Origin of the sequence: Streptococcus sp. HMSC067H01 (genome assembly GCF_001814775.1) — a bacterium.
Taxonomy (GTDB): domain Bacteria; phylum Bacillota; class Bacilli; order Lactobacillales; family Streptococcaceae; genus Streptococcus.
In genome coordinates, this window is record NZ_KV817792.1 from 8,254 (window position 1) to 51,302 (window position 43,049).

The following is a 43,049-nucleotide window of genomic DNA, read 5'->3' on the forward strand; positions in this document are numbered from 1 at the left end:
TAAATAAAGTTAGGAGGTCTTTATTTAATGATTACATGATACATGAGTAAACTTAAAGTTAACTTAAGATAAAAGAATTATTGTAATTTTTTTCGATCCACCCAAATCATCCCTGTACAATCATAAGTAGATAAGGTTTCAAACCCCAGAGAACGGTAAAAACCCAAGTTTTTTTCTGTCTGTTCAGTTACTAGTTGGACTTGATAGGCATCTTTGAAATCCCCTAAAGCCTCTTTCATCAAGTCGTTGCCAATCCCTTGGCGCTGATAGCTAGGCAAAACGATCAAATCCTGGACAAAAACTGATGAAAAACCATCTCCAACTAAACGGACCAAGCCCACCACGGCATCGCCATCAAGTGCCGTATAAATCGCTAGTGAGTGAGACAAGGCCTGCTCCAGCATCTGGGGTTGATGTGTATAGTTTGTCCAACCAACTGCCTGGTAGAGATGCAAAACGTCATCTAACTTAACAACTCCTTGCTTTTTAATAGTAATCATGTCTCCACCTCTTAGAGCTCTCTTAAGCTCTTGTACTGCTTCCCATTTTTATCAAAATTTTCAGGAACCAACCATGCTTCCAAACGAGTTTTGACTTGAGGCCAATCCTTATCGATCATGGACAACCAATCCGTATCTCTGGTGCGACCTTTATAGATAACAGCTTGGCGGAAGGTTCCTTCATAGACAAAGCCCAAACGTTCTGCTGCTCGTCTTGATGGCAAATTTAGAGCATCGCATTTCCACTCGTAGCGACGATAGTTAAGCTCCTCAAAAACATATCGCGCCAAGAGATACTGAGCTTCTGTCCCTATTCGTGTCCCCCTGAGCTTTGGAGAAAAGATAACAGTCCCAACTTCAACTACACGATTATTTTGGTCGATGCGCATAAGCGAAAAGGTTCCCATGGCCTTACCAGTCTCCCTATCCAAGATAGCATAGAAAAAACGGTCCTCACGAGCCAACATCTGATTTAAAAGGTTGACCAGTTCCTCCATATCTGCCACTGGCTCCTGAAAGAGGTAGGTCCACATGTCACGAGGAGTATCTGGGCCATAAACAGCTAGTAAATCCTCCGCATGCTTTTCTACCGAGAGAGCTTCTAGAATCGTATATCGCCCTTCTATCCGTACAAGTGAAGGCAAAACTCCAGGTGTATCATCTACAGGTTCACCAATCATCTGACCATATTCATTTACTGGCATAGCTTTCTCCTTGTCTCACACTTATAAGTTTAAAGATGTGAATAGTATATCACATCTCACAGGTAATCTACAAAAAATCCTCCAGATTCTACTCTGAAGGATTCATTTTTATTTCACAACAATGTTTACAAGCTTATTTGGTACACTAATCACTTTCACGATTTCTTTGCCATCAATTTCTGCTTTGACTTTTTCGTCAGCCAGAGCAACTTCTTGCAATTCTTCGCGTGATAGATCTTTTGCGACCATAAGTTTAGCACGGACTTTCCCTTTGATTTGAACGACGATTTCAACTTCGTCTTCAACCAATTTGCTTTCGTCCCATGTTGGCCAAGCCACATAAGAGATAGACTCACCTGTTGCTGCAACTGTTTGCCAGAGTTCTTCTGCCAAGTGAGGCGCAAATGGGGCGATCAATTGGACAAAGCCTTTGGCGTAATCCACGTAGAGTTTGTCTTCCTTGTTAGCTGCATTGACAAAGACCATGAGCTGGGCAATGGCTGTGTTGAATTTCATGGACTCGATTTGCTCTGTGACAGCTTTAACGGTTTCGTTGTAAACCTTGTCAAGAGCACCATTGTTTTCCGCAACGATTTCTTTACTTGTGATCAAACGGTAAACACGGTCGAGGAACTTACGGCTTCCTTCTAGACCTTCTTCTGACCAAGCGATTGAAGCATCGAGTGGTCCCATAAACATTTCATAGACACGAAGGGTATCAGCACCATATTGTTCCACCACATCGTCTGGGTTGACAACGTTCTTGAGGGATTTAGACATTTTGGCTGGTGCTTGCTCCAACTCTTCTCCTGTTTCCACATGGAAGAAGGAACCATCACGTTTTTCAACCTTGTCAGTTGCTACAAGAGCACCACGGTGGTCTCGGTAGCTAGTACCCAAGATCATGCCTTGGTTAAAGAGTTTTTGGAATGGCTCTTTAGTTGGAACAACACCGATATCATAGAGGAATTTATGCCAAAAACGAGCGTAAAGCAAGTGAAGCACGGCGTGTTCTGCACCACCCACATAGATATCGACTGGCAACCATTGTCTGAGGAGGTCCTCATCAGCCAATTTCTCAGTGTTATGTGGATCGATATAGCGGAGGTAGTACCAGCTTGAACCTGCCCATTGTGGCATGGTGTTAGTTTCACGACGACCTTTGACGCCATCTTCACGAGTCACTTCAAGCCAATCTGTCAAGTTAGCTAGTGGACTTTCACCAGTACCTGAAGGACGGATGTCCTTGGTTACTGGCAAGACAAGTGGCAAATCACTTTCTGGAACGGCTGTTGAAGTCCCATCTTCCCAATGAATGATTGGGATTGGTTCACCCCAGTAACGTTGACGGCTAAAGAGCCAGTCGCGGAGACGGTAAGTTACCTTCTCTTGACCACAGCCTTTTTCTTCCAACCAAGCCACAATCTTGGCAATAGCATCTTCTTTGTTAAGACCGTTCAAGAAATCAGAATTGACATGAAGACCGTCTTCTGTGTAGGCAGCTTCTGCTACATTTCCGCCTTCCAGCACTTCTACGATTGGTAGGTCAAATTGTTTAGCAAATTCCCAGTCACGTTGGTCGTGGGCTGGTACGGCCATAACGGCACCTGTACCGTAACTAGCAAGAACGTAGTCTGCAATCCAGATTGGAATTTCTTTGCCGTTTACAGGGTTGATAGCATAAGCACCCGTCCAAACACCTGTTTTTTCCTTAGCAAGATCTGTACGAGCCAAGTCTGATTTGAGGCTGGCTTGGTGTTTGTAGTCTGCTACTGCTTCTGCTTGCTCTGTGCTTGTGATGGCATCTACTAGTTCATGCTCAGGAGCCAAAACGGTGAAAGTCGCTCCGAAAAGGGTATCCGGACGTGTCGTAAAGACTGTGAATTCCTTGTCTGTTCCCTTAACTTTAAAAGTTACATTAGCACCAGTTGATTTACCAATCCAGTTGCGTTGCATATCCTTGATAGACTCTGGCCAATCCAGATCATCCAAGTCATTGAGCAAGCGCTCAGCATAAGCTGTGATTTTGAGCATCCATTGACGCATTGGTTTGCGGACAACTGGATAGCCTCCACGCTCAGATGTTCCATCAGGAAGGACTTCTTCGTTGGCAATGGCTGTTCCTAGTTCCTCAACCCAGTTTACTGGCACTTCAGCTTCATAAGCCAAGCCATTTTCATAAAGCTTAGTGAAAATCCATTGCGTCCACTTGTAGTAGTTTGGATCTGTTGTGTTGACTTCTCGATCCCAGTCGTAAGAGAATCCAAGCGCATTGATTTGGCGTTTGAAGTTAGCAATGTTTTCAGCCGTAAATTCTGCTGGGTCATTACCAGTATCCATAGCATATTGCTCTGCAGGCAAACCAAAAGCATCCCAACCCATTGGGTGAAGGACATTGTATCCTTGCGCACGTTTGAAACGGCTGAGGATATCAGTCGCTGTGTAGCCTTCTGGGTGTCCTACGTGCAGACCCGCTCCAGACGGGTAAGGGAACATGTCGAGTGCATAAAACTTAGGTTTTGAGGCATCTGTTCCTGTCTTAAAAGTGTGATTGTCAGCCCAGTATTTTTGCCACTTAGGCTCGATTTCTTTATGATTGTAAAAACTCATGGTATCTCTCCAATTTTCGTGATGTTCCTATTATACCATTTTTTAGAAGAATAGTGCTCTTCTTTTCTTGGTTTTGAATGATATCCACTTTGAAAATAAAGTAGTTTATTTGCTTTTTCTTGAAATTCTCTCTAAAAATTTTATCCAATGAATACAGAATCCTAATAATAGTAGAATTCTTAGCTAGTTATATAAGTGCAAGATAGGGCTTTTTGTGGTAGAATGTAGGAAAAAGCTTTCTCAGAAGGAGGAAAAGATGAACAAACAAACCATCGCAGTTTTAGGACCTGGTTCTTGGGGAACTGCCCTATCACAAGTCCTAAATGACAATGGTCATGAGGTACGTATTTGGGGAAACATTCCCGAGCAAATCAACGAAATCAATACACATCATACTAACAAACACTATTTTAAGGATATTGTCTTAGATGAAAAAATTGTAGCCTACCAAGACCTAGAAGTAGCCTTGAAGGATGTGGATGCTGTTTTATTTGTCGTCCCAACCAAGGTTACACGACTCGTTGCCCAACAAGTAGCTGCCGTTCTTGACCATAAAGTGGTCGTCATGCACGCTTCAAAAGGCCTCGAACCCAATAGCCACAAACGTCTTTCAACCATTCTTGAAGAAGAAATCCCTGAAGAACTTAGAAGCGAGATCGTCGTCGTATCCGGTCCTAGCCATGCGGAAGAAACCATCGTACGTGACATCACCTTGATTACCGCCGCATCTAAGGATTTAGAGACAGCCCAGTATGTTCAAGAACTCTTTAGCAACCACTACTTCCGTCTTTATACCAATACAGATGTGATTGGAGTGGAAACAGCTGGTGCTCTTAAAAATATCATTGCTGTTGGTGCAGGTGCCCTTCATGGACTTGGATTTGGTGATAATGCAAAAGCTGCTATTATCACGCGTGGCCTTGCAGAAATCACTCGTCTGGGTGTCAAGCTTGGAGCAAATCCATTAACTTACAGTGGTCTTTCAGGTGTTGGTGATTTGATCGTTACCGGAACTTCTATTCACTCACGTAACTGGCGCGCTGGAGATGCTCTGGGGCGTGGAGAAGCCTTGGCAGATATCGAAGCTAACATGGGAATGGTGATTGAAGGGATTTCAACGACCAAAGCGGCCTACGAGTTGGCACAAGAGCTTGGAGTCTATATGCCTATTACCCAAGCCATCTACCAAGTTATTTATGAAAATGTAAATATTAAAGATGCTGTTTCTGAACTTATGAACAATGAGTTCAAGGCAGAAAACGAGTGGTCCTAAACCACAGTTAGAAAGGAATCTCATGATGCAAAAAGTTAGAAAAGCCGTTATCCCTGCTGCAGGACTTGGAACTCGCTTCCTTCCTGCTACCAAAGCCTTGGCTAAGGAAATGCTACCAATCGTAGATAAACCAACCATTCAATTTATCGTTGAAGAAGCTCTTAAGTCTGGAATTGAGGATATTCTTGTTGTCACAGGGAAGTCAAAACGCTCAATCGAAGACCATTTTGACTCAAACTTTGAGCTAGAATACAACCTCAAAGAAAAAGGAAAGAATGATCTCTTGAAACTTGTTGACGAAACGACTGGCATGCGCCTCCACTTCATCCGTCAAACTCACCCACGCGGACTCGGAGATGCCGTTTTGCAAGCAAAAGCATTTGTTGGGAATGAACCTTTTGTAGTTATGCTTGGGGATGACCTCATGGATATCAATGATGACAAGGCTATCCCATTGACAAAACAGCTTATCAATGACTATGAAAAAACTCATGCTTCTACCATCGCTGTAATGCCTGTCCCACATGAAGAAGTCTCAGCCTATGGTGTCATCGCTCCTCAAGGAGAAGGCAAAGATGGACTTTACAGTGTTGAAACCTTCGTTGAAAAACCAGCACCTGAAGATGCACCAAGTGATCTAGCTATCATCGGTCGTTACCTTCTCACACCTGAAATTTTTGGTATCCTTGAAAAGCAAACACCTGGTGCCGGAAATGAAATCCAGCTCACAGATGCTATCGATACTCTCAACAAAACTCAACGAGTATTTGCTCGTGAGTTTAAAGGGTCACGTTACGACGTTGGAGATAAGTTTGGATTTATGAAGACTTCAATCGACTACGCACTTAGACATCCACAAGTCAAAGATGATCTTAAAGACTACTTGATTAACCTTGGAAAAGAACTCTCAGGAGAAAAATAATCGCTTTTACAACACGAGGCTGGGACAAAAGTCCTAGCCTCTCAATTTTCTTTGGATTGCTGAGCAAGATGCAGTGGTCGAGTGGGCTCTACTACGCTGATTTCATCAGCTTTTACAGCCCTACTCAACTGTGCGGAGGTGGGACGACGAAATCGAATTCTAACGAATTACCGATTTCTGTCCCACTCTTTTTTCTATGCTTAAACACCAAGGTCTTACCCTTATATCAAGGCTCATTCTAAGCCTAATTGCTTGCAAGAGAAGCTTTTATGGTATAATAATAATAAAGAGTGAGGAATTCTATGAACAATCGATTAACAAGAATCAAACAAAAAGGACTGGCCTTCCTTCAGTCTCTAAAATCAACCATTTCAAAAAAAGATCCAGAGAAAAACAGTGGAAAATCTTCTAAGAAAAAGAAGAAAACTAAAACCAAACTGACTATTTGGACTATTTTTGCCAATATCTTGCTAGGAATCAAAGCAACTTTTAACACTCTTTTTATCCTCGCATTCATTGGTGGGCTCCTCGGATCAGGGGTTGTCTTGGGCTATGCTGTTTCTCTTTTTGATCAGGTAAGTGTTCCACAAACAGAGGATTTGCTCAAGCAAGTCAATAATATTTCATCCATCTCTGAGATTCGCTATGCAGATGGTTCCATGATCGGAGCTATCGAAAGCGACCTCCTTCGAACATCTGTTTCATCAGAGGATATTTCAGATAATCTGAAACAGGCTATCGTTGCGACTGAAGATGAACATTTTGCAGAACACAATGGTGTCGTTCCAAAAGCTGTTATTCGTGCCAGTCTAGGAAATTTTATCGGACTTGGTTCTTCCAGTGGAGGATCTACCCTAACACAGCAACTCATCAAGCAACAAGTCGTTGGTGATGCTCCTACACTAGCTCGTAAAGCAACTGAAATCGTGGATGCCCTGGCCTTAGAGAGAGAAATGAGTAAGGACGAAATCCTGACAACCTATCTCAACGTCGCTCCATTTGGTCGTAACAATAAAGGGCAAAATATCGCAGGCGCTCAGCAGGCCGCGACTGGAATTTTCGGAGTGGATGCTAGCAAACTGACCGTCCCTCAAGCAGCTTTTCTAGCAGGATTGCCACAAAGTCCTATCTCCTACTCACCTTATGAATCAACTGGTGAGATGAAGAGTGAGGAGGATATGCAACTAGGTATCAAGCGTTCCAAAGATGTTCTTTACAATATGTACCGAACAGGAGCCATCAGTCAAGAAGACTATGAAACCTATAAAGCCTATGACATTAAGCAGGATTTCCTGCCAGCAGAAAATGTTAACATTACTGCTAAAGGCTTCCTCTACTTCTCTGCCCTCGATGAAGCGACGAACCTCATGTATGATTACTTGGTACAAAAAGATAACGTCTCTGCACAAGAACTAAAGAACGAATCTATCCAAAAATCCTATCGTGAATTGGCCGAAAAAGAAATTCAAAACGGCGGCTATCGTATTACAACTACCATTGATAAAGCTATTCACACGGCCATGCAAAACGCCGTAGCAAATTATGGCTACTTACTAGATGATAGTTCAGGGCAACCTGAAGTTGGAAATGTCTTGATGGACAACCAAACGGGAGCAATCTTAGGCTTTGTCGGTGGACGAGATTATCTGACCAATCAAAACAACCATGCCTTTGATACCAAACGCTCTCCTGCCTCTACTACCAAGCCTCTCTTGGCTTATGGTATTGCTATTGACCAAGGGCTCATGGGAAGTGCTAGTGTCTTGTCAAACTATCCAACTAACTTCTCTAACGGAAATCCTATCATGTATGTCAATAGCCCTGGTACAGCCATGATGAACCTTAAAGAGGCTCTAAATTACTCTTGGAATATCCCAGCCTACTGGACCTATCAGCTACTTCTTCAAAAAGGGGTTGATGTTCGTTCCTACATGGAAAAGATGGGCTATGATATCCCTGAATACGGCATCGAAAGTCTACCTATGGGGGGAGGAATCGATGTCACTGTAGCTCAACATACAAATGGCTACCAAACCTTGGCTAACAATGGTGTTTACCATAAGAAATACATGATTTCAAAAATCGAGAAGACCAGTGGCGAAGTCATTTATGAACACAAGGATGAACCTGTTCAAGTCTACTCCAAGGCAACTGCAACGATTATGCAAAGTCTACTGAGAGATGTTATCTCATCCCGAGTGACCTCGACCTTCCAGAATGACCTTGCGTCCCTTAACTCTAGTCTCGCAAGGGCCGACTGGATCGGAAAAACTGGTACTACCAATGAAGACGGTGATATGTGGCTCATGATTTCAACTCCAAGACTGACCTTGGGAGGCTGGATTGGCCATGATGACAATAGCCCACTCGCCAAGGGTGCAGGTCACTATCGAAATGCTAACTACATGGCCCATCTGGTCAATGCCATCCATCAAGCTTCTCCTTCTGCTTGGGGTTCAGAGCGCTTTAGTCTTGATCCTAGTGTTACTTCATCTCAAGTCCTTAAATCAACTGGGCAAAAACCAGGTAAGGTTTCCATCAACGGAAAAGAGATTAATGTAACAGGAGAAATGGTGACTAGCTACTGGGCTAACCAAGCAGGTGCACCAACTACGACCTACCGTTTTGCGATTGGTGGAAGTGATTCAGACTATCAAAACGCTTGGTCTAGTATTTTGGGAAGTTTACCAAAAGCATCTACTTCCTCATCAAATAGCAATAATAACAACAATACTAACAATCGTAATAATAACAATAATAGTGCTACCAACAGTAATACTGGTAACAGTAGCTCTACACCAAATAACAGTAGTAATCCACCTGCTTCTAGCAGCCAACAGCAATAAATACTATATTGTTTGAGAGTGAGAAAGAAATGATTTTTCTCCACTCTCTTTTTTCTTTTTTCATTTCATGGTACAATATGTACATGAATAAATATCAAAAGAATATATTTAAGGGAACTATCTATTCTCTCCTTTCTGGCTTAATTTGGGGAATCTGTGGAATTTTAGGAGAGTACTTTTTTGCCCACTATCAAGTATCATCAGGCTGGATTACCTCCATGCGTCTCCTCGTCGCAGGTAGTGTAGTACTCATCTTATCGAGCTTTCAACTCCGCTCCCAGCTCTTTGATATCTGGAAAAATTGGAAAAATTACCTTCCTTTTCTGACCTATGCCATCTTAGGGATTTTCTCCGTTCAGTTTTTCTTCTATCTCTGTGTCGAGTACTCCAACGCAACCACTGCCACCATCCTCCAATTTATCAGCCCTATCTTTATCCTCCTTTTCAATCGCATCATTTACAAGAAAAAAGCTTCAAAAAGTGCCATTTTTTATGTCTTGATTGCCATGATTGGAGTTTTTCTGATGGCTACAAAAGGAGATTTGTCTAAGTTGTCAATTACTCCCCTAGCTCTCATAACAGGTCTCCTTAGCGCACTAGGTCTCATGTTCAATGTTATATTACCCCAGCGTTTTGCTAAAAATTATGGGTTCATGCCTACTGTTGGATGGGGGATGATTATTGCGGGGCTTTTTAGTAATGTTCTCTACCCCGTTTATGAGATTAGCTTCCAGCTTGATGTCGTTAGTATCTTGATTTGTTTGACCATCGCCTTTTTAGGAACGGCTTTTGCCTTTTTCCTTTCCATGAAGGCTGTTTCCCTGGTCTCGCCCTTGGTAGTATCAGTCGTCAGCGCAAGCGAACCGCTATCCTCAGCGATCCTCAGTGTCCTTTTCCTTGGGATGGTCCTAGATGGTTTCTTGGTACTGGCCATGATTTTGATTATCGTGCCTATGATTTTTTTGTCAATCGAAGAATCAAAATCAAAGAATTAAACACCCTCTTTTGATACTTTAGGCTTCAATTTTGAAGCCTTTTTTGATAGAATAGTAAGCATTACAAAGAGTGAGGAGACCCCTATGACTGCTACAAAAATGAATGCACAAGAAATTATCCAATTTATCGCCAATGCTGAAAAAAAGACCAGTGTAAAAGTAACCTTTGAAGGACAACTTGCTGGAGCTATCCCTGCTTCTGTTACCAAGCTTGGAAATGTTCTTTTTGGAGATTGGAAAGATATCGCTCCTCTTCTCGAAGGACTGACTGAAAACAAGGATTATGTTGTTGAGCAAGACGCTCGCAACTCAGCTGTACCTCTCCTTGACAAGCGTGACATCAATGCCCGTATCGAACCAGGTGCTATCATCCGTGACCAGGTTGAGATTGGTGACAACGCTGTTATCATGATGGGGGCTGTTATCAACATCGGTGCTGAAATCGGTGCTGGCACTATGATTGATATGGGTGCCATTCTGGGTGGACGTGCTATTGTCGGTAAAAATAGTCACGTAGGTGCCGGCGCTGTTCTTGCAGGTGTTATCGAACCAGCTAGTGCGGAGCCTGTCCGTGTCGGTGACAATGTTCTCATCGGTGCTAACGCTGTGGTTATCGAAGGTGTTCAAATCGGTAGCGGTTCTGTTGTTGCAGCAGGTGCCATCGTTACTCAAGATGTTCCAGAAAATGTTGTGGTAGCTGGTGTTCCAGCTCGTGTGATCAAAAAAATCGATAGCCAAACCCAACAAAAAACAGCGCTAGAAGATGCGCTTCGCACCTTGTAATTAGTAACAGAGGCGGAAATATTTCCAGCCTCTTTATCGTATCAGTAGAAGGAAATTAGATATGTTAGATTTAATTCAAACTCGACGCGATCTTCACCAAATTCCTGAGATCGGTTTAGAAGAAGTCAAGACTCAAGCTTATTTGCTCAATGTCATTGAGAAATTAACAGCTGGTAAGGATTTTGTTCAGATTCGTACTTGGCGAACAGGTATTTTAGTTTACTTGCAGGGAAGTCAGCCAGAAGGTACCATTGGCTGGCGGACAGACATCGACGGACTCCCAATCGTTGAACAAACAGGTCTTGCCTTTGCCTCTCAGCACCCAGACCGCATGCATGCTTGTGGACATGATTTTCACATGACCATTGCCCTTGGAAGTCTCGAACGTGCATTAGAAAAACAACCCAAAAACAATCTCCTCTTTCTCTTTCAACCTGCAGAAGAAAATGAAGCAGGTGGTATGCTCATGTATGAAGATGGTGCTTTTGGAAACTGGTTGCCTGACCAATTCTATGGGCTTCATGTTCGTCCAGACCTAAAAGTTGGACAGATTGCGACCAATACCCATACACTCTTTGCTGGAACATGCGAAGTTAAGATTCGCTTCAAGGGTAAAGGTGGTCACGCTGCCTTCCCACATCAAGCAAACGACGCTCTGGTTGCAGCTAGCTATTTTGTCACTCAAGTTCAATCGGTTATCAGCCGTAATGTTGATCCTATCGAGGGAGCTGTCGTCACTTTCGGTGTCTTTCAAGCTGGAACAACCAATAATGTCATCGCTGATACAGCTTTCTTGCATGGAACTATTCGAGCTCTCACACATAGCATGAGCCTCTTGGTTCAAAAACGTGTCAAAGCCATCGCTGAAGGGGTCGCAGCTGCTTTTGATATGGATGTGGAAGTTGAACTCAAGCAGGGAGGTTACCTACCTGTCGAAAACAACCCTGAATTAGCTCGAGAATTGATGACCTTCTTTGATGAAAAAGAGGGAATTGAACTAATCGACATCGAACCTGCCATGACAGGAGAAGACTTTGGTTATCTTCTCTCCAAGGTTCCTGGTGCCATGTTCTGGCTTGGAATTGATAGTCCCTATGCTCTTCACCATCCACAGATGAGTCCTAAGGAAGAAGCTCTGGCAATTGGAGTCGAGGCTGTATCAAGCTTTTTAGCAAAGAAAGCTGTGGATTAAACAATGAAAAAAGCACTACGCAAGCAGGTCTTGCAAGAACTCAAATCTCTATCAGCCGAAGAAAAGGAAGTCATGGACGCTTGGTTGACTGAGCAACTACTTCTACATCCCTTCTATAAGGAAGCAAAAACCATCGCCACTTACCTGTCTTTTCCTCATGAATTTCAGACAGCTAGACTCATTGTACAAGCTCAAAAAGATGGGAAGACTATCCTCATTCCCAAAACCTATCCACATGGGAAAATGGACTTTGTTCTATATGAACCAGAGAAACTCGAAAGAAATTCTTTTGGACTTCTTGAACCTCAAGGAGAGTTCACAATCCTTGAACCCTCTCAGATTGACCTGATTCATGTTCCTGGTTTGACTTTCAATCCTTCAAGGTATAGGGTTGGCTACGGTGGTGGCTACTACGACCGCTACTTGGAGCATTTCCCAGGTCACACCATCAGTACACTTTATCCTTGTCAGATTCAGGACTTCCAGCCTGATTCACATGATATTCCCGTTGAGGAGGTACTCATCTATGAAAGAAATTTTTGATCGTCGGTATCCTGTCACGAGCTTCTTTCTACTCGTGACAAGCCTGGTTTTTGTACTCATGTTTCTAACCAGTGGTTTCAACTATACCAGTGCAGCCACCTTATATCAGTTTGGAGCTGTTTATCCCCCAGCAATCAAGGCCATGCCTGAGCAGATATGGCGTTTATTCTCAGCAACCTTTGTCCATATTGGCTTGGAGCACTTTTTAGTCAATATGCTATCCCTCTACTTCTTAGGACGTCAGATGGAACAAATCTTTGGCTCCAAACAGTTTTTCTTTATCTACCTTCTATCAGGTATGATGGGAAATCTCTTTGTCCTAGTTTTTAGTCCCAATGCCATTACTGCAGGTGCTTCAACTGCCCTCTACGGTATGTTCGCTTCTATTGTCGTCCTCCGATATGCTTCACGCAATCCCTATCTCCAACAACTTGGTCAATCCTACCTCTCCCTCTTAGTCATCAATCTAGTAGGTAGTGTCTTAATCCCTGGAATCAGCCTTGCTGGGCATGTCGGGGGTGCTGTCGGGGGTGCATTACTGGCTATCGTCTTCCCAGTTCGAGGAGAACGAAAAATTTACACACCAGGCCAACGTGGTCTAGCAACCCTAGCCTTTATTACTTTATCAGCCTTACTACTCTTTATCGGATTACTTTAAGACAAAGAAAAACCATTGGAATCTCTCTCCGAGAGCTTTATTTCCAATGGTTTTTTTGAATCTATATAAAAAGTAGCTTAAAATCCATTATTGTCACTGAGTTCTTTGAACCAGTGGCCTGATTTTTTCAGGCGTCGTTCTTGCGTTTCAAGGTCAAGCTCGACTAAACCATAACGGTTTTTATAGCTGTTGAGCCATGACCAGCAATCGATAAATGTCCAGATCAAGTAGCCTTTACAGTTAGCACCATCTTCAATTGCACGATGAAGTTCACGAAGGTGACCTTTAACAAAGTCAATACGATAATCATCCTGAATCATACCATTCTCACGGAATTTATCTTCACCTTCAACGCCCATCCCATTCTCTGTCAACATCCACTCGATATTGCCATAGTTTTCCTTGATATTTTGAGCAATATGATAGATTCCTTGTTCATAGATTTCCCAGCCACGGTGCGGATTGATCTTACGACCAGGCATGACATAAGGTTCATAGAAATGCTCTGGCAAGAGCGGACTGTCAGGATGCTTAGCAAAACGTGGCGCCATGACACGCAAGGGTTGGTAGTAGTTGACTCCAAGGAAATCTACTGTGTGCTCACGAATAAGTTCCAACTCCTCAGCTGTAGAATCTGGCAGCAAATCATGCTCAGCTAAAATTTCCTTCAATTCTTCTGGATAAGTTCCCAAGACAGATGGATCTAGGAAAGATTGAGCTTGGAATAGATCAGCAATGCTAGCTGCTTTTACATCGGCAGGATGCTGACTACGTGGATAGGCTGGTGTCAAGTTGAGGACAATTCCAATCTTAGAATCAGGCAAAATCTCATGGCAGGCCTTCACCGCAAGAGTGCTGGCTAGCTGGGTATGATAGGCAACCTTAACAGCTGCTTTGGCATCTACCTTATGAGGGTAATGCGCATCATAGAAATAGCCGAATTCTACAGGAACGATAGGCTCATTGAAGGTAATCCATTGGTCCACCAAATCTCCATAAGTCTCAAAACAGAAACGAGCATAATCTTCATAAGCTTTAATGATTGCCTTATTTTCCCAGCCATCCCCATCTTCTTGAAGAGCAAAAGGCAGATCAAAGTGATAAAGATTGACTAAGAGACGGATTCCCTTGGCCTTAATAGCTTCAAAGACATGACGATAGAAAGCCACACCTTGAGAGTTGACTTCTCCACGACCCTGTGGGAAAATACGAGACCACTGGATAGAAGTCCGGAAGGCTGTATGCCCTGTTTCTAACAATAATTCGATATCTTTTTCCCAATTTTCATAAAAGGTCGATGTCTTATCTGGTCCAATCCCATTATAGTAGCGATTTGGTTCCACTTGAAACCAATAATCCCAGAGATTATCTCCCTTTCCGTCACCAGGCACTCGCCCTTCTGTCTGTGGCCCAGAAGTTGAGGAACCCCAGACAAAATCCTTTGGAAATTTTAGCATAGCTCTACCTCTTTATTTACTCTTTTTATCTTTATTTTATCTCATTATAGAGAAAAAACAAGGCAAAAACTAGTTACATTTTTGTCTTGTTTTTCTTCTGATTATAGATTTTATTTATTTGTTAGGATTTCAAGGGTTTCAAGCAAGCTATCTGCGTGAACTTCGATTGTATCCCCTGTCGCCTTAATCTTGACTTCTACGATACCATCAGCTGCTTTCTTCCCAACAGTGATACGGATTGGAAGACCAATCAAGTCGCTATCGCTAAATTTAACACCGACACGTTCGTTACGGTCATCCGTCAAGACTTCGTAGCCTTTATTTACCAAAGCTTCTTCGATACGATCTGTCAATGCAAGACTTGCTTCATCATTGACATTAACTGGAATCAAGTGCACATCAAATGGCGCTAATTCTTTAGGAAAGTTGATCCCCCAAGCGTAACGGTATTCACCTTTTGGTGTCTTATTTACAAAGAGGCGAGCGTGTTGCTCCATAACTGCTGAAAGGAGACGACTCACACCGATACCATAGCATCCCATGATAATTGGCACAGCACGGCCATTTTCATCCAAAACATCTGCTCCCATGCTTGCTGAATAGCGAGTTCCGAGTTTGAAAATATGACCGATCTCAATACCACGCGCAAAGTTAAGAACACCTTGTCCGTCTGGAGAAATTTCACCCTCACGAACTTCACGGATATCTACATATTCTGCAGTAAAATCACGACCCGGGTTCACACCAGTCAAGTGGAAACCATCTTCGTTGGCACCAACAACTGCATTACGACTATCTTGCACCTTGCGGTCTGCGATAATCTTGACATTTTCTGGAAGATTGACTGGCCCAAGTGAACCAAAGTCCGCTCCCAATAATTCTTTCACTTCCGCCTCGGTTGCAGGTTCTAAGAAGTCTGCTCCAAGGTAGTTTTTCAATTTGACTTCATTGAGTTGGTCATTGCCAACGAGTAGGGCAACAACTGGCTCCTCGTCTGCGATATAAACCAAGGTCTTGATTGTTTGCTCTTCAGAGACATTCAAGAAGGCTGCGACTTCATCGATCGACTTGACACCTGGTGTTTCCACGCGAGCCACTTCATCTTCAGTCACAACACGGTTGCTTGGTTTGTAGGCGTTAGTTGCCATTTCCAAGTTAGCTGCATAGCTTGACTCACTTGAGTAAGCAATGGTGTCTTCACCAGAAACCATCCATTTGAGCAATTCAGCCTTGATTTCTTCTTGCACTTGATCAGGGATTTCATCAAACGACGCGACAGATTTATCTAACACTACCCAACGGTCAAGGTCTGTACGAGCAGGTGTGATGGCCATAAATTCTTGACTATCCTTACCACCCATGGCTCCACCGTCACCGATGATTGCTTTAAAGTCCAAACCACTACGAGTGAAAATACGTTCGTAAGCTGCCTTGTACTCATCATAAGTAAGATCCAAACTATCATAGTTAGCGTGGAAGCTATAACCATCTTTCATGATGAATTCACGCGTACGAAGAAGTCCATTACGTGGACGTTTTTCATCACGGTACTTAGGCTGGATTTGGTACAAGTTCAGTGGTAACTGCTTATATGACTTGACAGAATCACGGACAATCGCTGTGAAGGTTTCTTCGTGAGTTGGACCCAAGATAAAGTCTGACTTCTCACGGTTTTTCAATTTGTACAAGTCTTCCCCGTAGGTTTCATAACGGCCAGATTCACGCCAAAGATCAGCACTGAGAAGGGCAGGAGCCAACATTTCAACAGCGCCAATCTTGTCAAACTCTTGACGCATGATATTCTTAGCTTTTTCGATAACACGGTTAGCAAGTGGTAGGTAAGAGTAAACACCTGCAGATACTTGACGAACATAACCAGCACGTAACATAAGGGCGTGGCTGATAACTTGAGCATCGCTTGGCATTTCGCGAAGCGTTGGAATAAGCATTTTACTTTGTTTCATATTTTTCCTCTAATTCTTAAAAGAAGGTTCGCATGATGTCGTTCCAAGTCACGGCGATCATCAAAACGACCATAATGACAACTCCGACCAGAGTGACATAGGTTTCAATTTCTTGTTTTAGTGGTTTGCGACGGATAGCTTCTAGGATATTGAGCACGATTTTTCCACCATCCAGCGCCGGTATCGGAATTAAGTTGAAGATACCGATATTGATGGAAATCATAGCCAAGAAGAACAAGACGTTTTCAAGACCATTCTTAGCAGCATCGCTGCTTGCCTTAAAGATAGCAACGGGGCCACCAAGCTTATTCAAATCTGGTTGGAAGATCAAGCTTTTCAAAGCATTGAGAATGCGCAAGGCTGAGTCAGCCGCACTTGTAAATCCACCCATAAACATGGACCAGATATCTGATTTGAGTCTTGGCTGAACACCCAAGATATAACGACCTTGGTTTTCCTCAGGGGTCACACTGACTTGTTTTTCAGTTCCATTTTCAGAGACTGTTACATCCAATACAGGTGCTGTTTTGTCCTTGGTCTCTGTCTCAACTGCCTGAATCAAATCTGCCCAGTTTGAAATCTCATAACTGCCGACCTTAGTAATTTGGGCCGTATTTTCAACACCAACCTTAGCCAAAGCACTATCTGGAATAATACTAAAGTTATTACTTTGCGTATCACGAACGCCACCTTGCATGAAAATCAAAATCCAGAAAACAACGACTCCTAAAATGAAGTTATTCATAGGACCAGCAAAGTTGGTGATCATTTTACCCCAGACAGTCGCATTTTGATATTGGACATCTAAGGGAGCTATACGAACTTCCGTTCCATCAGCTTCCACAATGGTCGCATCATGATCAACTGAGAAGGTCTTCTCTTCTTCCAAGACCAAGCCTCTAATAAAGAGTTTGTCCTCAAAATCAAACTGAGTGACCTGCATAGGCAGAGCTGTCTGGTCAACCTTTTTACCAGAGAGATTGATACGCTTGACCTTGCCATCCGCTGCCAGTGTTAAGCTTGCGGGAGTTCCAGTCTTGATTTCTGTCGTATCATCACCCCAACCTGCCATACGAACGTATCCTCCAAGTGGCAGGAGACGAATGGTATAGGCAGTCCCATCTTTTCCTATGTGGGCAAAGATCTTAGGTCCCATCCCGATGGCAAACTCACGAACCAAAATTCCAGACTTTTTAGCAAAGTAGAAATGGCCGAACTCGTGAACCACCACGATAATTCCAAAGACCAGGATAAATGTTAGTAATCCTATCATTTAATTTCTGTTCACCTTTCCTTAAAATAAGCCAAAGAGGTGCATAATAGGGAAAACTACTAGCATACAGTCAAAACGATCCAGTACCCCACCATGACCAGGGATAAATTTGCCTGAGTCTTTGACTCCAAAATGACGCTTCATAGCACTTTCGATTAAATCACCCAACTGACCTGCTAGACTAAAGAAGATAGCAAAAACCATCATTTTGTAAATCCCATATGGTAAAGCAACGGTACTATCGACTAGCATAAAGATGAGAGTCGCTAGCATAGCAGCCAAGATACCCCCTATAGCACCTTCTATGGTCTTGTTAGGCGATACTCTCGGAGCAAGCTTTCTCTTGCCAAGCTTCATCCCCACCAGATAAGCACCGCTATCTGTTGCCCAGACCAGACAAAGTCCCAAAAGGGCCTTATCCAAGCCTGCAATTCGAGCATCAACCAAGGCATTAAAGCCGAAGCCAACATAGAAACTCATGGCAATCGGAAAAACAGCATCCTCAATGGTGTAGTTCTTGCTGAAGACTGTCGCTCCTAGCATGATGAGGATTACAACTCCATAGGCTACAACATTCCCATCTACAGGTAAAAACTTCCAGTAGTTTTCCAAAGGCACGGTCAGAGCAAAGGTCGCTAGTAAAGTCAAGAGACCTTCAGGCGTCATGGTATTTAACCCCTTCATGCGAAGCAACTCATGCACTCCCAACATAGCCACAAGTCCCATAGCAATCTGTAACCATAGACCACCGAGGATCAAGATTGGTATAAAGATAGCTAAGGCCAAGATAGCAAAGAGCGTTCTCTTTTGTAAATCCTTTATCATAATATTTCCTATACTCCTCCAAAGCGACGATTGCGACGATTATACTCGACGATAGCCTCTTTTAAGGCTTCCTCATCAAAGTCAGGCCACAAAATATCCGTGAAATAAAGCTCGCTATAAGCAGCCTGCCACGGCAAGAAGTTACTCAAACGAAGCTCCCCACTGGTCCGAATAATCAAGTCAGGATCCCGCAAGACTTTTGGCAAATGCCCCGTAAAGAGGTATTCCCCAATCAACTCCTCGGTAATATCACCAGGATTGATCTTAGCATCTAAAACATCCTGTGCAATCAACTTGACCGCTTGGGTAATCTCAGCTCGTCCACCATAATTGAGCGCAAAATTGAGAATCAAACCTGTATTCAGCTTGGTCAGCTCCTCTGCTTTTTTCAAAGCATCAAAGGTCTCTTTAGGCAAACGATCAGTCTCCCCAATCATCTGAATCTTCATGTTCTTTTGATGCAATTCAGGGACATATTTGTCATAAAACTCAACTGGTAGGTTCATGATAAATTTGACTTCTTGGTCCGGACGAGTCCAGTTTTCAGTTGAAAAAGCGTAAACTGTCAAAGCCTTAACGCCCATATCGCTAGCTGCGATTGCTACCTTTTTCAAAGCATCCATTCCAGCCTTATGTCCAAAGACACGTGGTTGCATCCGTTTTTTGGCCCAACGACCATTACCATCCATGATAACTCCGATATGGGCTGGCACCATTTCTGGCGTTTCTGTCATTTTATCTTTTTTTAAAAATCCAAACATGATTGTATTCCTATTCAAAAATCTATCGTTTCATTATACCATATTTTTCACTTTTCTTCTATCATCTTCTCTTATTCTAAGGCGGAATTCGCCATATTTCTAAGATTACAAACCTTGCATTTCCTAAAGAAAGTTGATACAATAAACGTATAAAGATTAAATCCTTGTTCAGTCACAGGGATTTTTTATTGAAAGGATTTTATGATGTCAAAAAAACTACAACGTAAAAAACAATTAAGAAACAGCCTTCGTCGTTCAGGTGTATTTTCAAATGCTGTAAACAAGGTTGTCGAAGAAACAAAGAAAGTCGTTAAACATGCAGAACATGCAGCAAGCGAAGCTGGAAAAGCTGTCTCTAAGCAAGTAGAAAAAGCTGTAGAAGCAACTAAAGAGCAAGCCCACAAGGTTACGACTTCTGTTGAAGAGTTCGCAGCTAACCTAGGTGGACTTCCACTTGACCGTGCTAAAACTTTCTACGATGAAGGGATTAAGTCTGCTACTGACTTCAAAAACTGGACAGAGAAAGAACTCCTTGCCTTGAAAGGAATCGGTCCAGCTACGATCAAGAAATTAAAAGAAAACGGCATCAAGTTCAAGTAATCTTTCTTGTCCCTTGCATTTCCGTCAAAAACTTGTTAAAATAAAGCCATTAGAGGTGTTTTGAGTCCCACATTTTACAGAAAGTGGCGGAGCTGAGAAGTCCACAAATGTGTCAAAACTGGTTGCTAATGAGATGAAAAATTGAAATATTAGAATAGTCTTTTTGTTTCCGTTTAGGACTAGGTAGCAAGTTGCAGGTTATACTCAAGTACGTCAATGCGAGCTAACGACGTCATAGACGTCATAAAGGAGAAACAATAAGACGAGAGTTGCGGGCTCTGCCCGAAATTGGGTGGTACCGCGGATAAGCACATTCGTCCCTGTCAGATTGATGGCAGGGGCGATTTTTATTTTAGACCCCTAGCCAAAGGAGGTTGTCATGAAACAATCTTTTAACACCAGCAAGCTCTACTATGGTTTTCCTATCTTCATCTTGGGATATCAGGACAAGAACTTTGGGCACAATATCACGACCTGCAGTTCCTCTTATAGCCTGGGAGATTGGCTGGTCATCGGTGTTGGCGCTGAGGAAAATGCGGCTGACCAGATTAAGCATTATCAACAGTTTACCGTAAACATCCCTGATGAAAACTTCATGCTCGAAATGGAGCAGGCTGGTTTTATCAGCCATCGGGAAAAGTTAAAACACCTAGGGCTTGACTACGAGATTTCTGTACGGACTCAGGCCCCGATTTTAGAGGCATTTCCAGTCGTATTGGACTGTCAGGTAGATCGGATTATCGAGGAAGATGGCATCTGCCATATCTTTGCCAAGATTCTCGAGCGACTGGCTGACCCAGAGCTCTTGGACGATAAAGAGCATTTTAAAAATGACCGCTTTGCCCCAACTTACTTTATGGGGGACGGTCATCAACGCGTTTACCGTTATCTGGATGACCGAGTCAATCCCATGGGGAGCTTCATTAAGAAAGCGAGGAAGAAGGATGACAAGAACTGAATTGCCAGAACAAATCGAAACGGAGCGTCTGGTCTTACGAGTCCGTACCGTGGCGGATGCCGAGGTTATCTTTGACTATGCTAGTCGTCCAGAGGTTTCTTACCCAGCAGGTTTTCCACCCGTCAAGACCTTGGAAGACGAGATTTATTATCTAGAGCACATCCTTCCTGAGCGCAACGAAAAAGAAAATCTCCCAGCAGGCTACGGAATTATCGTTAAAGGAACCGATACAATCATTGGTTCTGTCGATTTCCCCCGTCGCTACGAAGACGATGTACTGGAGATTGGCTATATCTTGCACCCAGACTATTGGGGGCGCGGTTATGTGCCTGAAGCGGCGCGTGCCTTGATTGATTTATCTTTTAAAGAATTGAACCTACACAAGATTGAGCTGACTTGTTTTGGTTACAACCTTCAAAGTCAACGAGTCGCTGAGAAACTTGGTTTCACCCTAGAAGCTCGCATCCGAGACCGCAAAGATGCCCAAGGCAATCGTTGTGATGATTTGAGATACGGCTTGCTGAAGAGTGAGTGGGAGGCGGATTGATGCATGTTTTCATCATTGGAGCTCCAGCATCAGGAAAAATGACCATTGGTCAAGAGTTATCTCGACTGACAGATGCTACCCTCTTTTATAACCATCAAGCCATCGATTTTGCACTGGAAATCTATCAGGACTATACAGAGGAAATGTGGGAATTTGTTCGTGGAATCACTTTTTCTTTTCTTGGAGCAAGTGCAAGAAATCGGCGATCAGTAATTTTAACTGACGCAATTGATTTTTCAAATCAGTACCAGCTGATGTATTTGAAGAATATTCAAGATTTATTAAATGAGTATCATCAAGAGATTCTCTTTGTTGAATTAGAAACGTCTCTTGAGGAGCGCTTACGTCGCAATCGAACGGAGAATCGGTTGAAATACAAACCCTTGAAACGGAATTTTGAGATATCTGAAAGAGAAATTTTAGAGACTGATAAAACAAATCAACTTAATTCTCAAAAGCAACCGAGTGGTCTTCACTACTACCTTAAAATTGATAATACGAATCTGTCTGCAGAAGAAGTCGCAAAGCAGATTCAAGAAAAAATGAAAACAATAGAGAAAGGACAAACACATGTCTAAAGAACTTTCACCTAAATACAATCCAGCCGAGGTTGAGGCTGGTCGTTACCAAAAATGGCTTGACGCTGATGTTTTCAAGCCTTCAGGCGATCAAAAGGCTAAGCCTTATTCAATCGTGATTCCACCACCAAACGTTACAGGGAAACTCCACCTTGGTCACGCTTGGGATACGACTTTACAGGATATCATCATCCGTCAAAAACGTATGCAAGGTTTTGATACGCTTTGGCTTCCAGGGATGGACCACGCGGGGATTGCGACTCAGGCTAAGGTTGAGGAACGCTTGCGTGGTGAGGGCATTACCCGTTATGACCTCGGTCGTGAGAAATTCCTCGATAAGGTTTGGGAATGGAAAGACGAATATGCCACTACTATCAAGGAACAATGGGGCAAGATGGGGCTCTCTGTAGACTACTCTCGTGAGCGTTTCACTCTTGACGAAGGTTTGTCAAAAGCTGTTCGTAAGGTCTTTGTGGACCTTTACAAGAAAGGTTGGATCTACCGTGGTGAATTTATCATCAACTGGGACCCAGCAGCTCGCACAGCCCTTTCTGATATCGAGGTTATCCATAAGGATGTCGAAGGTGCCTTCTACCACATGAACTACATGCTGGAAGATGGTTCACGCGCCCTTGAAGTGGCAACAACTCGTCCTGAGACTATGTTTGGGGACGTTGCGGTTGCGGTCAATCCAGAAGACCCACGCTACAAGGACTTGATAGGTAAACACGTCGTCCTTCCTATCGCTAATAAACTCATTCCAATCGTTGGGGATGAACACGCAGATCCTGAATTTGGTACTGGTGTCGTGAAAATCACGCCTGCCCACGATCCAAACGACTTCTTGGTTGGTCAACGTCACAACTTGCCACAAGTCAACGTCATGAACGACGACGGAACTATGAACGAGCTTGCCTTCGAATTTGCAGGAATGGATCGTTTTGAAGCTCGTAAGGCAGTCGTTGCCAAGTTGGAAGAAATCGGTGCCCTTGTCAAAATCGAAAAACGTGTCCACAGTGTTGGTCACTCAGAGCGTACAGGTGTCGTGGTTGAGCCACGCTTGTCTACGCAATGGTTCGTCAAGATGGACCAATTAGCTAAGAATGCCATTGCCAACCAAGATACAGATGATAAGGTAGAATTCTACCCTCCTCGTTTCAACGATACCTTCCTCCAATGGATGGAAAATGTCCATGACTGGGTCATCTCTCGTCAGCTCTGGTGGGGTCACCAAATCCCTGCTTGGTACAATGCTGAGGGTGAAATGTACGTCGGTGAAGAAGCTCCAGAAGGCGACGGATGGACTCAGGACGAAGACGTCTTAGATACTTGGTTCAGTTCTGCCCTTTGGCCATTCTCAACTATGGGCTGGCCTGATGTCGACTCAGAAGACTTCAAACGTTACTTCCCAACTTCAACTCTCGTAACAGGTTACGACATCATCTTCTTCTGGGTGTCTCGTATGATCTTCCAATCCTTGGAATTTACTGGTCGTCAGCCATTCCAAAATGTGCTTATCCACGGTCTCATTCGTGACGAGCAAGGACGCAAGATGTCTAAATCTCTCGGTAACGGGATTGACCCAATGGATGTTATCGAGAAATACGGTGCCGATGCCCTTCGTTGGTTCCTTTCAAACGGTTCTGCACCAGGGCAAGACGTGCGCTTCTCTTACGAGAAAATGGATGCTTCATGGAACTTCATTAACAAAATCTGGAACATCTCTCGCTATATCCTCATGAACAATGAAGGCTTGACCCTTGAGCAAGCAACTGCCAATGTGGAAAAAGTTGTCAACAAGGAAGCTGGAAACGTTACTGACCGCTGGATTCTCCACAACCTTAATGAAACCATCGGAAAAGCAACTGCTAACTTTGATAAGTTTGAATTTGGTGTCGCTGGCCACATCCTCTACAACTTCATCTGGGACGAGTTTGCGGACTGGTACGTTGAGTTGACCAAGGAAGTCCTTTATAGCGATAACGAAGAAGAGAAAGTTATTACACGTTCTGTTCTCCTTTACACTCTGGACAAAATCCTTCGTCTCCTTCACCCAATCATGCCATTCGTGACAGAGGAAATCTTTGGACAAATCTCAGAAGGCTCTATCGTGACAGCAGCATACCCAACTGTTAATCCAGCCTTTGAAGATCTTGCTGCCCACACTGGTGTAGAAAGCCTCAAAGACTTGATCCGTGCCGTTCGTAATGCGCGTGCGGAAGTAAATGTAGCACCAAGCAAGCCAATCACCATCCTTGTTAAGACAAGCGATAGTGACTTGGAAGCCTTCTTTAACAGCAATGTCAACTACATCAAACGCTTCACAAATCCAGAACACTTGGAAATCGCATCAACCATCCCTGCACCTGAACTCGCAATGTCAAGCGTCATCACAGGAGCAGAAATCTACTTGCCACTGGCTGACCTCCTCAATGTCGAAGAAGAACTCGCTCGTCTCGACAAAGAACTGGCTAAATGGCAAAAAGAACTGGACATGGTCGGCAAGAAGCTCTCTAACGAACGCTTCGTAGCCAATGCCAAACCAGAAGTCGTCCAAAAAGAACGCGACAAACAAGCCGACTACCAAGCGAAATACGATGCGACCATAGCACGTATTGATGAGATGAAGAAGTTGGTGAAATAATTATATAAATATAGCAAAGCACAGTGTAAAAACTGTGTTTTTTTGATACAATAGAAAGAAAGTCTTCATATAGAGAGGTAGATAATGAGTAAATCAAGAGCAGCAATTAGTACTATAAAGGGCTATTTTTATCAGTTTGACAAATCGATTTTAGAGATTTTGGAGCAATCAAACGAGACAGACATGGTTACTATTGAGGGAGTTGAGGACATTGATATTGAAAATAGTGATGAAAGAAACTTTATTCAATGTAAATACTATGAAAAAACGGATTTTGATAACAGCATTATAAGAAAGCCAATACAATTAATGTTTAGACATTATTTAGAAAATAGAACTGATCCTAAAGATAAGAATTTCACTTATAGACTATATGGTTATTATAATAAAGGGCATGAAAAGCTATTGGAATTAACAACGGAAAATCTAAGAACATATTTTTTAGATTTTAGCAAATATGGAGTTATAGATGAATCAGGAAATTCAAATTATCAAATCAAAAATAAAAAGGGAGAAGTTATATTTGAGGAAACAGTAGAAGATGATGATATTGAAGATTTTAAGAATCATCTTTTTATAGACATCAAGGCTGATAGTTATGAAAATCAAATAGAAAAAATAAAATCTAAAATTCAAAATGATTTAAGTGATTATAGTGAAGAAGATATTGAATTAATTTATTTTAATGCTCTTAAAATAATTAAAGACTTAGCATGTGAACATAATATTGAAAAGCGTCAAATTTCAAAAAAAGAATTTTGGGATAGAATAAAAACTAAAAACTACTATTTTGAAAGATGGATGAGTGAATTGCTGGAGTGGAAAAATTATAAAAAAATCATACATAAAAAATATTTTCCAAGAGTATCAAATTTATCACCGGCACATAGATTTTTCTTACTTGACTGTCAAGGAGAGAGTGTAAATAATGTTAAAAATGTAATTTCAGAAATTTCAAGGAAATATTCTCGTTTGATACATCAATTTAGTCCTTATGTTTATTTATATAACACTTTAAATGTTGATTTTGTAACTGAATTAAAAGAAAAGTTATATGAGGACGGTTGTTTTTTTAAAGATGGATTTCCGTTTAAAAATTCAAAATTTAGATTTCAAGAAATGTTAATTAAACCTGATAAATTTAATGGAATTTCAGTACGTATACTAGAACATCCTATAAATTTATCAATTGTTCTACAAAAGTTGGTGGAAGTAGAAAGAGTTGACCAATTACCAATCAATTTATATATATTTAATAAAAGTAATCAATTAAATTTAGAGATTGGCAATCTTGATAATAGAGATTATTCAAAAATTAATATTCGACAAATTATAGATATATTGGATATTATATAGGAGAAAGGCATGGATAATTTAAATGCTCAAGTTGTTTCAGTACAACCTAATAAAATTAAAATTGAAGTGAAGTCAATCACAGATTTTCAGATTGCAGAAGAAAAATTGAAAATTGGTTCATATCTTAGAATTGCTGATGAAAATGATTTGGCATTAATAGCTACAATAGAAAATTTTTGTATTGAGCCTATTGAAATTGATGAGAGAATTGATATTAAATATATTATTGAAGCTGTACCTTTGGGGATGATTGATGAAGAAAATAAATTTGTAAGGGGAAGTGATACAATAACTATTCCTCCTAAATCGGTTGAACCAGCTAAATTTGAAGAAATAAAGTTAATTTTTGAAAATTCTATAAAAGATGAACTTAAATTTAAATTCTCTTCGTTATCATCGAATAATGAGATTGAGATTCCTGTGGAAGGAAATAAATTTTTCAATAAGCATATTGCTATTGTTGGTTCAACTGGTTCGGGTAAGTCTCACACAGTTGCAAAAGTTGTTCAAAATGCTATACATTCTAAAAATGGTGAATATGAAGGACTAAATAATTCACATATACTTATCTTTGATATTCATAATGAATATCAAAGTGCTTTCCCAAATGCTAGACTTATCAATGTTGATGATCTAGTTTTACCATATTGGCTATTAAATAGTGATGAGTTACAAGAATTATTCTTAGATACTGAGGGAAGTGATCATAATCAAAGAAATATTTTTAAAAAGTCTGTGATTCAAAGTAAAAAAAATCAATTTATGGGATCAGATGAGGAAAAAGAAAAATTACATTTTGATTCTCCAATTTATTTTGATATTCGAGAAGTTCTACAATATGCTTATGAAAAAAATGAAGAACAAATTGCTGGAGCAAGGGAAGGGCAGACAAAGGCTGGCCCATTAAATGGTAAATTATCAAATTATATTAGTCGGTTAGAGTCAAAGATATATGATAAAAGGTTGGAGTTTTTGTTAGGTGATAGAATAGAGGGAGAAACATTACAATCAGTTTTAAAACAGCTTATCGGATATACTGAAGCTTTCCTGACTAATGTTACTATTCTTGATTTGAGTGGGGTACCGTTTGATGTATTGAGTATAACTGTTTCTTTGATTTCAAGAATTATGTTTGAGTATGGATATTACTATAAGCAATTTAATAGTAGTAATAATCTAGCTTCTGATGTACCTATTTTATTAGTTTATGAAGAGGCTCATAAGTATGTGCCTAAGAGCTCTCTAACTAAGTACAGAGCTTCTCGCCAGTCAATAGAACGAATTGCAAAAGAAGGAAGAAAATATGGTGTTACTTTACTTTTAGCTAGTCAAAGACCTTCTGAAATTTCTGAAACAATTTTCTCACAGTGCAGTAATTTCATAACAATGAGGTTAACAAATCCTATAGATCAATCGTATGTAAGACAATTATTGCCAGATTCTATGGGAGGTATTGTTGATAAATTACCTAGCTTAGCAACGGGCGAAGCACTACTCATGGGAGAAGCGACTATTTTACCATCGATTGTAAAAATTGATGTTTGTGAAAATAAACCTTCTTCTAAAGATGTTCCATACTATCAATTATGGAAAGAGAGTTGGAAAGATATTAATTTTGAAGAATTAGAAAAACTCTGGAAAAAGAAGTAATATTTAAAATTATTATTTTTACAATAACTAATTATCTCCACACAAAATATTTTTGTTAGATATATTATTACTACTGTTTTAGAAAGCAGCTTACTACACAACAAATCCTCTAAGTTCGAACAGACCTGATAATTACAACATTGCAACTCTCTTCTCAGATAATGTGGGAATTGAGTTGGGATTTGAACAGACCAACGAGTTTAGAGTGGTGTATGCCAATGACTTCGATAAGTCTGCGCGTCAGACTTACTAGCCCATTTATTCAGATATATCTTGATAATCATATTATTCAGTCACTGAAGAAAAACAATTGAAAGGAACTTTCTATGCAACCAACTTACAACATTGACAATCCAAACTTGTCTTATGAAGCTAAGCGTGATTTATGGCGGATAGGTTTTGGTCTGCAGAAAGTTGACAATCTAGTGCCATCAGCTTATATGGAATCTTTGGCTGAGAAACAGGCTCGGGGTGAACTGACTTATGAGCAGGTTTATGAGGATGCAACGGCTTATCACAATACTATTGATGCAAGTACGGAAGAGGCAGACTTGGTTTCTCTACGTATTGTAGAACTATTGTCTCGAAGAGGCTTTAGCTTCAGTCCTGCGACCTTACTTGCTATTCATAAGGAGTTGTTTCAGGATATATTTGAAACCTCTATTCCCGTGGGGCAATTTCGTCAAACCAATATCACAAAGAATGAACCTGTTTTAAATGGTGAAAGTGTTGTGTACTCTGATTACTCTATGATTCAAATGACCTTGGATTATGATTTTAATCAGGAAAGACAAGTTTCATATGCAACACTAACCCAGACGGATATGGTTAAACAAATCCAGCATTTTATTTCAGGAATTTGGCAGATTCATCCATTTCGCGAAGGAAATACTCGGACGGTAACGGTATTTTTGATTCAGTATCTTCGTGAGTTTGGTTTTGATATTGATAATACACCATTTCAGCAACATGCCAAGTATTTTCGTGATGCCTTGGTATTAGATAATGCAAAGATTTTACAGAGACGTCCTGAGTTTTTAACAGCTTTTTTTGAAAATCTCTTGCTCGATGGTCAAAACGATCTGTCATCAGAAAAGATGTATCTAGAACTCGATCTTTCAAAATCCTGATACTAAAATTTCAGGAGAAAATGAAATAAATAATTCTACCATTAAATGCATGTTATCATGACAAAAAATCTCTTAGATTCATTTCTAAGAGATTTTTTCTTACTTCTCTCCCTCACAACCAGCCTTCTTCTTCGGCAGTTTTGGCTGCTTCGGTTCGGTTGCTGGCGCCTAGTTTGGAGAGGATATTGGTCATGTAATTACGGACAGTGCCGTTTGAGAGGTAGAGCTTATCCGCAATTTCTTGGTTGGACAGCCCCTGTGCAACTCCATGCAAAACAGCGACTTCTTGCTCGGTCAAGGGATTGGGATGGGTCATCATGACTTCCATCAGCTCTGGTGAATATTCCTTGCGTCCCTCTAACACCGTATGCAGGGTTTGCATGAGCTCAGAGATGCTTCGCTCTTTCAAGACATAGGCATCGACTCCTGCTTTGACTGCTCGTTCAAAATAGCCTGGGCGTTTAAAGGTCGTAACGATAACCACCTTTGTTTCAGGCACTTCTTGTTTGATCCACTCGAGCGCTTCTAGTCCTGTCTTGACTGGCATTTCGACGTCAAGAATAGCAATATCTACTGCTTCTTTCCCCAAAACCTCGATAGCCTCGGCTCCATTTTTTGCCTGCAAGACAGTCTCCACATCTGGCTGAAAGTTTAAGAGCTGACACATGGCATCTCTAAGCATACTTTGATCTTCTGCGACTAATACTTTCATCTACTTTCTCTCCTTATAAGGCAGATGCACGCGCACCTCTGTGGGACCTTTCAAACTGATCAGCTCTACTTGACCTGAGAAGGCTGCTGTACGGTCACGGACTGTATGGAGTTCATTTCCTTTTACAGTTGCAAATCCTTTCCCGTCATCTCTAACTGTCAGGACCAATTCCTGATCTGTACGTTCCAGTTTTAGATAGGCTCTTTCAGCGCTGGCATGCTTGATGATATTGGTCGCCAGTTCTAACAAAACCATAGCAGCCGTCGACTCCACATCCTGGGTCAAACTAGCCTTGTCCAATTGATTCTCAATTTGAACCTCAATCCCAGCAATTTCCAGCATCTTCTTAACAGTCTCAAGCTCTGAAGCTAGGGTCCGTGATTTCAGATTTTCCACAATGGTTCGCACTTCATTCATGGAATCCTTGCTGATCTGGTGAATTTCTTTTAATTCCTTTTCCACCTGTGGATAAGCCTCCATCTGAAACAACTGCAAGGCTAAATCTGTCTTGACACTCAGCATCGCAAAGGTATGTCCCAGACTATCATGCAAATCCTGACCGATACGACTACGTTCATTTTCAGCAAGCAATAGATTTATCTGGGCATTTTGCTTGGCCTGAGCTTCTTTCAAATCCTCCACAATACGAATCCGAACCAAGCCAAAAGTCATTAAATCGATAAAAGTGAGAATTCCAAGTAGATAGACTAGAAACTCAACTTCAACTTCCTGAAAAATCAAAAGTTGCCCCACAACAAGGACTTGAGCAAGGAGAAAAGTTCGGACATGTAAAGAATTAAAACTACGTACGCCGAAATGATAAATTAAGAGATTGGCAAGGAAAAAGAAGAACCAGATATAATTTACACCAACAAAGGCAGTATAGCCAGCTACATAGGCTAGCATGATAACCCAACAGAGCCAGGATAAACGCTGACTCTTGGTGGTTAAAACACCTAAGTACGCCACTACAAATAGAATATCAATCAACAAATGCCAGCTAGGAAGCTCCCCAGTCACTACAGGAACGATGGGAAAAACCATAAAAATCAAACTGGCCCAATACATATAATCTATGCTTTTCAGTCTTACAAGCATTAAGCATTCTCCTTATGACCTTGAAGGTAAATGGTCAAACCAAACAAAACTGTTGAAAAAACAAGTAGATAAACTGTGGCTGATAAATTGATGCCACCCTCGTTTAAGAAGGTCTTGAGCAACTCCATCAACTGATAAGTTGGTAGGCACTTTCCGATTGCTTGCATCCAGTCTGGAAATAAAGAGACGGGCATCCAGAGTCCGCCTAACACAGCCAAGCCAAAGTAAAGAAGATTGCCCACGACAGACATCAGCTGACTGGAAGGCAAGAGAGTCAGGGTTAAGCCAAGTGCTACAAAGGCAACACTTCCTACTATCAGCAAGAGCGCAGCCCCAATCCAGTTTCCAAGAGACATATCCACACCTCTTACAAAATGTCCAACTGAGAAAACAACCAGAATTGAGACCAAATAATCAACCATCATACTTGTTATCTTTGATAGATAATATTCTACCATATTTACAGGGCTATGACGTAATATTTTCTGCCAGTTGTTGATCTTGTCAGTATGTAAAACAACTGGGAATGAAAAGATAGCGGTAGACATCATGGAAAAAGCCGTCATGGAGATGAGGTAGTCGCGCATAAAATTCGCTGGTCCACCTGGTGTGTCCTCGTACATGCCAGAAAAGAATAAATAAAAGGCTGTCGGCATCCCTACTGATAATAAATAATAGACTAGTTGCCGTTTGGTCAATAGAAATTCTATCTTATTTAATGCGATCCATCGTTTCATCTTAGTCATCCCCCTTTTGTGTTTCTTCAAAGATTGTATCCAGCAAACTACGGTTATTGACTTCAATTTCTTGTATGCTACATCCTGCTTGCACTAACAGTTGCCAGAAAGCATTTGCCTCTCGTGTGACTACTTGCAGAGCATCTTGTTTTTGTGACCAGTTTTCAACCAAGTTAGACTGCTCAATGACTTCCTTGTATACTAGAGGAAGGATAAAGTGCTTTTCAATCTCCTCACTGCGCATGGCTAGAGGTGTCGTATCACGAATCAACTCTCCCTTATTCAAGACCAAAATCCGGTCAGCTGTATGCTCTACTTCTTCGATATAATGGGATGAATAGAGAATGGTGACTCCCTGCGCTTTTAGATCCTGGACAATTTCCCAAAAACGTTGACGAGTTGAGGTATCCATGGCTGCAGTAGGCTCATCCAAAAAGACAAGCTTTGGTCGGCCAATTAAGGTCAAGACAAAAGAGAAAAGACGCTTTTGCCCACCTGACAATTTTTCTGCCAACTGTTCTTTTTGTTGCTGGTCAAACTGCAATAGTTGATCGATCTCCTGATTGCTCAAGGGATTTGGATAAATGCTTTGAAAGAAAGCAATCAACTCTTTGACCTTTAATTTCTGAACGATAACATTTTCTTGAGGGAGGTAGGATCTTGTGTAGTCTAACTGAGAACTCGTCACTGGCAAGCCTTGGATGGATACTTGACCGCTTGTGACCAGTTTATCTCCCAATAAACAGTCCAAGAGTGTGGTCTTTCCAGCACCATTGGGCCCAATCAAGGCGACGCATTCACCTTCAGCTATCTCAAAGGAAATATCCTTCAAAATAGCCTTGCCCTTGATATTTTTATTTAGGCTTTCTACCTTAATCATGTTCATGATATTCTCCTTTCAGCCACTCCTTTCCCATCGGAAAGGCGATAAAAATCATAAATCCTAATCCCCAGACACCACGGATGAATTGGTGAAGGAAGGCTTGATCAAACCAACCTGTAAACATTTCGACCAACCATACCACTAGTGATAGTCCAATAAAAAGATAGAGAATCGCTTTTTTCATTTTTCAAACTCCTTTTTCACATCTGAGACTAATTTCAAACCTTCTCGGATCAACCAAGACATGATTCCAAATCCTGCAAACAACTCCCAAGGAAAATGATAGAAGCCTTCATCCAATCCTGAGAACATGAGATAAGTCATGACTCCTGCTGCTACTAAACTCATTGCGACAATTACTTTATGTTTCATTTTTTTCTTCCTCCATTTGATACATCTAGTATAATTCTTTGAAGGTAGAATCACTAGAAGCTTCTGTCATGAGGAAATATGACAAATGTCATTAAAAATGATGGAATAAAAATTACTAGATTGGATTGATTTTCTAGCACCAATCAGCTACTGGGTCCAAAACTCATTGCAAACCAAAAAGATCGGGAATCTTTTCCCGACCTCTTTCGTTTTCTATTGCATTCTTATTCCACACTGAAAAGATATGGATACACTGGTTGTTGACCTTGGTGGATTTCTACTTCAACATCTTCGAATTCTTCTGCGATTTCTTGGGCGATTTGGTTAGCCAATTCTTCACTTCCATCTTCACCAATATAGAAGGTCACGATTTCACTGTCTTCGTCTAGCATATGTTTCAAGGTTTCAGTCAGGGTTTGGTGCATGTCAGGGTTTGATACAAGGATCTTACCATCTACCATACCAAGATTGTCATTTTCGTGAATTTCTAGACCATCGATAGTCGTGTCACGAACAGCTGTTGTTACACTACCGCTGACCACATCACCAAGAGCTGCAGTCATACGTTCTTTATTCTCTTCGATAGTCTTGCTTGGGTCAAATGCTAGAAGGCTAGTCAATCCTTGAGGAAGGGTACGAGCTTCTACCACTACTGCTGGTTGTTCCAATACTTCAGCTGCAGATTGAGCTGCCATGAAGATATTTTTGTTGTTTGGTAAGAAGATGATATTGCGAGCATTAACTTTCTCAACAGCTTTGACAAAGTCTTCTGTCGAAGGGTTCATGGTTTGTCCACCCTCGATGACATAGTCCACACCTTGAGCACGGAAGATGTCTGCCAAGCCTTGTCCAGCTACTACTGCGATAAGGGCGTATTCTTTTTCTTCAGCTGGTTTGCTGACTTGAGCTGCTTCTTTTTCCACTTGTGCTTCGTGTTGGTTACGCATGTTATCGACTTTAACCTTAACCAAGCTACCATATTTGAGACCTTCTTGCATAACAAGACCTGGATCTTCTGTATGGACGTGAACTTTAACGATTTCATCGTCGTTAACAACGAGTAATGAGTCCCCAAGGTCATTCAAGTAGTTACGGAATTCTTCGTAGTCAAAGTCTTTAGCATAAGTTGGACCTTGCTTAAGGGCAACCATGATCTCAGTACAGTAACCAAAGGTAATGTCTTCTGTTGCCACATGTCCAGCTACAGATTTGTGGTGTTCGGCATTGATCATCTCACCCATATTCGCTGGAGTAGCAACAAAGTCTTCAGACGCACTGTATTCACCAGTAAGAGCTGAAAGGAAGCCTTCATAGATGAAGACCAAACCTTGACCACCAGAGTCCACAACACCAACTTCCTTCAAGACTGGAAGCATGTCCGGAGTCTTAGCAAGGGCTGTTTTAGCTCCTTCTAAGGCAGCGCGCATAACCTCAATGGCATCGTCTGTTTGCTCAGCTTTTTTCTTAGCACCGATGGCAGCACCACGTGATACAGTCAAGATTGTTCCTTCAACTGGCTTCATAACAGCCTTGTAGGCTACTTCAACACCAGATTGGAAGGCAAGAGCTAGGTCTTTCCCTGTTAACTCTTCTTTTGTCTTAATGGCTTGTGAGAATCCGCGGAAAAGCTGAGAAGTGATAACTCCTGAGTTCCCACGCGCACCCATCAACAGACCTTTAGCCAAGATACTTGCAGCCTCACCAACTGTTGAAGCTGGTTTGTCTGCTACTTCTTTAGCACCATTTTCGATAGTCATTCCCATGTTTGTTCCTGTATCTCCATCTGGAACTGGGAAGACGTTCAATGAGTTGACATATTCGGCTTGCTTGTTCAAACGAGTAGATGCAGCCTGTACCATTTCTTGAAATAAGCTTGTAGTAATATTTGACACGATTATTCTCCTACAACTTTGATATTTTGAATGTAGACATTCACAGTTTGAGCAGTGATGCCAAGTTGGTTTTCCAAACTAAAGCGTACACGCTCTTGGATGTTTTTTGAGACTTCACTAATCTTAGTTCCGTAGCTCAACACGGTATATACATCAACTGCAATGCTACCATCTTCGGCCGCTTTTACAACGACACCTTTAGAATAATTTTCCTTCCCAAGGAGGGCTTGGAAATTATCTTTGAGGGCTTTCTTACTTGCCATACCGACCACACCAAAAATCTCAGTTGCTGCACCGCCTACAACGGTAGCAATCACTTCATCTGTTAGTTCGATTTGACCATCTTTTGTATTAATTTTTACAGTCATTTTTTCTACCTCAACTAGTTGATACTCTATTTTATCATATTTCAAGCCAAGTGTAAAAGCAGAATACTGTATCGGCGGATATTTGCTCCTTTGACGAGGCTTTTTGAACTCAGAGCAAAAGAAAAAGACCTGATGGCCTTTTACTCTTTATTAAACGCGTTCTACTTTACCTGATTTCAAAGCACGAGCTGAAGCCCAAACTTTTTTAGGTTTACCATCGATAAGTACAGTAACTTTTTGAAGGTTTGGTTTTACGGCACGTTTTGTTTGGTTCATCGCGTGTGAACGGTTGTTTCCTGATACAGTCTTACGACCTGTAAAGTAACATACTTTAGCCATTTGTGTTTTCCTCCTATTAGATCTAATATAGCGGATGTGCTAGCACCACATACTGTACTATGTTATCACACTTTCTCTTTTTTGGCAAGGGGATTGGAAGATTTTTTTATTTAACGTAAACAACTTCTAATTTCCCAAAAACAACGTCTCCACGGATAATCAAGGTTTTGCTGGTTGGTGCTGTCGCCACTTCGACCTGAGGATTGCTAAACACTGATTCTACCCTAAGATCCACTTTCCATTGTTGAGGGATATAAATAGTTGCGCTTCCAAAAACTACATCCACACTTAAGATTGCTACATCACCTAGAATATTTGCATTATCATAGTAAATCTTAGCATCTCCAAAAACTGCTTCCACTTGGTCTTCTACCAAGTCTTGGTCTTGATTATAAAAAGTCCCACTACCAAAAATGATTTCCTTATCAGTAGAAACTTTTTTCTCTCTATTGTTCCACAATGTCTTTCCACTCCAAGTCTTATTTGAGTGAGTCAGCATACTTACTCCGAGAACGATTAGAACTCCCGCCCAGAACAATGACTGATTGGGAATCGGTAAAATGTCATAAAAATGATTAGCAATCATGAGGGCCACTAGGGCTGTAAAAGAGGCTGATGTCAGATGACGACGAAGCAAAGCCTCAACTGATTGGTAGGCAAAAAATCCAATACCAATCAAAGGCCAAATGTGCCCTCCCATAGAAGGGATTCCAAAATTCCCCTGCAATAACACTAAAGCTGCCAATACTAGCAACACAATACCAATTACTTTCTTTTTCATGTTCTTACCTCATGTTTCTTAGATTTTCTTTTAGGAGGGATTGGTAGTGCCGTGACACGTGAACCTCCTTGTGGGTCTGATAAAAGGAAATAGTTCCTGTACCCGAGAAGGACTTGTCCACCGAGTAAACCTGCCGGATATTGGCAATGGTCGACTTGGATACCCGACTGAAATAGCGGGGCAGAATGGACTCCAACTCATAAAGCTTGAGTCGAACCTCGTAGGCTTCTTTCTGGGTATGGGCGTAAATCTTGCTACCTTCTGTCTCAAAAAAGAGAATTTCCGACAAGTCTAAGTAGTACTCACCCGTCCCCTTGTAAAAGATCAACCTAGGAGCCTTGGTTTCTTGCAAGAGTCGTTGCAAATCAGCTATTTCATCTGTCAGGGCTGCAGCCTTGATGACAATCTCTGTCTCAGTTAATTCACTATCAATCTCGATTCGTAACTTCATCCTATCTCCTTTCTGCATCTACTATACCAAAGGCCAGAAGACTTTACAAGGGCAAAAAAGCAAGTGGTCACTTTTGACCCGTAAGTGGTTACGAGGCCAAGCCCACTTGCTTTGCTTTTTAGAAAATAAAGAAAAGAATTCCCCAGATTAGACCACAGGCATAGCCGACTAAAACATCCTTGGGATAATGAACACCCCCTAAAACTCGCACCAGACCTAGAAGAGCTGATAAGACCAACAAAACCAACCCCACAGGAAGATTTGCATGCAGGCAAGCCATGGAAATAATGGTTGCTGAAAAGACATGGCGACTAGGCATTGAATTGCCAGAGCTGTCCTTGTCTAGTAGCGGAATAATTTCCCAAGTCTCATAAGGACGCGGTTGATTGATCCACTTACGAACAAGCGTCAATAGGACAAAGCCAAAAGCTGGCACCAAGATATAAGTATATAAGGCTTGTCCTGTGCCCTTACTTATAAGGCTTGTCCCCAACAAGGCCAAGTAGGCTACTGGCATCAGAACTGTCATCATGCGATTAAAGATTCGCATCAGTTGCAATAATTGTGGGTGTCGAAGAAGACTTGATTTCCTCTTCTCGTACCACTCTTGATAGTTTTTCATTTCTATTTCTCATACTTTTCTAGGACCTGCTGGGCTGTTTTCCCCTTGGCAAGCCAGTCTACTAATTTGTCCAGACGACGGATTTCCTGCATCAGAGGATCCTCAATTTCCTCAATACGAACCCCACAAATCTTTCCTGTTATCGTAATCCGTTCAGGAGCATAAGACGGCGCCTGTCAAAAAAAATCTCCATAAGTAAGGTCTTTATTCAGACAAGTGAGGATGTCACTCACTTCATAACCTGTCAGCCAACTGGTCACTTGGTGAACGGATTCTGCCCTTCCACCCTTTCGCTCAACCTTTGCGATCAAGGCTTGATAGACCGCAGAAAATTTCATATTGTATAAGTTTTGACTCATACTCTCCTCTTTCTATTATACCAGTATAAAGAAGAAAAAGAAGGCCGTCAAGCCTTCTTTTGATTTATTCTTCTGCTTCGTCTTCTGTAAATTGACTATTGTAGAGGTCTGCATAGAAACCACCCTGAGCCATAAGCTCTTCATGATTTCCTTGCTCGATGATGTTTCCTTCTTTCATGACCAGAATCAAATCAGCATTGCGGATCGTTGACAAGCGGTGGGCGATGACAAAGGATGTGCGTCCCTCCATCAAACGGTCCATAGCTTTTTGAATCAACTCCTCCGTACGAGTATCGACTGAGGATGTTGCTTCGTCCAGAATCAAGAGCGGAGCATCTTTGAGCAGAGCACGAGCAATGGTCAAGAGCTGCTTTTGACCTACTGACAAGGTTACTGTATCATCCAAGACTGTATCGTATCCATCAGGTAAGGTTGTGATGAAGTGGTGGATTCCGACTGCTTTGGCAGCTTCAATTACTTCTTCATCACTGATACCTGTTTGATTGTAGATGAGATTGTCACGAATGGTTCCTTCAAAGAGCCAGGTATCCTGCAAGACCATTGAAAAGGCATCGTGTACTTCTGAGCGCTTCATAGCCTTGGTATCCACACCATCAATGCGAATACTTCCCTTATCAATCTCATAGAATTTCATCAAGAGGTTAACAATGGTCGTCTTCCCAGCTCCAGTTGGTCCAACAATCGCGACCTTTTGACCTGCATGAGCTGTCGCAGAAAAGTCATGAATGATCGTTTTTTCAGGAGTATAACCAAATGAAACTCTGTCGAAGACCACTTCACCCTTCATGTTGGTCAATTGTCTTTCCTTATGAGATTCATCTTCCATTTCCTCTTCACCTAGAAATTCGAAGACACGAGTCATGGCTGCACTAGCTTGTTGTAAGCTGGTAATTCCTTGGGCAATCTGTGATAAGGGTTGCGAGAAGGTTCGAACATAAACCATGAAGGCTACAATAATCCCGATACTGATATACCCTTCAAGAGCCAAGGCAGCACCGACGATAATGACTAGAACATAACTAAAGTTGCCTACAAAGACCATGGCAGGCATCATAATTCCAGAGATAAACTGAGATTTCCAAATGCTATCATGTAGATTCTGATTCAATCCTGCAAATGTATCTTTTGTTGGTTCCACAGCATTATAGCTGGTCACCACATTGTGGCCAGAGTACATTTCTTCCACATAGCCATTTACAGCTGCTAGGTTATTTTGTTGAGCTTTAAAGTAGCCCTGCGACTTGGCCATAATTACGGAAACCGCCGTAAATCCAACAAGGGTTGAAACAACGGTTACCAGAGCCAAAATCCAGTTCATACCAAACATGGTAATCAAAACAGCAATCAGTAAAAAGCTAGCTGAAAGAACTGTCCCAAGACTTTGGTTAAGAGACTGAGCTGCTGTATCAACGTCATTAGTCACACGAGAAAGGGTGTCCCCTTGAGAATGACGGTCAAAATAAGCAAGTGGCAAGCGATTGATTTTCTCAGCAATAGCTGTCCGCAAACGTTTTGAGAAATGTTGGATACTAGTTGAAAAAATGTAGGCTTGCGTATAGTTCAGGATAATCCCAAGCACATAGAGAATAACCAAAAAACTAGCAATACTTGAGACAGCTTCTAGGTCAATCTCTGTCATTAACCCATCTGAAATCAAATTGGTAATTTCTTTAATCTTAGTTGGTCCATAAACCGTGATAATACTTGAACAGATAGTCGCCACAACTGCGATTAGTAGGGGAAGTTGGAGACCTGCTAGAAAAGGTCTACACTGTTTCCATAAGGACATTTTCTTATTTTCCATGTTCCAATTCCTCCTTCGATAGTTGTGAATAGGCAATTTCTTGGTAAACTTCATTGCTTGCAAGAAGTTCCTTGTGGGTGCCTTGTCCCACGACTTTACCTTGATCCAAGACTAAGATCAGGTCTGCATCCATAATGGTTGAAATGCGTTGGGCAACGATTAACTTGGTCATGGATTGTGTTTTTTCAGCTAATACTTGACGCAAGATACGATCGGTCTTGTAGTCCAAGGCTGAGAATGAATCATCAAAAATGATAATCTCTGGTTTACGAGCCAAGGCGCGTGCAATGGCCAGACGCTGTCTTTGTCCACCTGAGAAGTTGGTCCCGCCTTGAGCTACTTCTGAAGCTAGGCCCGCTTCCTTATCTTCTATAAAGTTTTTAGATTGAGCCAATTCCAGAGCTTGCCACATAGCCGTCTCACTTAGTGGCGTTTCTTGACTCTTACCAAAGTCGAGATTGCCCTTAACATCTCCAGAAAAGAGCACAGCTTTTTGAGGGATATAGCCAACTTTATTACGCAAATCTTCTAAGTCATAATTCTGAACATTGACGCCGTCTACTAGAATTTCTCCCTCTGACACATCATAAAAACGGGGTAAGAGGTTAACTAGAGTAGATTTACCAGAACCAGTTGAACCAATAAAGGCAATGGTTTGCCCTGCTTCTGCCTTGAAGCTGACATGTTCCACTACTGCTTCTGAGTTTTTAGAGTAGCGGAAGGTTACGTCGTGGTATTCCACTTGACCTTTTACAGAAGAGTTTGCTATCTGTGGGTGACTAGGATTTTCAATAGTGGAATGAAGGTCTAGCACTTGATTGATACGCCCTGCAGAAACCAAGGTACGAGGAAGAACGATAAAGAGAGCACCCATGAGCAAGAAGCCCATTACCACTTGCATAGCATAGGACATGAAGACCACCATATCGCTAAAGAGGGGTAGACGCTCTGTCAAACTAGCGTCGTTGATAAGATAAGCACCAATCCAGTAAATGGCAAGGACCAAGCCGCTAGAAATCGCCATCATAATAGGATTCATAATGGCCATTAAGCGACTGACAAAGAGATTGAGTCGTGTGACTTCATCATTGGCTTCTTCGAATTTCTTATCTTGATATTCCTCAGCATTGTAAGCACGAACAACCCGAATCCCAGTCAAACTTTCACGGGTGATGCTATTGAGTTTATCTGTCAATTTTTGGATGACAGATTGTTTAGGAAATGCCAAAGTCATCAAGACAGTTGTCATCAGAACATTGACAATGACTGCCACCACCACTGCCCAAATCCAGTATTCAGACTTGCCAAGGATTTTACCAATAGCCCAAAGTGCCATGATTGGTCCACGAGTGACTACCTGAAGTCCCATGGTAAAGAGCATCTGAATCTGCGTGATATCATTAGTCGTCCGAGTCAATAGACTGGGAATTGAAAAACGTTTAATTTCTGTCTGGGAGTAATCCAAAACACGATTAAAAATATCGCTTCGTAGTTGAGCCGTATAGGATGCCGCAACTCGAGCGGCAAAAAATCCAACTGTTACAGATGATAGGAAGGCTAAGAATGACAAACCCATCATCTTAGTTGCTGGCGACCAAAGGTCTCCCAACTCCGTACCTGGCGTTCCGAGTAATTCTGTTATTTTTGAAACGTAAGTCGGTACTTCTAACTCTAGATAGACCGAGCAACAGGTAAAGAGAACAGTTATTAGAATCATGCCCCACTCTTTTCCTGTGATACGCTTAGCGAGTTTCTTCATTCTTATCTCCTATTTTTTCTACATTTGCTTGTAGTTGGCCCATGACTTCTTCAAAAATAACGAGATTTTCTTCGGAAATGCCATCAAGTAAACTACGGTCAATTCGATCAAAGAAAGACTTAACTTGCTTCATTTGAGAGCGTGATTTTTCGGTCAAATGAACAAATTTCGCCCGTTTATCACTTGGACTCACCTCCAACTCTACCAAACCATTTTGCACCATACGCTTGACCAAATTACTTGCAACTGACTTGGTAATATTGAGTTCTTGTTCAATATCCTTGATGAGTGTTAATTCTTGTTCATGCTCACGACGTTCTAAAAAACGAATGACCTGCCCTTGCGGTCCCCCCATAAATTCAATACCACAACGCTTGGCTTCCTTTTGTACCAGCAGATGTAACTGGTGACCAAAACGTTTAAAGACCAACATCGGTTTATCCATGCTTTCTCCCTTCTAAATAAAAAATAGTTCTCATAAGAACAATTAAGTTTCCATGAGAACTATTTTATCATTTTCAGAAAAGATGTCAAGAAAAAAAGTTTCCATGAGAACTATTTTCTAATCATTGACAATAGTAGATAATTTATCTATAATAAGCCTAACTTATCATGTAAAGCGAAGTTGTCGCACTAGAATCAGGAGAATTTTTAGATGAAACAAGAAGAGTATAAAACCTTAGGAATCCTTGCTGTCATTTTTGGAGCTGGTGCTCTTCTCAGCTCTCGGATACCAATTATCAATAGTCTAGCCTTTCTCCTTGGATTTGTTGCCTTGATCTTAGGAGTCATCGGTATCGGCCTCAATCTCCAAAATCAAAAAACATTAGCTATGATAGGTTCAAGTTTTGGCCTCATTTCCATTATCATTGTACTGATAAGCCAATTGCTATTCACTCCTATCTTCGCTGATTTTATAAGAGGCTATCGCAGCTCTTCTAATTATCTCATGGAAGAACCAACAAATGAAGATTGGCCAAATAGTATCATTGATGAATACGAAAATGAAGAGGAAGAAGAGATCTTTACCTGGACCCAAGAACAGTTTGATGCCTTAATAGAGGGAGACCCATCCAACCAAGGGCAAGGGGGTACCAACTACAGTGATATTATCAGAGAACATGGAATTCCAGATTCTGAGTCAGAATCAAATCTTGATAATCAAGAAACAAAAAGAATCTCCTATCTATCCCTTGGTTCACCTAGTAAGGCAGTTGTTTTAACCTTTGCAAAACAGGAAAATGGTCAATTTCTTCTGATTCATAAATTTTCAATCGGTCTGGAATCACAAAAACAACATGATACTGGTATCAGAATCTAACATAAAATAAAAAGAGAGTGGGACAGAAATCGGTAATTCGTTAGAATTCGATTTCGTCGTCCCACCTCCGCACAGTTGAGTCGGGCTGTAAAAGCTGATGAAATCAGCGTAGTAGAGACCACTCAACCACTGCGTCTTGCTCGAAATCCAAAGACAATTAAGAGGCTAGGACTTTTGTCTCAGCCTCTTTTGTATTAGAACCCATTTACTTTCTAGAATTTCATCACATATATTTCCAAGCGACCCAATATCTTATAAAATAGCTGAGTTTTTCAGAGGTTTACGACATTTTCCCCTTATTTTTTAAACTTTATAAAAACTCTTATCTCTGTCGGCGTACCGTGATATAATATAGTCAAGATAAGAGCTTGCTGAGATCTACAAAGAAGATTGGCTCAAAAAACTTGAAAAGGCGATAGATAATTCCTCTAAAACAGTAACGTCTATCGCAAAACAAAAGATGTAAGCCCAAATCCAGTGAAAGAAAAAAGAAATGCTAAGAAGTAGATACGAAAGCCCCTCGAACTTCTATTTTATCAAATGAAAAGAGGGAAACCAATGGTTAGTTCAATAGCTGTTTTTATAATAGCAATCAACGTCTATATTTATCTAAAAAACGAAAAGGACAAATAAAATGAGAAAAGTTATTCAAGAATTATTAGACAGTTCCATTTCTACATCTGCGATTTCACAAGGTGCTGGCGTTCCTTGGTCTACCATTTCGGATCTTAGAAAAGGAAAAACAAGCATGGACAAAATGG

The 43,049-nt window shown here is 41.4% G+C and carries 40 protein-coding genes and 2 pseudogenes; 18 read left to right on the forward strand and 24 right to left on the reverse strand.

Annotation, left to right across the window (positions count from 1 at the left end; translation table 11 throughout):
- Positions 1–77: 77 nt before the first annotated feature.
- The 3 genes from HMPREF2987_RS04945 to leuS all read right to left on the reverse strand — a co-directional run bounded on the left by HMPREF2987_RS04945 (position 78) and on the right by leuS (position 3,814).
- The gene (locus tag HMPREF2987_RS04945) at positions 78–500 is read right to left on the reverse strand and encodes a GNAT family N-acetyltransferase (RefSeq protein WP_075229580.1); all 423 of its coding nucleotides are present in this window, start codon (positions 498–500) and stop codon (positions 78–80) included.
- Between the two features lie 11 nt (positions 501–511).
- Positions 512–1,204: a GNAT family N-acetyltransferase gene (locus tag HMPREF2987_RS04950; protein ID WP_075229581.1), complete on the reverse strand. Its 693-nt coding sequence runs from the start codon at positions 1,202–1,204 to the stop codon at positions 512–514.
- Positions 1,205–1,312: 108 nt separating this feature from the next.
- Positions 1,313–3,814 carry a leucine--tRNA ligase gene (leuS, locus tag HMPREF2987_RS04955; protein ID WP_075229582.1) on the reverse strand — a complete coding sequence of 834 codons (2,502 nt, stop codon included), beginning with the start codon at positions 3,812–3,814 and terminating at the stop codon, positions 1,313–1,315.
- 256 nt (positions 3,815–4,070) lie between these two features.
- Between leuS and HMPREF2987_RS04960 the strand changes: the two genes are divergently transcribed.
- The 8 genes from HMPREF2987_RS04960 to HMPREF2987_RS04995 all read left to right on the forward strand — a co-directional run bounded on the left by HMPREF2987_RS04960 (position 4,071) and on the right by HMPREF2987_RS04995 (position 13,026).
- Positions 4,071–5,087 carry an NAD(P)H-dependent glycerol-3-phosphate dehydrogenase gene (locus HMPREF2987_RS04960; RefSeq protein WP_075229583.1) on the forward strand — a complete coding sequence of 339 codons (1,017 nt, stop codon included), beginning with the start codon at positions 4,071–4,073 and terminating at the stop codon, positions 5,085–5,087.
- Positions 5,088–5,112: 25 nt separating this feature from the next.
- Entirely contained in the window at positions 5,113–6,009 is an 897-nt protein-coding gene (gene galU / locus HMPREF2987_RS04965) for a UTP--glucose-1-phosphate uridylyltransferase GalU (protein ID WP_180364503.1), read from the forward strand.
- A gap of 302 nt (positions 6,010–6,311) precedes the next feature.
- On the forward strand, positions 6,312–8,855 hold the full coding sequence (pbp1b, locus tag HMPREF2987_RS04970; protein WP_075229585.1) for a penicillin-binding protein PBP1B: 2,544 nt from the start codon (positions 6,312–6,314) through the stop codon (positions 8,853–8,855).
- Positions 8,856–8,938: 83 nt separating this feature from the next.
- The gene (locus HMPREF2987_RS04975; protein WP_075229586.1) at positions 8,939–9,850 is read left to right on the forward strand and encodes a DMT family transporter; all 912 of its coding nucleotides are present in this window, start codon (positions 8,939–8,941) and stop codon (positions 9,848–9,850) included.
- Between the two features lie 84 nt (positions 9,851–9,934).
- Positions 9,935–10,633: a 2,3,4,5-tetrahydropyridine-2,6-dicarboxylate N-acetyltransferase gene (gene dapD, locus HMPREF2987_RS04980; protein ID WP_075229587.1), complete on the forward strand. Its 699-nt coding sequence runs from the start codon at positions 9,935–9,937 to the stop codon at positions 10,631–10,633.
- Positions 10,634–10,694: 61 nt separating this feature from the next.
- The gene (locus HMPREF2987_RS04985; RefSeq protein WP_075229588.1) at positions 10,695–11,825 is read left to right on the forward strand and encodes an N-acetyldiaminopimelate deacetylase; all 1,131 of its coding nucleotides are present in this window, start codon (positions 10,695–10,697) and stop codon (positions 11,823–11,825) included.
- A 3-nt stretch (positions 11,826–11,828) separates the two neighbouring features.
- Positions 11,829–12,368: a 5-formyltetrahydrofolate cyclo-ligase gene (locus tag HMPREF2987_RS04990; protein ID WP_075229589.1), complete on the forward strand. Its 540-nt coding sequence runs from the start codon at positions 11,829–11,831 to the stop codon at positions 12,366–12,368.
- Positions 12,352–13,026, forward strand: coding sequence for a rhomboid family intramembrane serine protease (locus HMPREF2987_RS04995; RefSeq protein ID WP_075229590.1), 675 nt, complete (start codon positions 12,352–12,354; stop codon positions 13,024–13,026). Before HMPREF2987_RS04990 ends, HMPREF2987_RS04995 begins: the two co-directional genes overlap by 17 nt.
- Positions 13,027–13,103: 77 nt before the next feature.
- Here HMPREF2987_RS04995 and HMPREF2987_RS05000 read toward each other — a convergent pair whose 3' ends face one another.
- The 5 genes from HMPREF2987_RS05000 to HMPREF2987_RS05020 form a co-directional block, all read right to left on the reverse strand.
- Positions 13,104–14,483 carry a glycoside hydrolase family 1 protein gene (locus tag HMPREF2987_RS05000; protein WP_075229591.1) on the reverse strand — a complete coding sequence of 460 codons (1,380 nt, stop codon included), beginning with the start codon at positions 14,481–14,483 and terminating at the stop codon, positions 13,104–13,106.
- Between the two features lie 110 nt (positions 14,484–14,593).
- Positions 14,594–16,447, reverse strand: coding sequence for a proline--tRNA ligase (locus HMPREF2987_RS05005; protein WP_075229592.1), 1,854 nt, complete (start codon positions 16,445–16,447; stop codon positions 14,594–14,596).
- A 16-nt stretch (positions 16,448–16,463) separates the two neighbouring features.
- Positions 16,464–17,720 carry an RIP metalloprotease RseP gene (gene rseP, locus HMPREF2987_RS05010; protein ID WP_075229593.1) on the reverse strand — a complete coding sequence of 419 codons (1,257 nt, stop codon included), beginning with the start codon at positions 17,718–17,720 and terminating at the stop codon, positions 16,464–16,466.
- Positions 17,721–17,741: 21 nt separating this feature from the next.
- Positions 17,742–18,545, reverse strand: coding sequence for a phosphatidate cytidylyltransferase (locus HMPREF2987_RS05015; protein WP_049549597.1), 804 nt, complete (start codon positions 18,543–18,545; stop codon positions 17,742–17,744).
- Positions 18,546–18,553: 8 nt separating this feature from the next.
- Entirely contained in the window at positions 18,554–19,306 is a 753-nt protein-coding gene (locus HMPREF2987_RS05020) for an isoprenyl transferase (RefSeq protein ID WP_075229594.1), read from the reverse strand.
- 204 nt (positions 19,307–19,510) lie between these two features.
- On the opposite strand from HMPREF2987_RS05020, the gene HMPREF2987_RS05025 reads away from it, so the two are divergent.
- The 9 genes and pseudogenes from HMPREF2987_RS05025 to HMPREF2987_RS05060 all read left to right on the forward strand — a co-directional run bounded on the left by HMPREF2987_RS05025 (position 19,511) and on the right by HMPREF2987_RS05060 (position 28,769).
- The gene (locus HMPREF2987_RS05025) at positions 19,511–19,906 is read left to right on the forward strand and encodes a helix-hairpin-helix domain-containing protein (RefSeq protein ID WP_075229595.1); all 396 of its coding nucleotides are present in this window, start codon (positions 19,511–19,513) and stop codon (positions 19,904–19,906) included.
- A gap of 379 nt (positions 19,907–20,285) precedes the next feature.
- Positions 20,286–20,864 (forward strand): flavin reductase family protein, encoded by a 579-nt coding sequence (locus HMPREF2987_RS05030; protein ID WP_075229596.1) that lies wholly within the window; start codon positions 20,286–20,288, stop codon positions 20,862–20,864.
- Entirely contained in the window at positions 20,851–21,411 is a 561-nt protein-coding gene (locus HMPREF2987_RS05035; RefSeq protein ID WP_075229597.1) for a GNAT family N-acetyltransferase, read from the forward strand. The genes HMPREF2987_RS05030 and HMPREF2987_RS05035 overlap by 14 nt, the downstream gene beginning before the upstream one ends.
- Complete coding sequence (locus HMPREF2987_RS05040; protein ID WP_075229598.1) at positions 21,411–21,989, forward strand: AAA family ATPase; 579 nt, start codon at positions 21,411–21,413, stop codon at positions 21,987–21,989. Before HMPREF2987_RS05035 ends, HMPREF2987_RS05040 begins: the two co-directional genes overlap by 1 nt.
- Entirely contained in the window at positions 21,982–24,633 is a 2,652-nt protein-coding gene (locus HMPREF2987_RS05045) for a valine--tRNA ligase (RefSeq protein WP_075229599.1), read from the forward strand. The genes HMPREF2987_RS05040 and HMPREF2987_RS05045 overlap by 8 nt, the downstream gene beginning before the upstream one ends.
- A gap of 84 nt (positions 24,634–24,717) precedes the next feature.
- Positions 24,718–25,989 carry a DUF4297 family anti-phage-associated protein gene (locus tag HMPREF2987_RS05050; RefSeq protein WP_075229600.1) on the forward strand — a complete coding sequence of 424 codons (1,272 nt, stop codon included), beginning with the start codon at positions 24,718–24,720 and terminating at the stop codon, positions 25,987–25,989.
- Between the two features lie 9 nt (positions 25,990–25,998).
- Positions 25,999–27,639, forward strand: a complete 1,641-nt coding sequence (locus HMPREF2987_RS05055) for an ATP-binding protein (protein ID WP_075229601.1) — start codon at positions 25,999–26,001, stop codon at positions 27,637–27,639.
- A gap of 100 nt (positions 27,640–27,739) precedes the next feature.
- Positions 27,740–27,889, forward strand: a pseudogene (locus HMPREF2987_RS11250) (DNA cytosine methyltransferase); the annotation flags it as partial.
- A gap of 76 nt (positions 27,890–27,965) precedes the next feature.
- Complete coding sequence (locus HMPREF2987_RS05060; RefSeq protein ID WP_075229602.1) at positions 27,966–28,769, forward strand: Fic/DOC family protein; 804 nt, start codon at positions 27,966–27,968, stop codon at positions 28,767–28,769.
- A 112-nt stretch (positions 28,770–28,881) separates the two neighbouring features.
- Here the strand turns inward: HMPREF2987_RS05060 and HMPREF2987_RS05065 are convergent, their stop codons facing one another.
- The 16 genes and pseudogenes from HMPREF2987_RS05065 to HMPREF2987_RS05140 all read right to left on the reverse strand — a co-directional run bounded on the left by HMPREF2987_RS05065 (position 28,882) and on the right by HMPREF2987_RS05140 (position 41,412).
- Positions 28,882–29,481 carry a response regulator transcription factor gene (locus HMPREF2987_RS05065; RefSeq protein ID WP_075229603.1) on the reverse strand — a complete coding sequence of 200 codons (600 nt, stop codon included), beginning with the start codon at positions 29,479–29,481 and terminating at the stop codon, positions 28,882–28,884.
- Positions 29,482–30,579, reverse strand: a complete 1,098-nt coding sequence (locus HMPREF2987_RS05070) for a sensor histidine kinase (protein WP_075229604.1) — start codon at positions 30,577–30,579, stop codon at positions 29,482–29,484.
- A complete protein-coding gene (locus HMPREF2987_RS05075; protein WP_075229605.1) occupies positions 30,579–31,316 on the reverse strand; it encodes an ABC transporter permease in 738 nt (245 codons plus the stop codon). The genes HMPREF2987_RS05070 and HMPREF2987_RS05075 overlap by 1 nt, the downstream gene beginning before the upstream one ends.
- A 1-nt stretch (position 31,317) precedes the next feature.
- Positions 31,318–32,202, reverse strand: a complete 885-nt coding sequence (locus HMPREF2987_RS05080; protein ID WP_075229606.1) for an ABC transporter ATP-binding protein — start codon at positions 32,200–32,202, stop codon at positions 31,318–31,320.
- Complete coding sequence (locus HMPREF2987_RS05085) at positions 32,189–32,383, reverse strand: hypothetical protein (protein ID WP_075229607.1); 195 nt, start codon at positions 32,381–32,383, stop codon at positions 32,189–32,191. The genes HMPREF2987_RS05080 and HMPREF2987_RS05085 overlap by 14 nt, the downstream gene beginning before the upstream one ends.
- Entirely contained in the window at positions 32,380–32,571 is a 192-nt protein-coding gene (locus HMPREF2987_RS05090) for a hypothetical protein (RefSeq protein WP_006146174.1), read from the reverse strand. Before HMPREF2987_RS05090 ends, HMPREF2987_RS05085 begins: the two co-directional genes overlap by 4 nt.
- A 224-nt stretch (positions 32,572–32,795) precedes the next feature.
- A complete protein-coding gene (locus HMPREF2987_RS05095; RefSeq protein ID WP_075229608.1) occupies positions 32,796–34,463 on the reverse strand; it encodes a DAK2 domain-containing protein in 1,668 nt (555 codons plus the stop codon).
- Between the two features lie 2 nt (positions 34,464–34,465).
- Positions 34,466–34,831 carry an Asp23/Gls24 family envelope stress response protein gene (locus tag HMPREF2987_RS05100; RefSeq protein ID WP_000216431.1) on the reverse strand — a complete coding sequence of 122 codons (366 nt, stop codon included), beginning with the start codon at positions 34,829–34,831 and terminating at the stop codon, positions 34,466–34,468.
- Positions 34,832–34,981: 150 nt separating this feature from the next.
- A complete protein-coding gene (gene rpmB, locus HMPREF2987_RS05105) occupies positions 34,982–35,170 on the reverse strand; it encodes a 50S ribosomal protein L28 (RefSeq protein ID WP_001140948.1) in 189 nt (62 codons plus the stop codon).
- Positions 35,171–35,276: 106 nt separating this feature from the next.
- Complete coding sequence (locus HMPREF2987_RS05110; RefSeq protein WP_075229609.1) at positions 35,277–35,951, reverse strand: LiaF transmembrane domain-containing protein; 675 nt, start codon at positions 35,949–35,951, stop codon at positions 35,277–35,279.
- Positions 35,952–35,955: 4 nt separating this feature from the next.
- Complete coding sequence (locus HMPREF2987_RS05115; protein ID WP_000776599.1) at positions 35,956–36,402, reverse strand: LytTR family DNA-binding domain-containing protein; 447 nt, start codon at positions 36,400–36,402, stop codon at positions 35,956–35,958.
- Between the two features lie 118 nt (positions 36,403–36,520).
- Entirely contained in the window at positions 36,521–37,024 is a 504-nt protein-coding gene (locus HMPREF2987_RS05120; RefSeq protein WP_075229610.1) for a phosphatase PAP2 family protein, read from the reverse strand.
- A gap of 2 nt (positions 37,025–37,026) precedes the next feature.
- Positions 37,027–37,383 (reverse strand): annotated as a pseudogene (locus HMPREF2987_RS05125) (DUF2200 domain-containing protein).
- A gap of 64 nt (positions 37,384–37,447) precedes the next feature.
- Entirely contained in the window at positions 37,448–39,208 is a 1,761-nt protein-coding gene (locus HMPREF2987_RS05130) for an ABC transporter ATP-binding protein (RefSeq protein WP_075229611.1), read from the reverse strand.
- The gene (locus HMPREF2987_RS05135) at positions 39,198–40,967 is read right to left on the reverse strand and encodes an ABC transporter ATP-binding protein (RefSeq protein WP_075229612.1); all 1,770 of its coding nucleotides are present in this window, start codon (positions 40,965–40,967) and stop codon (positions 39,198–39,200) included. The genes HMPREF2987_RS05130 and HMPREF2987_RS05135 overlap by 11 nt, the downstream gene beginning before the upstream one ends.
- On the reverse strand, positions 40,951–41,412 hold the full coding sequence (locus HMPREF2987_RS05140) for a MarR family winged helix-turn-helix transcriptional regulator (RefSeq protein ID WP_075229613.1): 462 nt from the start codon (positions 41,410–41,412) through the stop codon (positions 40,951–40,953). Before HMPREF2987_RS05140 ends, HMPREF2987_RS05135 begins: the two co-directional genes overlap by 17 nt.
- Positions 41,413–41,622: 210 nt before the next feature.
- Between HMPREF2987_RS05140 and HMPREF2987_RS05145 the strand changes: the two genes are divergently transcribed.
- On the forward strand, positions 41,623–42,288 hold the full coding sequence (locus HMPREF2987_RS05145) for a hypothetical protein (RefSeq protein ID WP_075229614.1): 666 nt from the start codon (positions 41,623–41,625) through the stop codon (positions 42,286–42,288).
- The last annotated feature ends 761 nt before the right edge of the window (positions 42,289–43,049 follow it).

What these genes read in the sequence shown, in the direction of transcription:
- HMPREF2987_RS04945 (WP_075229580.1), bottom strand. Translation starts at nt 500, where the DNA reads ATGATTACTATTAAAAAGCAAGGAGTTGTTAAGTTAGATGACGTTTTG.
- HMPREF2987_RS04950 (WP_075229581.1), bottom strand. Translation starts at nt 1,204, where the DNA reads ATGCCAGTAAATGAATATGGTCAGATGATTGGTGAACCTGTAGATGAT.
- leuS (WP_075229582.1), bottom strand. Translation starts at nt 3,814, where the DNA reads ATGAGTTTTTACAATCATAAAGAAATCGAGCCTAAGTGGCAAAAATAC.
- HMPREF2987_RS04960 (WP_075229583.1), top strand. Translation starts at nt 4,071, where the DNA reads ATGAACAAACAAACCATCGCAGTTTTAGGACCTGGTTCTTGGGGAACT.
- galU (WP_180364503.1), top strand. Translation starts at nt 5,113, where the DNA reads ATGCAAAAAGTTAGAAAAGCCGTTATCCCTGCTGCAGGACTTGGAACT.
- pbp1b (WP_075229585.1), top strand. Translation starts at nt 6,312, where the DNA reads ATGAACAATCGATTAACAAGAATCAAACAAAAAGGACTGGCCTTCCTT.
- HMPREF2987_RS04975 (WP_075229586.1), top strand. Translation starts at nt 8,939, where the DNA reads ATGAATAAATATCAAAAGAATATATTTAAGGGAACTATCTATTCTCTC.
- dapD (WP_075229587.1), top strand. Translation starts at nt 9,935, where the DNA reads ATGACTGCTACAAAAATGAATGCACAAGAAATTATCCAATTTATCGCC.
- HMPREF2987_RS04985 (WP_075229588.1), top strand. Translation starts at nt 10,695, where the DNA reads ATGTTAGATTTAATTCAAACTCGACGCGATCTTCACCAAATTCCTGAG.
- HMPREF2987_RS04990 (WP_075229589.1), top strand. Translation starts at nt 11,829, where the DNA reads ATGAAAAAAGCACTACGCAAGCAGGTCTTGCAAGAACTCAAATCTCTA.
- HMPREF2987_RS04995 (WP_075229590.1), top strand. Translation starts at nt 12,352, where the DNA reads ATGAAAGAAATTTTTGATCGTCGGTATCCTGTCACGAGCTTCTTTCTA.
- HMPREF2987_RS05000 (WP_075229591.1), bottom strand. Translation starts at nt 14,483, where the DNA reads ATGCTAAAATTTCCAAAGGATTTTGTCTGGGGTTCCTCAACTTCTGGG.
- HMPREF2987_RS05005 (WP_075229592.1), bottom strand. Translation starts at nt 16,447, where the DNA reads ATGAAACAAAGTAAAATGCTTATTCCAACGCTTCGCGAAATGCCAAGC.
- rseP (WP_075229593.1), bottom strand. Translation starts at nt 17,720, where the DNA reads ATGATAGGATTACTAACATTTATCCTGGTCTTTGGAATTATCGTGGTG.
- HMPREF2987_RS05015 (WP_049549597.1), bottom strand. Translation starts at nt 18,545, where the DNA reads ATGATAAAGGATTTACAAAAGAGAACGCTCTTTGCTATCTTGGCCTTA.
- HMPREF2987_RS05020 (WP_075229594.1), bottom strand. Translation starts at nt 19,306, where the DNA reads ATGTTTGGATTTTTAAAAAAAGATAAAATGACAGAAACGCCAGAAATG.
- HMPREF2987_RS05025 (WP_075229595.1), top strand. Translation starts at nt 19,511, where the DNA reads ATGTCAAAAAAACTACAACGTAAAAAACAATTAAGAAACAGCCTTCGT.
- HMPREF2987_RS05030 (WP_075229596.1), top strand. Translation starts at nt 20,286, where the DNA reads ATGAAACAATCTTTTAACACCAGCAAGCTCTACTATGGTTTTCCTATC.
- HMPREF2987_RS05035 (WP_075229597.1), top strand. Translation starts at nt 20,851, where the DNA reads ATGACAAGAACTGAATTGCCAGAACAAATCGAAACGGAGCGTCTGGTC.
- HMPREF2987_RS05040 (WP_075229598.1), top strand. Translation starts at nt 21,411, where the DNA reads ATGCATGTTTTCATCATTGGAGCTCCAGCATCAGGAAAAATGACCATT.
- HMPREF2987_RS05045 (WP_075229599.1), top strand. Translation starts at nt 21,982, where the DNA reads ATGTCTAAAGAACTTTCACCTAAATACAATCCAGCCGAGGTTGAGGCT.
- HMPREF2987_RS05050 (WP_075229600.1), top strand. Translation starts at nt 24,718, where the DNA reads ATGAGTAAATCAAGAGCAGCAATTAGTACTATAAAGGGCTATTTTTAT.
- HMPREF2987_RS05055 (WP_075229601.1), top strand. Translation starts at nt 25,999, where the DNA reads ATGGATAATTTAAATGCTCAAGTTGTTTCAGTACAACCTAATAAAATT.
- HMPREF2987_RS05060 (WP_075229602.1), top strand. Translation starts at nt 27,966, where the DNA reads ATGCAACCAACTTACAACATTGACAATCCAAACTTGTCTTATGAAGCT.
- HMPREF2987_RS05065 (WP_075229603.1), bottom strand. Translation starts at nt 29,481, where the DNA reads ATGAAAGTATTAGTCGCAGAAGATCAAAGTATGCTTAGAGATGCCATG.
- HMPREF2987_RS05070 (WP_075229604.1), bottom strand. Translation starts at nt 30,579, where the DNA reads ATGCTTGTAAGACTGAAAAGCATAGATTATATGTATTGGGCCAGTTTG.
- HMPREF2987_RS05075 (WP_075229605.1), bottom strand. Translation starts at nt 31,316, where the DNA reads ATGAAACGATGGATCGCATTAAATAAGATAGAATTTCTATTGACCAAA.
- HMPREF2987_RS05080 (WP_075229606.1), bottom strand. Translation starts at nt 32,202, where the DNA reads ATGAACATGATTAAGGTAGAAAGCCTAAATAAAAATATCAAGGGCAAG.
- HMPREF2987_RS05085 (WP_075229607.1), bottom strand. Translation starts at nt 32,383, where the DNA reads ATGAAAAAAGCGATTCTCTATCTTTTTATTGGACTATCACTAGTGGTA.
- HMPREF2987_RS05090 (WP_006146174.1), bottom strand. Translation starts at nt 32,571, where the DNA reads ATGAAACATAAAGTAATTGTCGCAATGAGTTTAGTAGCAGCAGGAGTC.
- HMPREF2987_RS05100 (WP_000216431.1), bottom strand. Translation starts at nt 34,831, where the DNA reads ATGACTGTAAAAATTAATACAAAAGATGGTCAAATCGAACTAACAGAT.
- rpmB (WP_001140948.1), bottom strand. Translation starts at nt 35,170, where the DNA reads ATGGCTAAAGTATGTTACTTTACAGGTCGTAAGACTGTATCAGGAAAC.
- HMPREF2987_RS05110 (WP_075229609.1), bottom strand. Translation starts at nt 35,951, where the DNA reads ATGAAAAAGAAAGTAATTGGTATTGTGTTGCTAGTATTGGCAGCTTTA.
- HMPREF2987_RS05115 (WP_000776599.1), bottom strand. Translation starts at nt 36,402, where the DNA reads ATGAAGTTACGAATCGAGATTGATAGTGAATTAACTGAGACAGAGATT.
- HMPREF2987_RS05120 (WP_075229610.1), bottom strand. Translation starts at nt 37,024, where the DNA reads ATGAAAAACTATCAAGAGTGGTACGAGAAGAGGAAATCAAGTCTTCTT.
- HMPREF2987_RS05130 (WP_075229611.1), bottom strand. Translation starts at nt 39,208, where the DNA reads ATGGAAAATAAGAAAATGTCCTTATGGAAACAGTGTAGACCTTTTCTA.
- HMPREF2987_RS05135 (WP_075229612.1), bottom strand. Translation starts at nt 40,967, where the DNA reads ATGAAGAAACTCGCTAAGCGTATCACAGGAAAAGAGTGGGGCATGATT.
- HMPREF2987_RS05140 (WP_075229613.1), bottom strand. Translation starts at nt 41,412, where the DNA reads ATGGATAAACCGATGTTGGTCTTTAAACGTTTTGGTCACCAGTTACAT.
- HMPREF2987_RS05145 (WP_075229614.1), top strand. Translation starts at nt 41,623, where the DNA reads ATGAAACAAGAAGAGTATAAAACCTTAGGAATCCTTGCTGTCATTTTT.